Origin of the sequence: Curtobacterium sp. VKM Ac-1395, from assembly GCF_015350975.1 — a bacterium.
In the GTDB taxonomy this organism is placed as follows: domain Bacteria; phylum Actinomycetota; class Actinomycetes; order Actinomycetales; family Microbacteriaceae; genus Curtobacterium.
The window spans coordinates 1-56646 of sequence record NZ_JADKRX010000010.1 but is presented as its reverse complement, the minus strand read 5'-3'; the positions used below and the strand labels follow the sequence as shown (position 1 = coordinate 56646).

Here is a 56646-nt window from a genome sequence, read left to right as displayed (position 1 = left end):
CCGCTGAAGCCGAGCTCGCCGATCGAGTCACGCTTCCAGGACAGCTGGTCGATGCCGAGCGGGTCGAGCAGGCGCGGCCGGAGGTACTCCACGAGGGTGCCGCCGCTGACCCGTCGGACGATCTCCGCGAGCGTGTACGTGCACGGCTGGTTGTAGGCGAAGACCGAGCCGGGCTCCTCGTCCGGGGGCAGCAGCAGGAAGCCGCGGACCGTGTTCTCCGGGTCGATCGCCAGCGCCCGGTCGAGGGTCTCGGCACGGTGGCCACTCGCCATCGCCAGCAGGTTCCTGAGCGTCATCCGACGGGTGCGCTGGTCGAGCACCTCGTGGTCCAGTTCAGGGAAGTGGCTGATCACAGCGCTGTCGAGGTCGAGCAGCCCCTCGTGCGCAGCGATCCCGACGGCTGCAGCCGTGAAGCTCTTGCTGAGCGAGTAGAGCAGGTGCGGGCGGTCGGCGGAGTACGGGTCCCACCAGCCCTCGGCAGCGACCTCGCCGTGCCGGAGGAGCACCAGCCCGTGCGGTTCGACGTCGGGAGTCGACTCCAGCGCACGGACGAGGGCATCGACCCCAGAGGCGTCGATGCCGAGGGCGGACGGGGAGCTGCGCGGGAACGTCGTCGTCACGCGTCCGAGGCTAACCGCCGGACGCGGGGAGCGGTCGCCTGACATCATCGGGGGAGCGTTCGACAGCAGATCGCACCGCCGTCACCCACGACAAGGATCCGCATGCCGTTCTTCTCCCCGACCCCGTCGACCAGCGACGCACCGCCCACCGGTGCCAGGAAGGCGTGGTCGGACTCGTTCGGCGGCCTCGCGACCCGGTGCCTGCAGGTCATCATCGTGCTGGTCATCGTGATCGGCATCGTCTTCGCGGCGTCGACCATCAGCGTCGTGACGATCCCGGTGCTCATCGCGCTCATCATCGCCTCCGCCATGCACCCGGTCGTGTCCTGGCTCCGCCGACACCGGGTGCCCTCCCTCGTGGCGACGCTGATCGTGCTGCTCGGGGTGCTGGCCGTGCTCGGGCTGGTCGGGTGGCTCATCGTCGTCGCGGTCGAGAACCAGTGGAGCGACCTGCAGAAGTCCGCGGTCGACGGCTTCCAGCAGCTGCAGGGCTGGGTGACGTCGCTGCCGTTCTCGATCTCGGACAAGCAGATCGACGACGCGACGAAGACCGCCACCGACTTCGTCACGAGCGCCAAGTTCGGCTCGGGTGCGCTCGCCGGGGCCTCGGCCACCGCGAACTTCCTCACCGGGCTCGTGCTGATGATCGTGGTGCTGTTCTTCTTCCTCAAGGACGGGCCGAAGATCTGGGAGTTCCTGCTCCGCCCCTTCACGGGCACCCGCTACGCCCGCGCCCGTCGTGTCGGTGACCGCGTCGTCTCGACCCTCGGCGGCTACGTCCGCGGCACGGCGACCGTCGCCGCGGTGGACGCCATCGGCATCGGTGTGAGCATCGCCATCGTCGGGGTGCCGCTCGCGCTGCCCCTGGCCGTCGTCGTGTTCATCACGGCGTTCATCCCGATCGTCGGTGCCACGGCCGCCGGCATCCTGGCCGCCCTCGTCGCCCTGGTGACCCTCGGCCCGGTGCAGGCGCTCGTCGTGGTCGGCATCGTGGTGCTCGTGAACCAGCTCGAGGGCAACCTGCTGCAGCCCGTGCTCATGGGCCGCACGCTCCAGCTGCACGGCCTCGTCATCCTGGTCGGTCTGACCGCCGGCACGGTGCTCGCAGGCATCACGGGTGCGGTCATGTCGGTCCCGCTCCTCGCCGCCGCGTGGGGCGCCGTGCAGGTCTGGGACGGCCCGGACACCCCCGCCAAGCCGTGGCGGCAGAAGCGCTCGGAAGAGGTCGGCGCCAAGTAGCCCGCGCGGACTGCGGTGCCCCGAACGGGGGTATCGCCACCCACCCCGTCCTGCCTTGTAGATTGCTCAGCAATCGACCGGTGTCCCCACAACGGTGGACCCCGATCGGCCGACACGGACTCACCACCCGTGTCCCGCAGCGCGGCGAGGATGCCGCGTGGACCCGGAAGGACCAGGGATGTCACGCCCACGGACCGATCGAGCGCCCCTGGCGCCGCGTGCCGTCAGCGTGACGCGTCGTTCTGTGCGGCGTGACGTCACCCGTGACCCCTTCCGCGTCGGGTCCCCTGCCACCACGGGGGACGGATCAGCGGCGGACGGCCGCATGTCGGGTTCGGTGCGGTGGGGCGTTCGGGTCCCCACCGCACCGACTCCGCGCCGTCCACCCGGACGAACGACAGGAGCGAGCGTGCACGACCACGACACCCACCCCCTCGACCGGGCGGTCGGACCGGAGCACGTCGAGCGGTTCCGACTGCTCAGGACCCCCGACGAGACGCTGAGCGTGGTCTGCCGGTGCGCCATCGGCGTCGACCACGACAACACGATCACGCCGGCCGGCCCGGCGCCGGACCTGACGGGTCGCCGAGTCCGCTGACCGTCCCGCCCGCCGCGGTGGATACTGGGGCGGTGCGTGAACTCCAAGCCGCCATCGCAGCGGACCTCAACGTCCAGCCCGTCATCGACCCGGCCGCCGAGGTCGCACGTCGTGTCGACTTCCTCCGCGACTACCTGCTGACCACGGGGGCGAAGGGCCTGGTCCTCGCGATCAGCGGTGGGCAGGACTCCACCCTCGCCGGGCGGCTCTCCCAGCTCGCGGTGGAGTCGCTCCGCGCCGAGGGGCACGACGTCTCCTTCACCACCGTGCGCATGCCCTACCGGGTGCAGGCCGACGAGGACGACGCCCAGCTCGCGCTGCAGTTCATCGCCGCAGAGCCCGGCCTGACGGTCAACATCGAGCACGGGGTCGACGGCGTGGTGCAGGACACCGCTGACGCCGGCGTCGCGCTGAGCGACTTCGTCAAGGGCAACGTCAAGGCCCGGATGCGCATGGTCGCCCAGTACGCGGTCGCCGGGCAGCGCGGGCTCCTGGTCGTCGGCACGGACCACGCGGCCGAGGCCGTGACCGGCTTCTTCACGAAGTACGGCGACGGCGGGGTGGACCTCACCCCGCTGACCGGGCTCACGAAGAGCCAGGGTCGCCAGCTCCTCGAGCACCTCGGCGCACCGGCGCGGCTCTACGAGAAGGCGCCCACCGCCGACCTCCTCGACGAGACCCCCGGCCAGACGGACGAGGCCAACCTCGGCCTGAGCTACGCCGAGATCGACGCCTACCTGCAGGGGCACGACGTGCCGGTCGAGGTCGCCGAGGCGATCGAGACCCGCTACCGCGCCACGGAGCACAAGCGCCAGGTCCCGGCGACCCCCTTCGACGCCTGGTGGCGCCCGTAGCGAGTCCGCTCGCAGGACACCGGTGTTCGTCGGTCGTGCCGCGGACGTCCGCGGTGCGGAGGACGAACACCGGCGTCTCACAGGGGTGACCGGACTGGAGGCTCCCCACCGGGCCGGGGGGGAGCCTCCAGTCCGTCCCGTGGTGCGTCAGCCGGCCAGCGCGGCGTAGCGCTCGGCGACCGAGGCGCCGAGCGAGGCGCGGACGCTCCGCGTCAGCTCGTCCGCGAGGACCTCGTGCTCGCCGTGCTCGACGCCGTCCCAGATCGCGGTGACGACGGCCTCGGGGGTGTTCTTCGGCGCGTCGACGCCGGTCGCCATGGCCGTGTCGGTGTACCCGAGGTAGGCACCGAGCACCTGCACGCCGTCGCTCGCCAGCTCGAGCCGGATCGAGTCCGTCGCCGACCACAGCCCCGCCTTCGAGACGCCGTACGCACCGCTGCCGCCGAGCCAGCTGAGCACCGAGGCGACGTTGACGACGGCTCCCTGCGCCACGCGGAGTGCCGGGGCGAAGGCGCGGGTGACGAGCAGCGGGCCGACCAGGTTCGTCTCGATCTGTGCGCGGACGTCCCCGAGGTCGCCGTCGACGAGCCCGCCCGGGCGCAGCAGTCCGGCGTTGTTGACGACGATCGTGACGTCCGGTGCCTCGGCGGCCGCGCGGGCGACGGAGGCCTCGTCGCTGACGTCGAGCACGAGCGGCACGATGCGGGCGTCGTCCCAGTCCTGCGGGCGTCGGGCGGCGGCGTAGACCTTCGTGGCGCCGCGTTCGAGGGCCTGGCGCACGAACTCGGTGCCGAGTCCGCCGTTCGCGCCGGTGACGAGCACGGTCTGTCCGCTGAGTCCGGTCATGGTGGGTTCCTTCCGTCGGGCACCTGGTGGCACCGTGTTCTCCCGATAGCAATATGACCGGTCGTCTCATTCCCCCGGTGAGAGGATCGGTGCATGCCGAAAGCCAGCCTCCGCGATGCGATCGTCGACGCCGCCCTCGTCGAGTTCCACCAGCACGGGTACGCCGCCACCGGTGTGGCCGCGATCACCGGGTCCGCGGGGGCACCGAAGGGGTCGTTCTACAACCACTTCCGGTCCAAGGCGGACCTGGCGATGGAGGTCGCTGACCGCTTCGCCGCCGCGTCGCCCATCGAGCTCCTCGAGGACCCGTCCGTGCCGCGCGCGGTGGACCGGATCACCGGGTACTTCGACGTCATGCTCGACCGGTTGGCGGGCATCGAGTTCCGGTACGGCTGTCTGCTCGGCAACCTGGCCGTCGACACGGCGACCGACGAACCGACGGTGGCCGCGCACGTCGACGCGGTGTTCGACGCGTGGATCGCACGGCTGGCCACGGCCGTCCGGGCTGCGCAGGACGCCGGCGACGTGGACGCCGCGCTCGACGCCGACCTGGTCGCGGCCCAGCTCGTGGACCTGTGGGAGGGCGCGGCGCTCCGGGCGAAGGCCCGCCGGGACGGCGAGCTCACCCGCCGCGTGGTGACGGACGGGGTGCGCCGGCTGCTCGGGATCTGAACCGCACCGGGTCAGGGCGAGTCGAATCGCGCGCAGGGGGTCGAATCGCGCGTAGGGGGTCGTTCCTTCCGACCTCCCACGCGCGATCCCGCTTGCCATCGCGGGCGGTGTGGGTGGGAACCGACGGACAGGAGGCCCCCCACCGGACCGGTGGGGAGCCTCCAGTCCGTCTCGTCTGGACTCAGGCGGGGACGCCGGTGCGGCGGTGTGCTGCGGCCGGGTGCGATGCCGGGAGCCGTGCGGCGCCTCCGGTCACGCGCTCGCGGAGGGTCTCGCCGGGCGTGTAGCGCTCGGGCAGGCGGCCGCGCTCCTGCAGCAGCGGCGTGACGTACCGGCCGAAGTCGCGGACGGTGTCGAACGAGTGGTACTGGCGCAGGTTGATGCCGTCGATCCCGTCGTCGTCGAGCCAGCCCTCGATCTGCTCCGTGACCGCCTCGGGGACGCCGGCTGCCCAGAACGCGCCGTGCCAGGCCTCGTTGACCCGGTCGAGCAGCTCGCCGACGGTGGCGTCGAGCGCGACCCGGCCGACCAGGCGTTCGCCACCCTCGACCCCTTCGGCTTCGAGGGCGTCGCGCACCGTGCGGCTGCGCGGGTGGGAGAGCGCGTCGAAGGGGACGCTGCCGTGGACGAGCGGGCCCTCCTCGCTCGCGAAGGCGCGGTACTGCGCCACCTTGTCGTCGACCTCGCGCTGGGTCGGCGCCGTGATCACGGCGGCCTGCGTGACGAACCGGACGTCGCCGCGGTCCCGTCCGGCCGCCTGGGCTGCGTCGCGGACGGCGTCGGCGGTCCGCTGCACGCCGTGCCCACCGGTGAAGACGACCTCGGCGTGCTGGCCGGCGCGGGCGATGCCGGCGGGGGAGCCAGTCGCCAGGAACAGCGCCGGGGTGCGCTGCGGCGACGGCTCGGACAGGTGCGGGCCGGCGACGCGGAAGTGCTGGCCGACGTGGTCGATCGGGTGGACCTTGTCCGGGTCGGTGTAGATGCCGCGCTCGGCGTCGCGGAGGACGGCGTCGTCCTCCCACGAGCCCTCCCACAGCTGGTAGAGCACGTCGAGGTACTCGTCGGCGATCTCGTACCGGGTGTCGTGCGGGATCTCCGTCGCCAGGCCGAAGTTGCGCGCCGCGTTCGGCAGGTAGCTCGTGACGACGTTCCAGCCGACCCGACCGTTCGTCAGGTGGTCGAGCGTGGACATGCGTCGGGCGAACGCGAAGGGCGGCTCGTAGCTGGTCGAGGACGTGATTCCGAAGCCGAGGTGTTCGGTCACGGCGGCCATGGCGGGCACGACGAGCATCGGGTCGTTGTTCGGGATCTGCAGGCCCTCGCGCAGGGCCGGTGCGGCCGATCCGCCGTACACGTCGTAGGCGCCGAGCACATCGGCGATGAAGACGGCATCGAACTGTCCGGCCTCGGCCGACCGGGCGAGTTCGGTCCAGTAGCGGATGTCCGTGTAGCGGTGCCGGTTGTTCCCGGGCAGGCGCCACAGGCCGTGGGTGATGTGCCCGACGCAGTTCATCTCGAAGACGTTGAGCAGGAGTCGCTTCGGCATGCCTCCGACGGTACGGGGAAGGCCCACGAGGCACGCGTTCGTGACCTCGTGTTTCCCCGGGGGAGTGGCTAGCGCTCGTCCCGACGGTGTCGGCGGTCCTCGGGCTCCTCGGCGCCGACACGGCCGTCGTCCCCGTGGCCGGCATCGCGGCGGGTGTCCTCGCCGGAGCGCTGCCGCTGGTCATCGGACATCCGACGCTGCTCGGGCTCGACCTCGCGGTGCTCCGTGCCCGCGGCCTCGTCGACGGCAGCGCGGTCGCGGTCACGGTCGGCCGCCAGCCGCTCCTGCCAGACGATGCTGCGCGCGGCGCCCTCGAGCACGTCGTCGACCGGACGACCCGTCTGGGCGGCCAGGGCGCCGCTGAGCCCGGCAGTCAGGGTGCCACCGGCGGATGCGAGTCGTTCGACGACCTCCTCCTGCCGCGGGGTGAGGGGTTCGTCGATCAGGTCCTCGATGGTCTCGCGGATGTTCTCGACGCTCGCGTCCAGAGCAGCCTCGTCACCGGACTGCAGCGCTGCTGCTTCGCCGACGACGACGAGTCCCAGCCGCGCGGCGTCCTCTTCGGGGCGGTGGCGTGCGTTCTCGTCAGTCATGTCGCGGACCGTACGCCGGGGACTGCCGCGCCTCCTGGACATTCGGGGGACCTGCTGCTCGGGCTCGGCATCCGCGCGGCCCAGCAGTGCGCCGAGACTCGGCCGTGCGGGCACCTCGCGCCGTCACCAGCGCGCAGGACGTCCGCCCCGACGAGACTCGGCCTGCCCATCCCGCGGCGGGTCAGACCGACCCGCGCCGCGCCAGCCACTCGGCGGCGGCCAGCCCCTCGCTGCGCTGGAAGTCCCGCAGCGTCGGCATGGCGGGCGGCGCCGGACGCGCCGCCTTCTCCAGGAACATCCCCGCCAGACCGGCGAGCACCGCGTCCACGGCACCCGACGACACCCCGGCGAAGACCCGGTGGTTCGCGAGGTGGTGCTCCACGTCGACGTCTTCGCCGCGCACCAGGGTGTCGAGCAGGTAGGTCAGCGGGTCGAGCCAGTGTGCGCCGATGCCGGCCCAGGGCCAGTCGATGACCCAGACGACCCCGTCGGCGTCCACGAGCAGGTTGTCGGCACGGCAGTCGAGGTGCAGCAGGTGCTCGCCGTCAGCCGCCGCAGCGCCGTCGCGCGCCAGCTCGGCGAACGCTGCAGCACGCTCCGCGACGGCGGTCGGCACGACGTCGGGGATCCCGGCCTCGCGCATCCGGTCCCACGCGCCGAACTCCTCGACGAGGTCCTCCGCAGCACGGGGCAGCGCGGCGAGCGGACCCGTGGCCACGGGCAGCGTGTCGAGCGCGTCGAGCACCGCGGTCACCTCGGAGCCGTCGCCGCGTGCGCCGGGATGCCGCCCGGCCACGTCGTCGAGCACCAGGGCGATCCAGTCGTCGTGCCGCAGGGTCGCCAGGAGCCGCGGTGCCTGCACGGTCGCGGGCAGCAGCGCCATCACGCGCGACTCCTGCTCGTGGAACGCGAAGCCGTCCGGGTTGCGCGCGCGGGAGAGCGTCTTGACGAAGGCACGACGGCCCCCGGTCGTCATGACGCGGTCCGCGCCGCCGGGGGACCATCCGCCGGCCTGCGACGTCGCGTGCTCGACCGGCCCGCCCAGCAGCTCCTCGACCTGCATCCGCAGTGCGGTCGGTACGTCGGTCCACGTCGTGCGCCCCATGCCGTCCGACGGTAGCGGACGCATCGACCCGACTCCCACACCGGACGGGAGGCTCGTGGCGGGCCGGCCACGAGCCTCCCGTCCGGTCCGGTGCCAGCGCGCGCACGGTGCGAGGTCGTCCGCTCCGTGCGAGCTTGCGCTCCCCGTGCGCCCTCGCACCCTCGCACCGAGTGCGCAACCGCGCACCACACCATCGCGCGGGGTCACCCCGGAACGGCCGACGGGGGCGTGCCGTGGTCGTGTGACCACTGCACGCCCCCGTCGGGCACTGCTCCTGCTGCGATCAGCGGCGCGAGCCCTTGCCCGCGAAGCGGGTGTAGAGGAACAGCACGATGATGGCGCCGATGACGGAGCCGATGATGCCGGCCGGCTGGAAGAAGCCGTCCATCGGGTCGTGCTGGAAGATCAGGAACCCGAGGAACCCGCCGACGAAGGAACCGACGATGCCGAGGACGATCGTCATGAGGATCGACAGGTTCTGCTTGCCGGGGATGATCAGGCGCGCGAGCGCACCGGCGATCAGTCCGACGATGATCAAGCTGATGATGAGACCGAGCACGGTGTCCTCCTGGTGGAACGAACGAATCGGCACCGACGGGATCGTCGGTGCCGAGGTCAACCCCAGAGTCAACACGGTGGAGCACATCGGTGCCCATTTCCGCGTCTTCTGGCTGTTTGGTCGTCCCGGAACAACCGGACCGAGGGGTCTCAGACCAGGTTCGAGGCCTCGAGCTCGGCCTGCAGCTCCGCGTCGGAGGGCTCCACGAAGTGCGTGCCGTTCGGCAGCACCACGACGGGGATGCTCTTGCGGCCGCTGATCTCCTCGGCACGGGCGGCTGCGGACAGGTCGGCCTCGACGTCCACGTACGTGTAGTCCACGCCGAGCCGGTCGAGCAGCGCCTTGGAACGGCGGCAGTCGCGGCACCAGTCCGCGCCGAACATGGTCACCTGGTCGTACGTCACGTCGGTCATGCCGGGGAGAACCACCGCGGCGGTCGTGGACATTCCCGGCCCGGTTCGCCCGTCCTCGGAGCACGATGGGCGCATGGCCCTGCCCTCTGCCGTCCCCGTGGACCACCCGCACCACCGCCGAGGCTGGTGGTGGAAGACCCTGCTCGTCGGCTTCCTGCTCTGGGCAGTGACGATCGTCGTGACGGTGTTCACCAGCAACACGAACCTCGTCCCGACGATCATCCTGCTGGGCAGCTTCCTGGTGCCCTTCACCGTGGTGCTCTTCGTGATCGAACGGGTCACGGGGACGGTCAGCACGATGCAGCTCGTCACGGCGTTCTTCGTCGGCGGGATCCTCGGCGTGCTCGGGGCGTCGCTGCTCGAGTCGGACCTCCGACAGGGCGCGCTCATCTACGTCGTGGTCGGCTTCGTGGAGGAGTTCGTCAAGGGCGTCCTGCTCGTCGTGGTGGGGTGGCGCGTCCGCCCGAAGACCGCCAGGCAGGGGGCGCTCCTCGGCGCGACCGTGGGTGCGGGCTTCGCGGCGTTCGAGTCGGCCGGGTACGCCTTCAACGCGGCGATCACCGCCCGTGGCATCGACCTGGTGTCCCTGCTGCAGACCGAGGTGATCCGCGCGATCCTGTCCCCGGTCGGCCACGTGCTCTGGACGGCGATCCTCGGTGCCGTGCTGTTCGGCGCGTCCCACGGGCGGCCCCGCTTCCGCTGGACCTGGACCGTCCTGGTGACCTACGTCGTGGTGTCGCTGCTGCACGGGCTGTACGACTCGAACGCGACGATCTCGACGCTGCTCGCCTTCGTGTTCACCCGCACGCCGCTGTCCGCCGCGCGGAACGGTGCCGTGCCCCTGGCGATCTCCGGGCTCGCGTCGACGCTCTACGTGGTGGGGCTCGCGCTCGTGTCGGCGATCGGGGTCGCGGTGCTCATCGGCGTGCAGGTGCACTTCCGGAACCGGACGCGCCGCCAGGGCCTCGACCTGACCGGAGTCGGAGCGGCGGGATCCGGGTGGTACGACGCACCCCACCCCCGCCCACTCGACTGACGACGAGGACGCCGACGGCAGCGGCAGCGGCGGCGACAGGCCCCGCCCTACGATTGACCCATGCCGCCAGGACCCGACGTCGCGACGCGCTCCTGGGCCTCGGCGGCCGTGCGACGCTTCGCCGCCGCCACGAACCTGCTCGTCGCCGCCCGCCGCTTCCGCCTGGTCGGAGGTGACGCCCGCGACCGCCAGGCCCTCCACGCGCTGCTGACGGCCCTCGGCGCCCGCGCCGCCGCCGACCACGAACCCGTCGACCAGCTCTGGTGCCTGGGCGACCCCGAGGAGAGCACCGCCGCCGTCGAGCGCGAGGCCGACCGCCCCCGCGGCGCGACGCTCGTCGTGGTCGACGCCGGACGCCACCTCCCCGCGGTCGACGAGGACGCCTTCGGTCCGGTCGCCCCCGCCCGACCCGGGGTGCTGGCCGTGCCGATGCTCTCGGACGACGTGTTCCTCGTCTCCACGGGCCGCGACCCCGAGGACGACCCCGCCGCCGACGCCCGTCTCCGCTGGGCACGACGGTCGATGCCGGTCTCCCGCGCGGTCGCCGGCGAGCTCCGCGACGGCGGCCTGCTCCGCGGCACCCGCGTCGGCGTCGCCATGGTCCTCGAACCGAAGACCGCCGTGCTGAGCCTGCTCCTCCGTGACGCCGGCGCCGAGGTCGTCGTCTACGCCCACGCCGACGAGACCGACGACGCCGTCGCCGACGCGCTCCGACGCGCTGGCCTGCCCGTGTTCGCCGAGTCCACCGCGACGACGGCCCGGCAGAAGGACCTCGCGCTGGCGATGCTCGACACCCGCCCGCACATCCTGCTCGACGATGGCGCGCACGTGATCCGCCTGGCCCACCAGGAGCGCCCGGACCTGCTGCCGACGATGCTGGGCGCGGCGGAGGAGACCACGAGCGGCCTCCGCCCCCTGCGCGTGATGGCCGCCCGGGGCGCGCTCGGCATCCCCGTGGTCGCCGTGAACGACGCCCGCACCAAGACCTTCTTCGACAACCGGTACGGCACCGGGCAGTCGACGGTGTTCGCGGTCCTCGACCTCGTCGACGGGCTCACGTCCGGCGCACATCGGGTCCAGCCGGGAGGCTCGGCGGTCGTCGCCGGGTACGGGCACGTCGGCGAAGGGGTCGCCCTGGTGCTCCGTGCCCTCGGGTTCACCGTCACGGTCGCCGAGACCGACCCCGTGCGCGCGCTCCAGGCGCTGTTCGCCGGGTACGCCGTCGCCCCGCTCGTCGACGCCGTGCGCGAGGCCGAGGTGGTGATGAGCGCCACCGGCGTCACCGACACGATCAGCCTCGACGTGCTGCGTGCCTGCGCTCCCGACGCCGTGGTCGCGGTCGCTGGTGGGATCGAGCAGGAGGTCGCGCTCGACGCCGCCCTCGCCGCGGGAGCCACGCTGCGCACCGTCGGGCGGAAGGCCGAACGTCTGACCTTCCCCGGGGCCGCATCCGGGCCGGTCGTGCTCGACCGCGGCGGGTGCATCAACATCACCGCTGCCGAGGGCAACCCGGTCGAGATCATGGACCTCTCCTTCGCGGCGCAGCTCGGTGCCGTGCGGATGCTCCTCGAGCACGGCGACGAGCTCGAGCGCGCCGTGGTGCCGATCGACCCCGCGGTGGACGAGGCGACCGCCCGCGCGGCGCTCGCCGCCTTCGGGGCGCACGCCGAGCCTCCCGACCGGGTTGCCGAACACCCGGCAGACCGCGAGCCGGACGTCCGCACCAGCCGCTTCGGGGACCCCGCGTGAGCGAGCTGACGGCCGCGACCACCGTGCACTCGGCCCGCATCGTGGTGCCGATGACCGCGCCGCCCATCGCCGACGGCGCCGTCGCGGTGCGGGACGGGCGGATCCTGCACGTCGGCGAGCGGTCCTGGGTCGTCGACCAGCTCGACGGCTCCGCGTTCACCGAGCGGCGCTGGCGCGGTGCCCTGCTGCCGGGACTCGTGAACGCGCACTCGCACCTGCAGTACACCGGCATGGACAGTGTCGGCTCCGGTCAGTACGACGGGTTCGAGGACTGGGCCGCCGCGTTCAACCGCGACTACGCCGAACCGCACGACTGGCGGGCCGAAGCCGCGGAGGGCGCGCGCCGCTCGATCGCCGCGGGGGTGACGAGCATCGCCGACGTCGTGACGGACATCGAGGCCGCGACCGCGCTCGAGGACGCCGGCCTCGGCGGGATCGCCTACTGGGAGGTGATGGACTGGGAGAACGCGGCCTGGCAGCAGCACGGCCGCGCCCAGGTCCTCGACGAACTCGCCCGGATCCCGACCACGCCGGGGGCCGGACTCTCCCCGCACGCGCCGTACTCGCTCGACGTCGCGCCCCTGCTGGAACTGCCCGACATCGTGCGACAGCGCGGGCTGCGGCTGCACCTGCACCTCGGCGAAGCGGCCTTCGAGGGGGAGCGGCTCGCGGGGGCTGACGGCACCGACCTGCACGGCACCGACTGGCACCTGGCGAACGTGCCGTCGTTCCGGGCCATGCGCGCGCTCGGGTTCGGTGCGAGCGCGACCGCCTTCGTGGACCGACTCGGCGTGCTCGGGCCGGATTGCCACATCGCGCACGGCGTCTACATGACGGCCGAGGACCGGGCGCTGCTCCGCGCCCGCGGGACGGCCGTGGCGCTGTGCCCACGGTCGAACGCGGTCATCGGCCTCGACCCGCCGCCCGTCGCCGACTACCTCCGTGAGGGCAGCCCGATCGCGATCGGCACGGACTCGCTGTCCTCGTCCCCGTCGCTCGACCTGATGGCCGACGTCACCGCACTGCACCGGATCGCCCGCGCGCAGGGGTACGGCGACCGCGACCTGCACGGACGGCTGCTCGCGGCGGCGACGCTCGGCGGGGCGCACGCGATGGGGCTCGCCGTCGGGCAGGACCGGATCGGGCACCTCGCCGTCGGGGCCCGCGCCGACCTGGCCGTGTTCGACGTGGACAGCCGCACGGTGCCCGACGCGCTCGCCGAACTCGTGGAGGACGGGGCCGGGCGCGCGGTCGCCACGGTCATCCGCGGGAAGATGGTCGCATGACGAAGCAGATGGCACGACGGACCGTCGACGGCGAGGTCATCGAGTGGCTCGACGTGCCCCAGCGCGCCGCGGCCCTCGGGATGGAGCCCCACCCGGAGGGCGGCTGGTACGTCCGCACCTGGACCTCCCCAGCGACCGTGACCACGTCCGCGGGTGAGCGTCCCGCCGCGACCCTCATCCACTTCCTGCTGCCACCGGGGGAGTCCTCCGCGTGGCACCGGGTCACGAGCGACGAGATCTGGATGTGGCACGGACCGGACTCCGTCGTGCTCGAGCTCGGCGGGTCCGGCGACCAGCCCGAACCCGGGGCGCAGATCACCCTCGGGCCGGACGCCGGTCGTGACCGCGTGAACGACGCGCAGGCGTTCGTCCGCGGTGGCGTTTGGCAGCGGACCCTGCCCGGCGACGGCGAGGTCCTGGTGAGCTGCCTGGTCTCCCCGGGCTTCTCGTTCGAGGACTTCACGCTCTCGTCCTGACGCCCCATGACGGTGCCGGTCGCGGTGGTGTACCAGTTCCCCGTACGATTCTCCCTGCCCCCACGCCCCCGCACGAAGGCCCGACCGTGACCCGTCATCTCCGCCTGTCCCTCGCCGTCGCGACCGCCGCCGTCGCCGCGATCGCCCTGTCCTCGTGCAGCGCCGGCAGCTCGGGCGGTGCCGACGGCACCGTGACCGACGGCAAGCTCACGATCGCGACCGGGCAGCCCGCGTACTCCCCGTGGGTGGAGGACGACAAGCCGCAGTCCGGCAAGGGCTTCGAGTCGGCCGTGGCCTACGCCGTCGCGAAGGAGATGGGCTACGCGAAGTCCGACGTCATGTGGAAGCGCTCGACCTTCGACAGCGCGGTCGCTCCCGGCCCGAAGGACTGGGACCTCAACGTCCAGCAGTTCTCGATCTCGTCGCAGCGCAAGAAGGCCGTCGACATGTCGTCGCCGTACTACACGACGACCCAGGCCGTCGTGACGACGAAGAAGTCCAAGGCGGTCGACGACACCACGATCGCGGCGCTCAAGCAGGACACGATCGGCGTCGCTGCCGGCTCGACGAGCATCACCAGCGTCAAGGACACCCTCGGCGTCACCCCGCAGGTGTTCAACTCGAACGACGACGCCGTGCTGGCACTGAAGTCCGGCCAGATCGACGCCATCGTCACCGACCTGCCCACCGCCTTCTACATGTCCGCCGCGCAGCTCGACGAAGGCACCGTCTCGGCGCAGTTCCCCGCAGACGGCACGGGCGACCAGTTCGGGTTCGTGCTGCCGAAGGACTCCGGGTTGACGAAGAAGGTCGACTCGGCCGTCGAGAAGCTCGACGACGACGGCACGCTGCAGGACCTGCAGACCAAGTGGCTGTCGTCGGAGACGAACACGCCCGTCCTGAAGTAGCACGTGACCCTCCCAGCAGGAGCCGGCGCGGGCACCCCGGTCGCAGCACCGGCACCCAGCCAGATCGAGCTCGAACGCCGTCTCTGGCGCCGCCAGCGCGGCCGTCGCTCCGTCGTCCTGTCCGTCGTCTCGACGCTCGTCGTCCTGGCCGTCGCGTACTTCGGCGTCGTCAACACCCCCGGCTGGGCCGCCGTCCAGCAGTCGTTCTTCGACCCGGGCGTCGCCGCCTCGACGTTCCCCGACATCCTGCTCGGCCTGTGGCTGAACGTGCGGATCCTGTTCTTCGCCTCGATCGGCGTCGCGGTGTTCGGCACCGTGCTCGCCGTCGTCCGGGGCCTGCGCAGCCCGGTGTTCTTCCCGCTCCGGGTGCTCGCGACCGCCTACACCGACCTCTTCCGTGGCCTGCCGCTCATCATCGTGCTCTACCTGGTCGGCTTCGGCCTGCCCGGGCTCGGCGTCTTCCCCCGGCTGCCGCCGGAGTTCTGGGGCACCATCGCGATCGTGCTGACGTACTCGTCCTACGTCGCCGAGGTGCTCCGCGCCGGCATGGAGGCCGTGCACCCGTCCCAGCGCCTGGCCGCGCGGTCGCTCGGCCTGTCCCACACCCAGACGCTGCGGCTGGTCGTGCTGCCGCAGGCGATCCGCAAGGTCACCCCCGCGCTGATGAACGACTTCGTCTCGATGCAGAAGGACGTCGGCCTGGTGTCGATCCTCGGCGCGGTCGACGCCGTGCGCTCCGCACAGATCGCCCAGGCCGAGACCTACAACTTCACGCCGTACCTGGTCGCCGGCCTGCTCTTCGTCGTGATCAGCCTGCCGCTCATCCGGGTCACGGACGCGATCGCCCGTCGGCAGCAGCGGCGCGAACAGATCGGCGGCACCGTATGACCGACGCACCCGTCCTCGAGCTCCGCGGGCTCCGGAAGTCGTTCGGCGAGCACGAGGTCCTGCGCGGCATCGACCTGACCGTCGACCAGCACCAGGTCATCTGCGTCATCGGCGCGTCCGGCTCGGGCAAGTCGACGCTGCTCAAGACGGTGAACCTGCTCGAGGGCATCGACGACGGCCAGGTCCTGCTGCAGGGCACCGACATCTCCGACCCCCGCGTGGACGTCGACGCCACCAGGGCCCGCATCGGCGTCGTGTTCCAGCAGTTCAACCTGTTCCCGCACATCACCGTGCTCGACAACGTGACGCTGGCGTCGCGGAAGGTGCACGGCGTCGACCGGGCGACCGCGGAGCAGACCGCCCGACGGCTGCTCGACCGGATCGGTCTCGCCGACTTCGCGGGGTCGTACCCGGACCGGCTCTCCGGCGGGCAGCAGCAGCGCGTCGCGATCGTCCGCGCCATCGCGTCCGACCCCGAGCTGCTGCTCCTCGACGAGGTCACGAGCGCCCTCGACCCGATGCTCGTCGGGGAGGTGCTCGACCTGGTCACCGAGCTCAAGCAGCAGGGCTCCACGATCCTGATGACCACGCACGAGATGCACTTCGCGCGGAACGTCGCCGACCGCATCGTGTTCCTGCACCGCGGCGAGGTCGTCGAGCAGGGTGCGCCGGCCGCGGTCCTCGACGCCCCGCAGCACCCGGCGCTCGTGGAGTTCCTCGCCCGCGTCGGCGCGTAGCGACCGCGGCAGCCTGGAGGGCCGGTGCCGGCCCGCCGGACGCGCCCCGGGCCTCCAGGCGGTTCCGTCCGCATCCGCACGACGGAAGTGGGCTCGCGCCGCCTCCGTGCACGGTTCGAGCCGACACCGGTGGTGCGACGTCGTCCCGCGCTACGGCGTGAGCAGCAGCTTCCCGATGACGTCGCCGGACGCGATGCGGCGGTGTGCCTCGGCGGCCTCGGCGAGCGGCAGCACGGCGTCGACCACCGGGCGGACCCGTCCGTCGACCACGAACGGCCAGACGTTGTAGCGGACGGCCTCGACGATCGCGGCCTTCTCGGCGAGGGGCCGGGCGCGCAGGGTCGTGCCGCTGATCGTCGCGCGCTTGCGCATGAGCACGCCGAAGGGCAGCGTGGCCTCGGTACCGCTGCCCGACGCGATGACGGCGATGTGGCCGTTCGGCGCGAGCACGTCGAGGTTCCGCTCCAGGTAGTCCGGACCGACGACGTCGAGCACGACGTCCACACCGACGCCGTCCGTGAACTCCTTCGCACAGGCGACGAAGTCCTCGGTGCGGTGGTCGATCACCAGGTCCGCGCCGAGCTCCCGCGACGCCGCGACCTTGCGCTCCCCACCCGAGGTGGCGATCACCCGGGCGCCGAGGGCCTTCGCCCAGAGGACCGCGTGCGACCCCATCCCGCCCGTGCCGCCGTGCACCAGGAGCGTCTGCCCCGGGCGGAGGCCGGCGATCATGCCGAGGTTCGAGTACACCGTGCAGGCCGCCTCGGGCAGCGCGGCCGCCTCGACCAGGTCGAGCCCGTCCGGCACCGGGAGCAGCTGCGTCGCGGGGACGACCACGAGCGAGGCGTACCCGCCGCCGGCGAGCAGGGCGCACACGCGGTCGCCGACGGCCCACCCGGTGACGTCGGCACCGAGGGCGCGGATCGTGCCGGAGACCTCGAGGCCGAGCACGTCCGAGGCCCCGGGCGGCGGCGGGTAGTTCCCCTGGCGTTGCTGCAGGTCGGCGTTGTTGACCCCGGCGGCGGCGACCTCGACCAGGACCTCGCCGGCAGCCGCCGTCGGGTCGGGGAGTTCGGAGAGGGTGAGGACGCGCTCGTCGCCCGGGGCGTCGAAGGTGATGGCCTGCATGTCCTCGACCGTACGCGACCGGTGCACGGACGCGTCGCGGTTGGCCGCAGCACGTCGACCGTTCCCGTTCGGAGCCGCTGTGTACGCTCGGGCACGCTCCGTGGTCCCGGTCGGGCCCACGGCTCGCCATGCGACCCGGGGGACCACCATGAAGAAGACCGCCGCACTCACCACCGCCGTCGTCACGGCCCTGTTGCTCGCCGGCTGCGCCTCGGGCGGCTCCGGCGGCGACGCGGCCGCGCCCGAGGGACAGTCCAAGGCGGCCGCGTGCAAGTCGCTCGAAGGTGACATGAAGTCCGTCGCGAGCCAGCTGCAGGAGCAGTCGGCGAACCTGCAGAGCGACCCGGAGAAGGCCGTCTCCGAACTGCAGGAGTTCGACAGCAAGCTCAAGTCCGCCACCGACGCCGTGACGAACGAGCAGGTGCACGCGGCGGCGTCCGAGTTCGAGCAGTCGTTCTCGAAGCTCGTCGGGGAGCTCGAGACGTACGCGAAGGCCCCGGGGTCGGCCGACGCGTCGAAGCTGCAGTCGGCCATCACGGACGCGCAGTCCTCGACGAAGTCGCTCAGCAAGGTCTGCGGCTGAGCCGAGCACGGCCGGTCAGCGACTGACCCCACCCACACGTGGGACGCGCCCCGGTCCTCCTGTCAGGAGGGTCGGGGCGCGTCCCGTTGGGAGGACGGACTAGGCGGTCGCCAGCGACCGGTCGAGTCGGTCGACGTCCTCCGGACGGAGGCGGATGGTGGCCGCGGTCACGGAGTCGAGGATCGACTGCGGGCGTGACGCACCGGGGATCGGGATGACGACGTCGCTCTTCGCCAGCTCCCACGCGAGCGCGATGACCTGCGGCGTGACCCCACGGTCCCGCGCCACGGTGGCGAAGTCCTGGTAGGTCGTGCCGAGGTCCGACGCGCCGGCGATGCCGCCGAGCGGGCTCCACGGCAGGAACGCGATGCTCATCTCGTCGCAGAGCTCGAGCTCGGCCTCGCTCGACCGGAACGCCGGCGAGTACTGGTTCTGCACGGAGACGAGGCGCCCGTCGAGGACCTCGTTCGCCTGCCGGATCTGGTCGACGTCGGCGTTCGAGATGCCCGCCATCCGGATGACGCCCTCGTCGAGGAGCTCCGCGAGCGCCCCGATCGAGTCCGCGTACGGCACGGCGGGGTCCGGGCGGTGGAACTGGTACAGGTCGATCGTCTCGACGCCGAGGCGCTTCGCTGACGCCTTGGCCGCCTCCTTGAGGTACGCGGGGTCGCCGTTCTGCGTCCAGTTGCCGGCCTCGGGCCGCAGGTGTCCGCCCTTCGTGGCGATGAGCACGCTGCCGGCGTCGCCGTGGAACTCGCGGACCGCGCGCCCGATCAGCTCCTCGTTGTGGCCGACCTCGTCGTGGCCGCCCAGGTGGTAGGCGTCCGCGGTGTCGATGAGGGTCACGCCCGCTTCGAGCGCGGCGTGGATGGTGGCGATGGAACGCCGTTCGTCGGGTCGTCCCTCGATGGACATCGGCATGCCGCCGAGTCCGATCGCGCTGACGTCGGTGTCACCGATGGTTCGCTGCTTCATGGGCCCAGCATGCGCTGTGCCGCGCGGCGGGGTTCAGGAACGGGTCGCGCGTGGTCCGCACCCACCGGCCTGGAGGCTCGTGGCGGCCCGGCACCGAGCCTCCCGTCCGGTGGGTGGCCGGGTCCAGGGCCCGCAGCCTGCGTCCGCATCGTGCGACGCCGCACGTGTCGTTCGACGTCCGTCGTGTCGGATCATGCGGCCGGATGTGCGGCGTGTGCGTGGTCCGACATCGCAGCAGTCGTTCGACCGGTGCGGTGTCCACCAGTGCGTCTGCATGCTGCGACAACTCCGAGGTCGTCCGACAGCGACGGTGTCGTTCCGAGTCGGGCGACCCGACCGACCCCGCTCAGGCGACGCTGCTGCTCGACCCCGTCGCCGCGCCGTCGTCGGACGCATCGACGAACATGACCGCGCCGACCGTGATGCACACGATCGCGAGCACGAAGCCGACCGCCGCGATCCACCACGACGTCCGCCGCCGCACCCAGGCACCGACAGACAGCACGACCGTGGCGACGCCGATCACGAACGCCCCGCCGACCGCGATCGCCGCGCCGCCGAACCAGCCACCGGGGGTGCACCCGGCAGCCGCGTCGCACGACGCCGTGGCCGAGGCGATCGCGACGACCGCCACGATCGCTGTGACGACCGTCAGCAGTGCCCCGAACACCAGCAGCAGCACGGTGGAGATCCGGTCCGCGAGCTTGCCGGGCGGGAAGAGCGTCGAGCCACCGCGAGCCCAGGCGGCGGCTGCGTCGTCGGGACGGTGGGCGGGGTCGGGTGCTGACCAGGTCATCGTGTCCTCAGCGTGCTTCGACGCCGAAGGCCTCGGCGAGTCGTTGGATCTTCTGGGCGCGCCCGAGCCTCGGCAGGTCGGAGCCGTCGCGGATGACGCGGCCGCGGGCCTCGAAGTCGTCGAGGAAGTCCTGCGCCCACGCCACGTCGGTCGGGGTGGGGGAGATGACCTCGTTGATCACGGGCAGCTGCTCGGTGTCCAGGCAGAGCTTGCCGGTGAGGCCGAGCGACACCGCCACCTGCGACTGCTCGCGGAGGATCGGGTGTGACGAACCCACCGTGGGGCCGTCGATGGGCCCCGGGAGGTCGCCCACGCGGGACGCGACGACGAGCCGCGACCGCGGGTAGGCCATCGCCAGGGTGTCGGCCGAGGTGCCGGTGTCGCGGCGGTAGTCACCGCTGCCGAACGCCAGGCGGAACGCCCCCTGCGCCTTGGCGATCGACACGGACTCCTCGATGCCCACGGCGGACTCGACCAGGGCGATCACGGGGGTGTGCCCGCCGAGCCGGTGCCACGTGTCGGTGACCTGAGCCGGGCTCTCGGTCTTCGCGAGCATCACGCCCTGCAGCCCGGGCAGGCCGCGCAGCTCCTCGACGTCGTCCTCCCAGAAGTCGGTCGTGACGTCGTTGATCCGCACCCAGGCGTCACCGCCGCCCGTGAGCCACTCGGCCACGGTGGACCGGGCCGCGGGCTTCGCGGCGGGGTCGACGGCGTCCTCGATGTCGAGGATCACCTGGTCGGCGCGGGACCGGACCGAACTGTCGAAGCGCTCGGACGCGGTGCCCGAGACGAGCAGCCACGAGCGCGAGATCTCGGCGGGGACCGATCGACGCCGGGACGGAGCGGTGGTGGGCGGGGCGGGTCGGTCGTCGATGGCCATGCCACGTTGGTACCACAGACGACGCCGCCGGAACCTGTCCAGGACCCCGCCGATCTTGCCGAAACCACGGTTCATTGCCGGAGTGGTGCCGCGGTTCCGCTTACAGTGGGCGTTGTGTGGCGTGCGGACAGGGTGACCGACGGCGAGGACGACGTGAACGACGTCCCCGTCACGGGTTCCGACGCGCCCGGGGGCCAGGCGCACGACGACCACCGCGACGATCAGGACGACACGACGAGCACTCCGGACGCCACCACCGGCGCAGACATCGAGCACGACGGCGACGACCTGGGCCGGTCCCTCCAGCCCGAACTCCAGGTGACGAGCCCGCACGCGATCTCCCTCGGCGACCCGCGGCTCACCGCGACGAACGCCGCCGAGCCCGTCTGGGACGCCTGGCGCGAGCAGCTCGCGGGCGTCGGCGGCGCCAGCCCCCTCGTGCACTTCGCGGACCACCCCCGCGCCAGGATCGAGCTCTCGACGACCCACCCCGGTGGCCTCGCGCAGTTCATCACCGGCAAGACCACCCTGCTCTCGAGCCTGATCCGCGACGAGGTCGCCCTGCGCGCGGCCCGCATCGCCGCCGGGCACGTCGAGGCCAAGGGCACCGAGCTCGCCACCGTCCGCGGCATCGACGCCGTGAACCTCGGCATCGGCATGGCCGACTGGAAGCACGCCGACGAGCAGTTCCGCGGCCCGGTGCTCCTGCGTCCGCTGGCCATCCGCCGCCACGGCCGCGACTTCGAGGTCCGCCTGCTCGGCGAACCCGTGCTCAACCCGGCGCTCGCCGACGCCCTCCGCGAGCAGTTCGGCGTGACGCTCGATGCCCAGTCCTTCGTCGCGCTCGCGCAGCAGGACGGCTCCTTCACCCCGAACCCCGTGATCGACCGCCTCCGCGGGCTCACGGCGCACATCCCCGGCTTCTCCGTCCACGCCCGGCTCGTCGTGTCGACGTTCGCCGAGGTCGCGGTCGGCCTGGTCGAGGACACGAAGGACCTGTCCCACCCGGTGCTCGACGCCCTCGCCGGCAACCCGAGCGCCAAGTGGCAGGTCGAGCAGTCGTACCACCCGGTCGAGCAGACCCCGTCGGACGAGCGCAGCCCCGACACGGACACGCTCCTCCTCGACGCCGACGACGAGCAGGAGAACGTGATCGCACAGATCACGGCCGGCAACTCGATCGTCGTGAAGACCCTGCCCGGCACCGGCGGCACGCAGACCATCGTGAACGCGCTCGGCGGCCTCGTCGCCGCGAACAAGCGCGTCCTCGTGGTCAGCCCGCGCCGTGCGACCCTGCGCGGGATCGCCGCCCGCTTCGGCGAGGTCCAGCTGCCGGGCGTCGCGGTCACCCCCGCGACCCTCCGCCGTGACGTCGTCCGCGCGATCGCCCGCAACGAGAAGGCGACCCGGCCGAACCTCCGCGAGGTCGACGACGCCCTGGTCCGGCTCCGCAAGGTCCTCACCGACTACCGCGGTGCCCTGAGTCGCACCGATGCCGACTTCGGCGTCAGCGTGCTCGACTGCCTCGTCGAGCTGTCCCGGCTCTCGCTCCTGCCCGTGCCGCCGTCGACGACCGCCCGACTGTCGAAGCAGTCCGTCAGCGCCATGGTGACCGGCCGGTCCCGCGTCGCCGAGACGATGGTCAGCGCCGCGAACCTCGGCGAGTTCCGCTACGGCCCGGACGACTCGCCCTGGTACGGCGCGAAGTTCTCCTCGAGCGACGGTGCCCAGCGTGCGCACCGCATCGCGAAGGAACTGCACGGCGGGTCCCTGCCGACGCTGCTCCAGCGCGCGCACGAGCTCATCGCGACGACCCGGATGCGCCAGTTCACGACGATCAACGAGCTCGGCATCTACCTCCGCCTGCTCACCGAGATCCGTGACACGCTCGACCGCTTCCTGCCCGTCGTGTTCGACCGCTCCGTGTCCGAGCTCGTCGCCGCCACCGCCCCGCGCGGCGAGGGCGCTCCGATGTCGAGCACCAACCGTCGCCGGCTCAAGAAGCTCGCGCGCGAGTACGTCCGACCGGGCGTGCACGTGTCCGACCTGCACGAGGCCCTGACCCGCGTGCAGCAGCAGCGCGTCCTGTGGCAGCGCTACGTCGCCGCCGGCGTCGCCCCCGAGGTGCCCACGGGCATCGCCGACGTGCAGGTGCTCTACTCGAACGTCACCGAGGACCTCGCGCGCCTCGACGAGCCGCTCGGCCGCAGCAGCCGCGACGAGCAGCTCGCGAACGTGCCCGTCGACCAGCTCCTGCCGTACATCGGCACCCTCGCCGAGGAGTCCGACGTCCTGCACAACCTGCAGGAGCGCACCGAGCTCATGCAGACCCTGCGCGACCTGCAGCTCGAGCCCCTCATCACCGACCTCGCGAACCGCCACGTGCCGGACACCCAGGTGCCCGCCGAGCTCGAGCTCGCCTGGTGGCAGTCCGCGCTGGAGACCATGCTCGAGTCCGACCGGGCACTGCTCGGCGCGAACACCGACATGCTCGACCGGGTCGAGGCCGACTTCCGCCTCGTCGACGACGCGCACGCGGCCGGCGTCTCGCAGGGCCTCGCGTGGCAGCTCGCCGAGAACTGGAAGGTCGGCCTCGTCGACTGGCCGGAAGAGGCGGCAGCGCTGAAGTCCCAGCTCAAGGACGGCGCGATCACCTCGCGGCTCCTGCAGGACTCCGCCCCGCACCTGTCCCGGTCGATCGCCCCGGTGTGGCTCGCATCGCCGTACGAGGTCCCGCACATCGCCGACACGATGCCGTTCGACACGGTCATCCTGGTCGACGCCGGCGCCGTGACCATCGCCGAGACGGTCGACGCCGTGCGCCGTGCCCGCCAGACCGTCGTCTTCGGTGACCCGGTCACGCAGACACCCTCGCCGTTCCGCATCGCCGTGGACCCCGCGCACCGCGCACTCCAGGTGGACGAGGAGACGCTCGACGCCCTGCACGCCGACTCCGCGCTCGCCAAGCTCTCGACGCTCCTGCCGACCCTGTCGCTGACGCGGTCGTACCGCGCCGGCGGCGAGGACCTCGCCGAGCTGGTCAACCGTCGCTTCTACGGCGGCCGGATCGAGTCGCTGCCCTGGGCGGGCTCGTTCCTCGGGCACGGGTCCATCGCCCTCGACTACGTCAGCGAGGGCAAGGCCGTGCCGGACCCGGAGTCCGGCGCCGTGGAGAGCGTCGACGCCGAGGTGGACCGCGTGGTCCGGCTCGTCATCGACCACGCCCGCACCCGTCCGACCGAGTCGCTCATGGTCATCACCGCGTCGGCGAAGCACGCCGTGCGCGTCGAGCAGGCCGTGCTCACCGCGGCGCAGGGCCACAAGGACCTGACCGAGTTCGTCATCGGCGATCGTGCCGAGCCGTTCATCGTCGCCACGCTCGAGCAGTCCGTGGCCCAGAGCCGCGACCGCGTCGTGTTCTCCATCGGCTACGGTCGCACGCCCCACGGCCGGGTCCTCCGCGACTTCGGTCCGCTCGGCAAGCCGGGCGGCGTGCGCCTGCTCGCGGTCGCCATGACCCGTGCCCGCCGCTCGATGGTGATCGTCACGTGCTTCCAGCCGTCCGACATCGAGGCCGAACGCATGGGCCACGGCACCGTCGCCCTCGCTGAGATCCTGGCCGAGGTCCGCGCCCGCACCACCGCCGAGTACGTGCCGGACGACTCCGACCCGCTGCTCGTCGACCTGGCCCGCCGGCTCGAGATGCGCGGCATCCCGGTCGCGCTCGGACACCGCGGCAAGCTCGGCCTGGTCGCCGCGCACGGCGGGGTCTGCGTCACGATCGAGACCGACGCGTCGCTGGTCAAGGGGTCGCTGCGCGAGTCGCTGCGACTCCGGCCCGAGGTGCTCCGTCGACTCGGCTGGCACTACGTGCGCGTGCACGCGTTCCAGCTGTTCTCCGACCCGGACCGCGTGGCGAACACCGTCGCGGCCGTGCTCGGCGTGGACCGTGGGGCGACGCAGGAGATCTCCATACCACCGATCCCCGCCCGCCGATGAGCAGGCAGGATCTCGGTCCCCGCGTGCCCACGACGGGCCCCGCCCGCCGATGAGCAGGCGGGCCTCCCGGCCCACCGGTCCGGTCACGCCGGACACGGACCACCTGGTCGGGACGTGGACGCGAGCCGACGACGCGACGGTCGTCGAGCCTCCCGTCGGTCCTGCAGTCACCACGGAACGGGGAGGAGGCTCGGCTCGGCCGAGCAGACGCGTCACCACCCAGCCGGTGCCGGGCTCCGACCCGGCTCCCGCACCGGAGCCGGAGCGGCACGCCTCGGGCGAGAACGACGCCCGCCTGCTCGGGGACCGGCCTCCACACTGGTGATGGGTACGCTGGGGACCTCAGAACCCGATCGAAAGCACCCGATGACCGACGCCGCACAGCGGACCCGCCCCGACTGGCAGACCTGGCCGAACCTCATCACGCTCATTCGGTTCCTGCTCATCCCCGTCTTCGTGACCCTGGTCGTCCAGGACCACCCCGGGTGGGCGCTCGTCTCGCTGGTGGTGCTCGGTGTCTCGGACTGGGCGGACGGCTTCATCGCGCGGAAGTTCAACCAGACGTCCAAGCTCGGCAAGGCCCTCGACCCCGTCGCGGACCGCCTGGCGATCATCGCGATCGTGCTGTCGCTCGTGCTCGTCGGGCTGCTGCCGTGGATCGTCGTCGTCGTCATCGTGGTCGTCGACGCCGTGCTCGCCCTGCTGTCGAGCGTGTGGTTCAACGGCGACCCCGACCTCGACGTGTCCTGGACGGGCAAGATCCGGTCGGCACTGCTGTTCGTGGGGCTGCCGGTGCTGCTGTTCTCGTCGACGTCGTGGGCGTCGGAGCACTCCTGGATCCGGGTCACGGCGCTCGTCTTCGTGTGGCTCGGCACCGCCGGACACGTCGTCGCCGGTACCCAGTACGTGATGGCCCTCGTGGCGAAGCGCCGGCGCGAGCGGTCGGTCGCCGCGTAGCCCACGCTGTCGGCCGGCCGCGGGTCTGGGCTGCAGAACACCGGCGTCTTGCGTTCGCGCCGCAGTTGTCCGCGGCGCCCCTGTCGCAAGACACCGGTGTCGTGCATTCGCGCCGCGGTTGTCCGCGGCGCGTCTGCAGAACACCGGTGTCTCGCGGCAGCACGTCCCCGCGGAACACCGGTGTCGTGCGACAGCCGACTGCGTCGCCCGGGCTACAGCTTCGTGGAGCCGCCGATGCCGGGGCCCTGGGGTGCGGTGCTCGGCGCGACGTGGGCACCCGAGCCGGTGTTCGACGGCTCCCCGTTCTGCGTGCGGAGCAGGTCGCGGATCTCGAGCAGCACCTCGACGTCGGTCGGCGGGACGTCCTGCGGCGTCTGCTCGATGTCGTTCTTCACCCGTTCGAAGGCGACCTTCTTGAGGTGGTTCACCGGCACGACGAGTGCGAAGTAGACGACCGCGGCGACGATGAGGAAGTTGATCACCGCGCCGATGACCGCCCCGAACAGGATCGAGGCGTGGCCGCCGGACACCGTCGGGATCTTCCAGACGAGCGCCTCGTCCAGGCTCGACGCGTTGAACACCGCACCGATCAGTGGGTTGATCAGGGCGCTGACGATGGTGGTGACGATCGCGGTGAACGCGGCACCGATCACCACGGCGACGGCCAGGTCGATCACGTTGCCGCGGAGCAGGAACTCCTTGAAGCCCTTCATGCGGGACTCCTTCCGGGTCGAGGACGGCCGCCGGTCGGCGACACCCTCAACCTATCGGCGCGGCGGAGACCCGGTCAGGACGCGGACGAGCCGGACGACGACGAGCCGGACGAGGAGGAGCCGGACGAGGACGAGCCCGACGAGGAGGAGCCAGACGACGACGACCCCGACGACGACCCGGACGCGGGCTTGGCCGCAGCCGGCTTGGCGTCCGACGACGACGACCCCGACGAGGACAATGACCCCGACCCCTCGCCCTTCGGCGTCGGCCGCGAGTCGGTCCGGTAGAAGCCGCCACCGTTGAACGTCACACCCACGGGGGAGAACACCTTGCGGAGCACCCCGCCACACGTGGGGCACTCGGTGAGCGTGGCGTCGGAGAAGGACTGCTTGATGTCGAACGCGGTGCCGCACTCGGTGCAGCGGTACGAGTAGGTGGGCACGTCTAACTCCGGAACGTGATGATGCGTGACGGCGTGATGATGCCGTCGACGGGTTCGTCGTGGGGTTCGCGCGGGACCTCGTCGAGGTACTCGGCGTCGAAGATCACAGCATAGACGGGCGGACGGTTCGCCATGGACCCGAGGGTCTTGTCGTAGTAGCCGCGTCCCCAGCCCATCCGGACGCCGTCGTGCCCGACCGCCGCGGCCGGGGCGAGGATCGCGTCGACGTCGTTGATCGCCAGCGGGGAGAGCACCTCGCCGACGACCTCCGGCATGCCGAACAGGCCCTCGGTCTCGGAGGACCCGTCGCCGACCGCCCAGTCGAGCAGGCCGTCCTCGCGGGTGACGGGGAGGAGCACCCGGATGCCGTGCTCGAACGCCCAGTTCAGGAACGGTCGGACGTTCGGTTCGTCCGACGCCGACAGGTACAGCGCGACGGACCGGACCTGCCGCTCCTCAGCGAACCGCTGCAGGGTCGCGGTGAGTGCGGCGGTGTCGGTGTCCCGCTCGGTGGTGGTCCTGGTGCGTCGCCGCTGCCGGAGCTCGGCCCGCAGCGCGCGCTTCTCGTTGCCGAGATCGGGGATCATGCGCAGGAGTCTAACGACCGCGGTGCGAGCGGGTCGGTGCGGGAACCCGCCAGACCTCCGCGCAAAGCCCGTGTCCTCCGTTCCGGCGACATGACCCCGCAACCCCCATCGGATACGGTCATCGACATGGGCTTCCAGATTTCCAAGGCGGTGATCCCAGCTGCAGGGCTGGGCACTCGCTTCCTCCCCGCGACCAAGGCGATGCCGAAGGAGATGCTCCCCGTCGTCGACAAGCCAGCCATCCAGTACGTGGTGGAAGAGGCAGTCGACGCCGGTCTCACCGACGTGCTGATGATCACCGGGCGCAACAAGAACGCGCTCGAGAACCACTTCGACCACGTGTCGGAGCTCGAGGAGACCCTCCGCAAGAAGGGCGACCACGAGAAGCTCCAGAAGGTCAACCAGTCGACCGACCTCGCCGACATGCACTACGTCCGACAGGGCGACCCGCTCGGCCTCGGCCACGCGGTGCTCCGCGCCAAGATGCACGTCGGTCGTGAACCCTTCGCCGTCCTCCTCGGCGACGACATCATCGACGCCCGTGACCCGCTGCTCAAGCGCATGATCGAGGTCCAGGGCCAGAAGAACGCCACCGTCGTGGCCCTCCTCGAGGTCCCGGAGTCGCAGACCCACCTCTACGGCATCGCCACGGTCGAGCCGACCGACACCGACGACGTCGTGAAGATCACGGGCCTCGTCGAGAAGCCGGCACAGGGCGAGGCGCCCTCGAACCTGGCCATCATCGGCCGCTACGTCATCCGTCCCGAGGTCTTCGACGTCCTCGAGAAGCAGGAGCCGGGCAAGGGCGGCGAGATCCAGCTCACCGACGCGCTCATGAAGATGGCGAGCGCCGAGGAGTGGACCGGCGGCGTGTACGGCGTCGTCTTCCGTGGACGCCGGTACGACACGGGTGACAAACTCGACTACATCAAGGCGATCGTGCAGCTCGCCTCGGACCGCGCGGACCTCGGCCCCGACCTCAAGTCGTGGCTCAAGGAGTTCAACGCGGGCGAATGAGTCGACCCATCCCGTGCGGGCCCGGTGCAGCCGGACCCGCACGGGACACCCGTCCCGGTGACCGCCGGGGCACCGGAGGAACCGCCCGATGACGACCATCCCGACCCTGTCCCACGGACGGGTCACCATCCGCCCCCTCCGGCTCCGCGACTCGCGTGACCTCGACGTGGCCCTCGCGACGAACCGCTCCTGGCTCAGCACCTGGGAGGCGACCAACCCGTCCGGGCACGTCTCCACCGACGTCCGCGGCAGCATCCGAGCGCTCCAGGCCAACGCCCGCGCGGGACTCGGACTGCCCTTCGCGATGGAGCTCGACGGCCGCTTCGTCGGGCAGCTCAACGTCTCCGGTGTCAGCTACGGCTCGCTCGCCAGTGCGTCCATCGGGTACTGGGTGGTCGAGGGCGCAGCGGGTCACAACGTCACGCCGATCGCCGTCGCCCTGGCGACCGACCACTGCTTCCGCAACGTCGGCATCCACCGTCTCGAGATCTGCATCCGCCCGGAGAACGCCCCGTCGCTCCGCGTCGTCGAGAAGCTCGGGTTCCGGTACGAGGGCCTCCGCCGTCGCTACATCCACATCAACGGTGACTGGCGCGACCACTTCTGCTTCGCCCTCGTCGCGGAAGAGGTGCGCGAGGGCGTCCTCGAACGCTGGGTCGGCGGGCACGTCCCGCCCGGTGTCGGCAGCGTTCCGCTCGCGGCCCGCGACGAGGCCGCCGCCCCGATCGACACGGGTCGTCGCTACCACTGAGGTCCGCCACGTGGTGCGTGGGTCCGGCCGGGAGGCTCGCCCCGCCTCCCGTGGATCTGCTCGCGACTCGCGCAACACACGTCCCCCAATCACGGGTGCGGTGAACGGCCACCCCTAGCCTTCCCCCATGGGATTCGGGTCATGGGGCGGCGGCATCGTCCTGCTGGTCGCGGCGGTGCTGTGGCTCGTGTACCTGATGCCGTCCTGGGCCGCACGGCGTGAGTACCTCGCCACCGAGCGGAACGCCATCCGCCTGCAGCAGACCCTCCGCATCCTCGCGCAGACGGCCGAGCTGCCGGACGAGGTGCGCATCGAGATGAACGCGAAGTCCCTCGCCGAGGCGCAGAAGGTCGCCAAGTCGGAAGAAGCCAAGCGCGCCGCGATCGTCCGCGCGCACGAAGCTGCGCGGCAGCGCGAGATCACCCGTCGACTGGCCGAACAGGCCCCTGCGCTCGAGAAGGCGTCCTCCGTGCCAGCACTCACCGCCATGCGCATGCGTCGCTCCCGACTCGGCGCGACCCTGCTCGGCACCCTCGGCCTCGTCGTGGCGCTCGTCGTCCTCGTCGCCGCCCCCTCGGCCTGGCTCATCGCCGTCGCCGGCATCGTCGCCGCCGGTGGCTCGGCGGTCGTCCTCGCCCAGCTGCACCAGGTGGCCCAGGCGCGGAAGACCCGTGCCGCGGCGTCCGCGCCGGACGCCAGCCGAGCCTCCCGGCCGGCCAGCGCGTGGACGGACCCGGCGCCGCCGCTGCGGACGGAGACCGTTGCCGAGCCGTCCGAGACCGACCGCAGCTGGACGCCGGCACGCGTGCCGAAGCCCCTCTACGTGGAGAAGCCCGCCGCTCCCGCCGCCGCGCCGGAGTCGTCGGCCGAGCTCGCTGCTCGGCTGAAGGAGCGCGTCGCGGCCGCCAAGGCCGAGGCGGACGCCGAGGTCGCCGCGATCCGGGCCGGACAGATGGACCCGTCGCTCGCGACCGTGTCGCGGATGCGTCCCGACGTCGACGAGGCGGCCACGGCCCTGTCGGCGCACGACCAGGGCACGCTCGCGGAGCGGCTCGGGCTGCGGGCCACGCCGGACCCCACCGCACCGGTCGCCCAGACGCCGCCGAGCAAGTGGGCCGGCATGGGGGTCATCGGGGACGACGCCTACGAACAGGCCGACCTCGACGCGATCATGCGGCGCCGTCGCGCGGTCTGACCGACGGCACGCCCGAGGGCCGCGGACCGATTTCGGTTCCGCTCCACGACGGTGCTAGTGTGGTCGAGCACTTGGGGCTATGGCGCAGTTGGTAGCGCGTCTCGTTCGCAATGAGAAGGTCAGGGGTTCGAATCCCCTTAGCTCCACCACGTGACAGAACGGCCCGGAACCCCACGGTTCCGGGCCGTTCTGCTGTCCGGCGGTGATGCTGTGAGGTGACGTCACATCGTTGCGGCGCGCCCCCGCCCGTGCCACGCTGACGCTGAGCACCGGGCAGTGTCGCCCGGGCGGACAGAGGAGTCCCGCCATGACCTCGCACCTGAGCCCCTACCTGGGCTTCCGCGACGACGCCCGCCAGGCGATGGAGTTCTACCAGTCGGTGTTCGGCGGTGAACTGAGCCTCGGCACCTTCGGCGAGATGCACGCCTCCGACGACCCGGCCGAGGTCGACAAGATCATGCACGGCCAGCTGGTGACGCCGAACGGGTTCCTGCTCATGGGGTCCGACACCCCGAACGGCATGGAGCGCTCGTCGACGAGCAACATCTCGCTGTCGGTGTCCGGTGACGACGCCGAGGACCTCCGCCGGTTCTTCGCGGCGCTGTCCGAGGGCGGCACGGTCATCGAGCCGCTGACCGTCGCGCCGTGGGGTGACGAGTTCGGCATGCTGACCGACCGGTTCGGCGTGACCTGGATGGTGAACGTCACCGGTGCCAGCGCCGCGGTCTGAGCGCCCGCGCGTCCCGTCGTCTGTCGGAGGGCGTCCCGTACGCTGACGGGGTCATGACTTCCTCGTTCACACGTCGTTCGCTCCTGTCCCTCGCGGGTGTCGCCGGCATCGGCTTCGTCGCCGCGGCCTGCTCGTCGGACGCCCCGAAGGGCTCCGGCGCCTCCACGGCTGGAGCGGGTGGGTCGCGTGCGGCGGGTCAGGCGTCCGGCGCGGCCTCGGGTTCGGCTGCTGCCTCCGGTTCGGCTGCGGGCTCCGGCTCGGGCGCGGCCACCGCGAAGGCCCTCACGCCCGCGCAGGTCCCGCTGACCGGCGGCGTCACGGTCACGGTGACCGGTGCCGGGCTCGCCGCGGTCCGTGGTGTGACCGTCGGCGGTGTCCCCGCGCGTGACGTCAAGGCCACCGCCACGACGGTGACCTTCACCGCCCCGCACCAGGCGATGTACACGGCGGGCGACGCGGACGTCGCGCTCTTCGCCGACGCGATCGCCCCGGTGGCCTCGGCGAACCAGAGCTCGGACGGCAACGGCAGCGCGGCGAACGACGGGCAGAGCGGCGCGACCCAGAGCGACGCCGCGACGACCACGCCGGCAGCACCGCCCACGCCCGACGCGTCCGCCGCCCTCGCGACGACGACGCTCGCGTACGCCACGCTCACCGCGGTCGACCGCCAGCTCGAGTACGCGATGCGGCACTGGAAGGACTACAACCTCGCCGAGTACGGCACCATGAACCCGATCGGCGGCGACTGCGCGAACTACGTCAACCAGACGCTCGTCGCCCGGGGCTGGAAGCAGCGCGACGACTGGTACAACCGCTCCGGCGGCGCCGCGCACTCGGCCACGTGGACGTACTGCCCGACGATGGACCCGTGGCTCGACGCCAACGCTGCCACGTTCGGCCTCACCCGGCGCTCCCTGGACGAGCGGGACAAGGTGAGGGTCGGGGACATCGTCTTCTTCGACTGGAACCACAACGACTCCCCGGACCACACCACCATCGTGTCCGAGGTCTTCACCGAGCCCGACGGCACCGTCCGCATCAAGTCGGCCAGCCACAACCAGGACGGCCCCTACCGCGACCTCGACGAGATGATCACGCTGCAGCACCCGGGCGGCACCGCCTGGTTCCACACGTTCGACGCCTAGCGCGACCCCGCTCGCGAGCGTCCTGGCCCCTGTTGCCGGCGCCGATCGACACCGCACCACCAATGTCGGCTCGCGCCGCTGACGTCCATGGTTCGAGGCGATCCCGGTTGTGCGATGCCACCTCGCGCTCCGACCGCTGCTCGCCGCCGCCGCCGCCCGCCGCCCGCTCGATCCGCGCTTTCGCGTGCCGCGAGCCGCGAGCCTCAGGGGAACCCGAGGAACCAGAGCAGCACGACGGCCACCGGCTGCAGCCCCACCCCGACGAGCAGCCACGTCACCGCCCGTCGCCGCGTCCGGACGAACACGTCCGACCCGAGGAGCGGCGCCATCGGCATGAGCAACCGCGGCAGGCTCTGCTGCGGCAGGAACACCGCGACCAGGTAGAGCGCGTACGCCCCGGCGAACCCGACGACCTCCGGACCGAGGGCCCGGACGTCCCGCCGCCGGAAGAACCACACCGCTCCTGCCAGGACCGCCACGACGAGCACGATGCCGATCGGCCCGAGCCACCTTCCCGCCATCAGGAACCACGGCGTCATCGGCGTGAAGTGCGGTCGGCCGACGAACCCCACCCACCACGACAGCTCCGTCGCCAGGTAGGCGTCCGACCGACCCGTCACCGCCCCGGCGACCACCGGCCACGCGAGCCCGGCCGCGGCGACGACGAGGCCCGCGCCGACGATCGCCACCCGCTCGCGCCACGGGAAGCCCCCGGCGTCCCGACCGGCACGCACCCAGGCGACCCACCGCACGACCAGGTGCACCGCGAGGGCGACCGCGAGCGCCAGGACCCCGGGCTTCGTGAACGCCGCGACCGTCCCGAGCACCGCGACGAGCCAGTACCGCCGCCGCACCAGCGCCAGCAGGCCACCGAAGAGCAGCAGCAGCACGGTGCTCTCCGCGTAGGCGACCTGCAGCAGGAACCCCGTCGGCCCGAACGCGAACAGCGCCGTCGCCCAGCGCGCACGGTGCGAACAGCCGACGGCGAGCACCAGGCGGTACAGCAGCACGCAGGCACCGGCTCCCGCGAGGGTCGCGACGACGACACCGGCGACCCAGAACGACCCGCCGGTCACGGCCATCACCGCGCGGACGAGGGCCGGGAACACCGGCAGGAACGCCCACGGGTTGGGCAGCACGTTGCCGTCCCCGTCCGTCGGCAGCGTCCGTGGGTACCCGTGCTCGGCGATGGTCCGGTAGAAGGACGCGTCCCACGAGCCGGAGAAGGTGGCGAAGGACGGGTCGCGCCGGTACGACGCGAAGTCCCACCCGTTCTCCGTCGCGACCACGAACATCGTCACCAGCAGCGCCGTGCTGACGATCCGGGAGCCGAGCCAGATCACGAGCGGCGCGGTCCACCCGCTGTGTCGTCCCGTCAGCAGTGTCCGCAGGAGCGGCCGGGAGGACCGGGTCGTCTCCGCCACGCTCGTCACCCGCACGATCCTCGCAGACCGGGGCCGCTGTCCGGTCCGCGACCACCACGAGCGGGCACGGAGGCGTCGATGGAGCAGCAATGGTCGGGTCCAGTTCGTGGACCCGACCATTCCTGCTCCCTGGGGCGGCCCTCCCGGCTAGTGCCCGGTGACCGCGCGCCGGATCTGCTCGATCGGGACCTTCGGGGTGCGGTCGGCGTTCAGCAGGCCGTTGGTCTCCTGCATCGTGTCCGTCAGCTGCGTGTAGCAGGACCCGGCGAGGAACGAGCTCGCGCGGATCGCGTCGTAGAGCGCGGTGATGCGGGTGATCCAGTCGTCGCCGTCGGTGGCCGAGGTGTAGCCCCAGGCGTCCTCGCGCTTCGACCCGGGCTGGTAGTTGACGCCCCCGAACTCGGTCAGCATCACCGGCTGGCCGAGGTCCTCCGCCCCGCCGACGAGCACGCGCCGGTCGGCCGGGCCCATGCCGTGGAACAGCTCGGTGCGCGCGGCGTCGTCGGCGTAGGTGGCCGCGAGTCGGGTGCCGTCGCCCTCGTAGTCGTGGACGGTGATGATGTCGGAGTCGGGGTGCTCCCACCCGTCGTTGGAGATGACCGGACGGGTGGGGTCGATCGCTCGTGTCACGTCGGCGAGTGACCGGGCGTAGGCCTGCTGCGCCGGGTCCGTGGCGATGTGCTGCACGCCCCAGCTCTCGTTCGCGGGGACCCAGGTGACGATCGAGGGGTGCGAGGCGTCGCGCTCGACGGCGTCCATCCACTCCCGCATCAGCCGCTGGACCGCGCGCGGGGAGAACTCGTAGGCGCCGGGCGCCTCGCCCCAGACCAGCAGCCCGAGGCGGTCGGCCCAGTACAGGAACCGCGGGTCCTCGATCTTCTGGTGGTTCCGGGCCGCGTTGAAGCCGAGCTCCTTGATGAGCTCGACCTCACGGCGCAGGGCCTCGCGCGACGGGGCCGCGAGGTGCGAGTCCGGCCAGTAGCCCTGGTTGAGGACACTGCGGACGTCGTGGCTGCGCCCGTTGAGCAGGAACGCGCCGCCGTCGATCCCGACCGTGCGGACGCCGAAGTACGACGCCACGGTGTCGATCGGCTCACCGTCGCGGGAGAGCAGGGCGACGGTGGCGTCGACCAGGCGGGGGTGCTCTGGCGACCAGTGCAGTTCGTCCTCGGCCTGCCCGTTCGCCTGGCGGGTGAGGGGCACGAGGACGTCGAACTCGGTGGCGGTGTCGCCGACGGTGGACTCGATCGTCGCGAGGTGCTCGTCGTGCTCGTCCCAGCGGGCCTCGACGCGCAGCCGCTCCCCACCGGTCCGGACCCCGGCGAAGCGGACCGTCAGTCGGAGCGTCGCGTGGTCGACGTTCGTCCAACGGAGGTACGCGATGGACGCGCTCGGGACGGCCTCGAGCCAGACGGTCTGCCAGATGCCGGTGGTGCGGCGGTACCAGATGGTGTGCGGGTCCTCGTGCCAGTCCTGCTTGCCGCGGGGCTGCGTCAGGTCGTGCGGGTCGTCCTCCGCGCGGACGACCAGGGTGTGCTCGGCGTCGGGGTCCGTGCCGAGGGCGTCGGTGACGTCGAAGGCGAAGGGCGTGTGACCGCCCTCGTGCTCGCCGATGAACTGGCCGTCGATCCAGACCCGCGCGCGGTGGTCGACCGCGCCGAAGTGCAGCACGAGCCGGGGCGCGGCGTCGCCGAGGCCGGCGGCGTCGAGGTCTGCTCGGGTGAGCGTGCGGGAGTACCAGACGACGGGGTGGAAGCCGGGCTCGTCGATGCCCGACGCCACGGACTCGGGCGGGAACGGCACGGTGATGTCCCGCGCGTCGGGGAAGCCCGATCGCCAGGCGCTGTCGTCGCCCTGGTTCCGGAACGACCACGTCCCGTCGAGGTCGGCCCAGTGCTCGCGGAGCATCTGGGGCCGGGGGTACGAGCCGTCCTGCTGCGTGGCGAGGGGGAGGCCTGCTGATGCGCTGGTGGGTGCGGCGACGGTGCCGTCGAGCGTGCTCATGCACCCATGCTGACGCATTAGTACATCGTTGTAAACCGTGATGCGAGCCGTCAGGAGGACGATCCGCACATCGTCACGCGCCGATCGGCTGCACCGGCACCGGCACCGGCACCGGCACCAGGCTCGGCCCGGGCTCGCGTCAGCTGATCGCAGCGGCGCGCGTCAGGACCATGACGTCCATGCGCCCCTGCTGGACGACCTCGTCGTGCTGGTTGCGGAGCGTGACCATGCGCTCGACGATGCCGGTCGTGCCCGAACTGGTCAGGCGGGTCGACAGGATCTCGACCTGACACGTGACGGTGTCCCCGATGAAGACCGGAGCCGTGAATCGCCACTGGTCGATCCCGAGCAGCGCAACCGCGGAGCCCTCGAACACACCGGTCCGGGCGATGAGCCCCACGCAGAGCGAGGCGCCGAGCATCCCGTGCACGATCCGCTGGCCGTACCGGGTGCGCGCGGCGAACTCGACGTCCGTGTGCACCTGGTTGTTGTCGTTCGTCCACGAGGCGAACGACACCACGTCGGCCTCGGTGATCGTCCGACCAGGGGTCGTGAAGGTCTGTCCGGCGGCGAGGTCCTCGAGGTAGTGCGGCACGCACTCATCCTCGCAGAGCGGCGCCGAGCCCGGTGAGCAGCCGGCGGCCCTCGGCGACCTGCCGCTCGACGACCAGGCGCTCGGTCGTCGCGAGCACCCCGAGCACGAACGCGCCGGAGTCGGACCCCGCACCCGTACCCGCACGCCTACCCGTACCCGCATCGCGCGCCGCGGCCGAGCGGTAGGCGTCGGCAGCGTGCGCGGCGTCGAGGGCGTCCCCGAGCGTGTCCTGCACCCGCCGCAGCCGTCCGAGTCGCCGCTTCCCGACGTCTGCCGTGTCACCGGCGGCCTGCAGCGCGTACCGCAGGCGGCGCGCTCCCTTCCGCTGTCCGTGCAGCACTGCGAGGTCCTCGTCGCCGGCACCCGCACCCGTGACGGAGTCCTCGATCAGCGCCAGGACCCGCCGACGCTCGCGCCGGATGCGCTTCGCCACGAAGACGGTGGCGGCGTCGGTGGCGTGCTGCCCCGGGGGAGCGGTCTCGACCAGGTCGTCCAGAGCATCGAGCGCCGCGAACCACACAGCGGAGCTCATCACCCGCCGGAGCTCGGCCGCCGTCGTCCTGCGGTGGTCCTCGAACTGCGCACCGAGCCGGTCGAGCGTGTCGGCGTCGACGTAGCCCTGCGGTGCCCGCGACGCCGAGCGGAGCAGCCGGTCGCGGAGCACCTCGGCGTCCCGTGCTGTGCCGGCCACCCCGCTGACCTCGGCCAACCGACCGCGGAGCTGCTCGGTGGCGTCCCGGTCGAGCGCCCCACGGAACACCGCCAACACGCTGCGCAGACGGCGCAGCACCTTCCGCAGGTCGTGCACGGCCTCCCGCTCGTCGGCCCGCACCCGTGGGTCGATCGTGACGAGCTCGGCGCGGAGGTCCGCCACCACCCCGCGCACGAACGCCGCCGCCGTGCCCGGACGGGGTCGTCGGGCCGTGTCCACCGCCGGACGACGGACAGGCGCCAGTCGCGGGACGGGGTCGTTCGGTCCGCGGCCGGGGTCCTCGGCCGCGTCGAGGAGTGCCCGCTCGACCGCTCGGGAGACGGAGCCCGGGTCCCCGTCGTCCGTCAGCGCCCACCACCGCGCGCTGCGGAGCAGTGCCGTGTCCGGGTCGCCCTCGTCCACGCGCACGTCGGCGACCTCGGCTCGGACCCGGCCGTCCTTGCCACGCAGGACCACGAGCGTGGTCGCGGTGTCCCGGACCCGGACGACCTGCAGGGGCTGCCCGCGCAGGAACACCTCGACGGCGTCCCGCGGCGGCCTCGGTTCGCCCCCGCTGTCCGACGGCAGCGGCACCGGCCCGTCCCCGCGGTCGATCGACCAGGCGCCATCCCCACCCGCCGCCGTGCCCCCGCCCGCCGGCCCCTCCGCCCGCAGGAGCTCGACGCCCGCGAACGCCAGGGTCCGTCCCGCCGTGTCCCACAGGGTCTCGCGGACCGTGAGGGGTGGCGTCCGCTCGACGGCGTGGGCGTAGGGCTCGAGCGCGGGGAGTCGCCGGTCGTCGGGGATGCGCCAGGACCGCCGGGGCTCGGCGAGTGCTCCGGCGGTGGTGTCGCTGGGTGCGTTCTGCGTGTCCATGGCGACAGTGTCGTCCGCCGCGACTCGGTCGGCACCGGGGGAGTCGCAGCCTGTGGAGAGCGAGACGGTGGGCACGCGTTGTGGAGGACCTGTGACGGCCGGTGCCGCCGTCGCGTAGCGTCCTGAGGCATGACCGACGTCGCACAGTGGATGGCTCAGCAGCGCTGGTACGCGGCGAAGGGTGGTGTCCCCGACCTCCGCACGATCGCCGAGATCGACGAGACCACCGACGAAGCGCGGGTGACCACGCGGTTCGTCATCGACGACGCCGCCACCGGAGCGGTGCTCTACCAGGTGCCCGTCACCGAGCACAGCGCACCCGTCCCCGAACTCGAGTCCGCGCGCATCGACCCCGAGGGCACGCAGTACGACGGCCCCCACGACCCGGCCTACGCGCGCTGGCTCCTCGGGCGCATCGACGCCGGCGAGGAGTCCCTGCGACCCATCGGCCGCGTCACGAGCGCCCGCGTGCTGCGCGGCGAACAGTCCAACACCTCCGTCATCTGCGAGACCGAGGACAACGGCACCGTCATCGTCAAGGTGTTCCGCGTGCTCCACCACGGCGACAACCCGGACGTCACGACCCAGCAGGCGCTCTCGGCAGCCGGGTCCGCGCGGGTCCCGAAGGTCTTCGGCGCACTGCACGGCGAGTGGCCCGACACCGGGCGCGACGACGGCATCGCGAGCGGACACCTCGCCTTCGCCCAGGAGTTCCTGCCCGGTCTCGACGACGCCTGGCGCGTCGCGCTCGACGACGCCCGCCGTGGCGACTCGTTCGCGGCCGGGGCCGACCGGCTCGGTGCCGCGCTCGCCGAGATCCACGTGACACTCGCGGGCGTGATGCCGACGGTGCCCGCCACCCCGGACCGCGTCGCCGCCGCGATCGAGACCATGCGCAGCCGCCTCGACACCGCCGCCGCCGAGGTCCCCGCGATCGCCGAGCACGCCGACGCCGTCCGCGCCGTCTACGAGCGCGCCGCGGCGGTCGAGTGGCCGGCACTCCAGCGCATCCACGGCGACCTGCACCTCGGCCAGGTGCTCTCGGCACCGGAGCCCCGCGGATGGGTCTTCCTCGACTTCGAGGGCGAGCCCCTGCGCCCGCTCGACGAACGCTCGCTGCCCGACGTGCCCCTGCGCGACGTCGCCGGCATGCTCCGCTCGTTCGACTACGTCGCCGGCGCTCTCGCGCACGACGACGACCCGGTGGACGCAGCCGACTGGGCCCGCGAGGCCCGCGCCGCCTTCCTCGACGGCTACCAGCGCGGGATCGGCGCCGACCTGAGCGCACACCACGCCGTGCTCGACGCGTTCGAGGTCGACAAGGCCGTCTACGAGGTGGTCTACGAAGCGCGCAACCGGCCGACCTGGGTCGGCATCCCGGTGGCAGCGGTGGAGCGCCTGGTCGCGTCCTGAGGGCGCTGGTCGCGACACCGTGACGGACGGGAGGCGCGGTGCCCGCTGGCCCCGCGCCGCCCCTCCGTCATCTGGTGACGTCCCGACCCGTCAGTTGACGGGACCGGTGTACTTCTCGCCGGGGCCGGCTCCCGGCGCGTCCGGGATGGCGGACGCCTCGCGGAACGCGAGCTGCACCGAGCGCAGACCGTCGCGCAGCGGACGGGCGTGGTGGTCGCCGATCTCGGTCGCGGCCGCGGTGACCAGGCCGGCCAGGGCGGTGATGAGCTTGCGCGCCTCGTCCAGGTCGGTCTGCTGCTGCGGGTCGTCCGCGAGCCCGACCTTCACGGCTGCGGCGCTGAGCAGGTGCACGGCCACGGTGTTGATGAGCTCGACCGCGGGGACCTCTGCGATGTCGCGGGCGGCGTCGATGTCGTCGATGGAGGCCTCGGTGGCGAGGTCGTTGGGCGGGGTGTCGGTCACGGTGCTCCTCTGCTAGACTCTCCGCGGCAGATGCTGTCCGCGTGCCCGGTGCGTTCTCGAACGAACCGGACCTGCAGATCGCATCACGAAGAGGAGTCACTCCCACCCGCGGCCACGAACCACCAGGCTACCGGGTCACCACCGCTCCACCGGAGTCCATGCAGCCACTGCACGGGCACCGGCAGTCCGGATCACTGATCCGGAGTCGGGCGGCTGCCGAACGGGTCGTGTACCCGTGCGTCAGATCTCCTCTCTCGTGCCGTCGTCCAGGCGAATGTCCTGGACGGCCACCACCAGATTGAAGGAGCTCCGCATCACCGATCCCCGTACCAACGACCGAATCCGCGTCCCCGAAGTCCGCCTCGTCGGACCCCAGGGCGAGCAGGTCGGCGTTGTCCCCATCGCCGTTGCACTGCGCCTCGCGCAGGAAGCCGAGCTGGATCTGGTCGAGGTCGCGCCGAACTCGAAGCCGCCCGTGGCCAAGATCATGGACTACGGCAAGTTCAAGTACGAAGCCGCTCAGAAGGCCAAGGAAGCCCGCCGCAACCAGGTCAACACCGACCTGAAAGAGGTCCGCTTCCGCCTGAAGATCGACGTGCACGACTACGAGACGAAGCGCAAGCGCGCCGAGGGCTTCCTCCTCGGTGGCGACAAGGTGAAGGCGATGATCCTCTTCCGTGGCCGCGAGCAGTCGCGTCCGGAGCAGGGTGTCCGACTGCTGCACAAGTTCGCCGAGGAGATCGCCGAGTTCGGCGTCGTCGAGTCGCGGCCCACGCAGGACGGCCGCAACATGACGATGATCATCGCGCCGCTCAAGAACAAGTCCGACGTCAAGGGCGAGCAGAACGCCAAGCGTGCAGCCGAGAAGGCCGAGCGCCGCGCGACGGAGCACGCCACGAAGACCAAGTCGGACGACGAAGCCCCGGCTGCGTCGCAGGAGACGGCCCAGGCCGAGTCCACGACTGAATAGGTCCCCCCAGACCGACCCCGCAACGACGCGGTCCCCCATCCATCCCACGGAAAGGCACCACCATGCCCAAGCAGAAGACCCACTCCGGGTCGAAGAAGCGCTTCAAGGTCACCGGTACCGGCAAGATCATGAAGCAGCAGGCCGGTATGCGTCACAACCTCGAGGTCAAGTCCTCCAAGCGCAAGGCGCGCCTGAACGAGGACCAGGTCCTCTCGAAGGCCGACGCCAAGAACGTCAAGAAGCTCCTCGGCCACTGAGCCGCCCCGGATCGTAAAGGAACAGACCAATGGCAAGAGTCAAGAGAGCGGTCAACGCCGCCAAGAAGCGCCGCGTCATCCTCGAACGCGCCGAGGGCTACCGCGGCCAGCGTTCGCGCCTGTACCGCAAGGCCAAGGAGCAGGTCACCCACTCCCTCGTCTACGCGTACCGTGACCGTCACGCGAAGAAGGGCGAGTTCCGTCGCCTCTGGATCCAGCGCATCAACGCTGCGTCCCGTGCGAACGGCCTGACCTACAACCGCCTCATCCAGGGCCTCGCCCTGGCCGGCATCGAGGTCGACCGTCGCATCCTCGCGGACCTCGCCGTGAACAACCCGGAGACCTTCGCCGCGCTCGTCGAGTCGGCCAAGAAGGCCCTCCCGGCCGACACCTCGGCCCCCAAGGCCGCAGCGTAGTCAGCAGCACTGCGACAGCAGCTCCCGTGCCCGTCAGGGCCGACGACGCCCCCGTTCCGTCCGCGGAACGGGGGCGTCGTGCATCCGGCGGACCGGGCGCCTGCGAGACTGTGTCCGTGACTGATCTCCTGGAGAACCCCCGTGCCGGACGCGTCAAGGCCGTCGCCGCGCTGACGAAGAAGGACGTGCGCGCCGAGACGGGGCTGTTCCTGCTGGAGGGTCCCCAGGCCGTCCGCGAGGCCCTCGAGTACCGGCCGGAGCTCCTCCGCGAGCTCTACGTGACGCCGACCGCCGCCGAGCGCTACGGGCTCGCCGACACCCAGGTCGACACCTGGTTCGTGACCGAACAGGTCCTCGACGCGATGGCCGACACGGTCACCCCGCAGGGCGTCGTCGCGGTCTGCGAGCAGTTCCCGACGTCGGTGCGGCAGGTCTTCCCCGACCGCGCCAGCCAGGAGGCCCCCGACGCGTCCGCCTCGGACGGTGCGCTCCCGGGACTGGTCGCGATCCTCGAGGAGGTCCGTGACCCGGGGAACGCCGGCACGATCATCCGCGCCGCCGACTCGGCCGGCGCCGACGCGGTGGTCCTGACCGGGCGCAGTGTCGACCCGTACAACCCCAAGGTCGTCCGCTCGACCACGGGCTCGCTGTTCCACGTCCCGGTGTCGGTCGGCGTCGGGCTGGCGGACACGATCGAGCGCGCGAAGTCGCTCGGGTACACGGTGCTCGCGGCGGACGTGTCCGGTGACGACCTGCCCGACGTCCGCGCCGAGGGGCTGCTCGACGGCCCGACCGTCTGGGTCTTCGGGAACGAGGCCCGCGGGCTCACCTCCGAGGACCTCGCCATGGTCGACCGTGCCGTGAAGGTGCCGATCTACGGCCGTGCGGAGTCGATGAACCTGGCGACCGCCGCGTCGGTGTGCCTGTACGAGTCCGCGTTCGCGCAGCGTTCGGTCTGACTCCTCCCTCCACAGGCGGCGCTTGTCCGGACTCCTCCACAGTCCGTCCGGTACAGAACGGCGGTATCCCAGGGGCCGGTAGGCTCTGGTGCTGTGTCAGAACCTCTCGAGATCAGCGAATCGGCCGTCGCCGACGCGGTCGACGCGGCCCTCGCCGCAGTCCGTGCCGCCACGACGGTCGCCGAGCTCAAGCAGGCCAGGGCGGAGCACACCGGCGAGCAGTCGACGCTCGCGCGGATGAACGCGTCGATGCGCAGTGTCCCGCCGGAGCAGAAGGCCCAGGCGGGCAAGCTCGTCGGGCAGGCGCGCGGTCGGGTCAACGGTGCGGTCGCCGAGCAGGAGTCCGTGCTCGCCGAGGCCGAGGAGCGCGCGCGGCTCGACGCCGAGCGTGTCGACGTCACCGCGCTGCCGTCCACCCGCACCCCAGGCTCCCGACACCCGCTCTCGCTGCTGAACGAGACCGTGGCCGACATCTTCGTCGGCATGGGGTGGGAAGTGGCGGAAGGCCCCGAGCTCGAGCACGAGTGGTTCAACTTCGACGCCCTGAACTTCGACCAGGACCACCCCGCCCGCGCGATGGCGGACACCGTCTTCGTCGAGCCGGTCGAGCGGCACCTGGTCATGCGCACGCACACGTCGCCGGTGCAGATCCGGTCGCTGCTGTCGCGCGAGCTGCCCCTCTACGTCATCGCGCCCGGCCGGGTCTACCGCGCCGACGAGCTCGACGCCACGCACCTGCCGGTCTTCACCCAGGTCGAGGGCATCGCGATCGACAAGGGCCTGACGATGGCGCACCTGCGCGGCACCCTGGAACACTTCGCCCGGCAGATGTTCGGCGACGAAGCCCAGATCCGTCTGCGCCCGAACTACTTCCCGTTCACCGAGCCCTCCGCCGAGATGGACGTCTGGCAGCCGAACGCCAAGGGCGGCGCGCGCTGGGTCGAGTGGGGCGGGTGCGGCATGGTGAACCAGAACGTCCTGCGGTCGGCCGGCATCGACCCCGACGAGTACCAGGGCTTCGCGTTCGGCATGGGCATCGAGCGGACGCTCCAGTTCCGCAACGGCCTGAACGACATGCGTGACTTCCTCGAGGGCGACATCCGCTTCTCGCAGCAGTTCGGAACGGTGGTCTGATGCGCGTCCCACTCCGCTGGCTCGGTGAGTCGGTCGACCTGCCCGACGACGTCAGCCTCGAGCACGTCCACGCGGCGCTCGTGTCGGTCGGCTTCGAGGAAGAAGCGGTCCACGCCAACGACCTGACCGGACCCGTCGTGGTCGGTCGGGTGCTCGAGCGCGTCCCGGAGCCGCAGAAGAACGGCAAGACGATCAACTGGTGCCAGGTGGACGTCGGCGAGTCCGAGCCCCGCGGCATCGTCTGCGGCGCGCACAACTTCGACGTCGGCGACCTCGTCGTGGTGACGCTGCCCGGCGCCGTGCTGCCCGGACCGTTCCCGATCGCCGCGCGCAAGACCTACGGGCACGTGTCGGACGGCATGATCGCCTCGGCACGCGAACTCGGGCTCGGGGACGAGCACGACGGCATCCTCCGCTTCGCCGACCTCGGCATGGAGCCCACCGTCGGCCAGGACGCCATCGCGCTCCTCGGCCTCGACGACGCCGCGGTCGAGATCAACGTCACCCCGGACCGCGGCTACGCGCTGAGCATGCGCGGCGTCGCCCGCGAATACGCCCACGCCACGGGCGCCTCGTTCCACGACCCGGTCGACCGTGTCGCTCCCCGGTCCGGCGACGGGTTCTCCGTGACCATCGACGACCAGGAACCGATCCGCGGCCGGGTCGGTTCGTCCACCTTCGTGACGCGGGTCGTCCGCGGCATCGACGCCTCGCTGCCGACACCGGCGTGGATGGTGTCCCGCCTGTCACTCGTTGGTGTCCGCTCGATCTCACTGCCGGTCGACATCACGAACTACGTCATGTTCGAGCTCGGGCAGCCCCTGCACGGGTACGACCTCGCCACCGTGCGGGGCGGACTCGGCGTCCGTCGTGCGGCCCCGGGGGAGACCCTGACGACGCTCGACGACGTCACCCGGAAGCTCCACCCCGAGGACCTCGTCATCACCGACGACGACGGCCCCGTCGGGCTCGCCGGCGTGATGGGCGGTGCCCGCACCGAGATCTCCCCGAGCACCTCGGACGTCCTGATCGAGGCCGCCGGCTTCGACCAGGTCTCCATCGCCCGCACTGCCCGCCGCCACAAGCTCCCGAGCGAGGCCTCCCGTCGCTTCGAGCGCGGCGTGGACCCGCTCGTGGCCGAGGCCGCGGCCAACCGCGCGGTGGAGCTCCTCGTCGAGCTCGCCGGCGGCACGGCCGACACCCTCGGGTCGACGCTGGTGGACACCACCCCGCGCCCCGTCGTGGCGATGCGCGTGTCCCGTCCGACCGAGCTGATCGGCGTCGAGTACTCCGACGCCGAGGTCATCGACACCCTGCGCGCCCTCGGTGCGACGGTGGACGTCGACGGCGAGCAGCTCGCAGTCACGCCGCCCACCTGGCGCCCCGACCTGACCGACGACACCACCCTGGTCGAGGAAGTGGCCCGCATCGTCGGGTACGACCGGATCCCGAGCGTCCTGCCCGTCGCACCGCCCGGCCGGGGCCTCACCGTGCACCAGCGGGCGCTCCGGCGCGTGGCAGCAGCCCTCGCGGCCGACGGCCTGACCGAGGTCGTCACGGCGCCGTTCGTGTCGGCGGCGACCGCTGCGGCGTACCCGGGCATCGACGCCGAGGGCGGCCCGAGCGTCGTGCTCGCGAACGCGCTCGACAGCGCGCAGGACCTCCTCCGGCGCAGCGGGCTGCCCGCGCTCGTCGACGTCGCCCGCCGCAACGTCTCCCGCGGTCTGGTCGACCTGGCCGTGTACGAGACCTCGCGGGTGTTCCTGCCCGTGGCCGACGCCGAACTCGGGACCACCGAGGTCCCCGTCGGCGCCGAGCACCCCGGCGCCGAGACGCTCCTCGCGCTCGACGCGGCACTGCCGGCGCAGCCGTTCCACGTGTCGGCGCTCCTGACGGGCAACCGCCTCGTGAAGCAGCCCGGCGTGCTCCCGCAGCCCTTCGGGATCGCGGACGCGCTCGACGTCGCCCGGACCGTGGCCTGGGCCGCCGGCGTCGAGCTCACCGTCGCGCAGACCACCCACCCGTCGCTGCACCCCGGACGCGCCGCGTCGCTCCTGGTCGGCGACACCGTGGTCGGCGTCGCGGGGGAACTGCTGCCCGAGCTGACGGACGCCGCGGACCTGCCGCGGGTCGTCGCCGTCGTGGAGATCGACCTCGACGCGGTGGTCGCCGCGATCCCGGACGCCGTGCACGTGGCGCCGATCGTGTCCTACCCGGCGGCGACGCAGGACCTCTCCCTGGTGGTCGGTGTCGACGTCCCGGCGGGTGCGGTGCTCGAGGTCGTCCGCGCTGGCGCGGGAGAGCTGTTGGAGTATGCTCGCCTCGTGGATGACTACCGGGGCTCCGGCGTGGACGAGGGACAGAAGTCCCTGACGTTCGCGCTGCGCTTCCGCGCCACGGACCGCACCCTGACCGCTGCCGAGGCCTCCGTGGCCCGTGACGGCGCCGTCCGACGTGCCGGCGAGCGATTCGGGGCGACCCTGCGCGACTGATCCCACTGGGACCAGCACCGCCCGGGGCCGCCGCCTCAGATCCTCGACGAACAGTCCGACCGAAGGTGGAATCCCATGTCCGTATCCGTCGCCGTGGCGGGAGCCAGTGGCTACGCGGGTGGTGAGCTGCTGCGCATCCTCTCCGCTCATCCCGAGTTCGACGTCAGGACGGTCACCGCGTTCTCGAACGCCGGGCAGCCGCTCGTCGCGACGCAGCCGCACCTCCGGTCGCTGTCGCACCTGACCCTGGTCGAGACGACGGCGGAGACGCTGCGTGGACACGACGTCGTCTTCCTGGCGTTGCCGCACGGACAGTCCGGAGCCATCACGGCGGAGCTCGACGACGACACCCTCGTGGTGGACTGCGGCGCCGACCACCGGCTGACGGACCCGGCAGCGTGGGACACCTTCTACGGTGGCGAGTACCACGGGGCGTGGACCTACGGGCTGCCCGAGCTCCTGCACGCGGCGCCGACCCCGGGTTCGGCGGACGAGTGGCGCGACGTCGACGACATCGTCGCGCAGAGCCGGCAACGGACCGAACTCGCGTCGACCAAGCGCATCGCGGTCCCCGGGTGCAACGTGACGGCGATCACGCTCGGCATCCAGCCGGGCATCCAGGCCGGGCTCGTGCACGGCGACGACATCGTCGCGGTGCTCAGCGTCGGGCCGTCCGGTGCCGGCAAGAAGCTCGAGCCGACCTACCTGGCGGCCGAGATCATGGGCTCCGCGAGCGCCTACGCCGTCGGCGGGAAGCACCGGCACGTCCCGGAGATCCAGCAGAACCTGCGGGTCGCGGGTGCTCCGGACGTCACGATCTCCTTCACCCCGGTGCTCGTGCCGATGTCGCGCGGCATCCTCGCGACCACCACCGCCAAGCTCGCGCCGGGCGTCAGCGCGCGGGACGTCCGCCTCGCCTGGGAACAGGCCTACGCGGACGAGCCCTTCGTGCACCTCTTGCCAGAGGGCCAGTTCCCCCGGGTCGCGGACACCATCGGCGCGAACACGGCGCTCATCGGCGTGACCGTCGACGAAGCGGCCGGACGCGTCGTCGCGGTGACGGCGCTCGACAACCTCGCCAAGGGCACCGGCGGTGCAGCCGTCCAGTCGGCGAACATCGCACTCGGACTGCCGGAGACCCTCGGCCTCAGCGTGGACGGAGTCGCACCGTGACCGAAGCGAACCAGCAGGACCAGGCCGCACCGAGCCTCCAGGCCCCGACCGACGGCCAGGGCGTCACCGCAGCAGCGGGCTTCCGGGCCGCCGGCGCCACCGCCGGGCTGAAGGCGAGCGGCACGCCCGACGTGGCCCTCGTCGTGAACGACGGCCCCGAGTCCGCGGTCGCCGCCGTCTTCACCAGCAACCGCGCCCAGGCGCACCCCGTCATCTGGTCGCGCCAGGTCGTCGGCGACGGGGTGGCACGGGCGGTCTTCCTGAACTCGGGCGGCGCGAACTGCTTCACCGGCGCGTTCGGGTTCCAGACGACCCACATGACGGCCGAGGCCGTGGGCGACGCGCTCGGCATCGGTGCCGGGGACGTCGTCGTCTGTTCGACCGGTCTCATCGGCCGCGGTGACCAGACGTTCCGCGACCACGTCCTGCACGGCGTCGCACTCACCACCGACGCGCTGTCCGAGACCGGCGGCCCGGACGCGGCCGCCGCGATCATGACGACGGACACCCGGGCCAAGCAGTCGGTGGTGACCGAGGACGGCTGGACCGTCGGCGGCATGGCCAAGGGCGCGGGCATGCTCGCGCCGGGGCTCGCGACGATGCTCGTCGTGATCACGACCGACGCGCTCCTCACCTCCGACGAGCTCGACCAGGCCCTCCGGGCAGCCACCCGGGTCACCTTCGACCGCGTCGACTCCGACGGCTGCATGTCGACGAACGACACCGTGGTGCTGATGTCCTCCGGCGCGTCCGGCGTGACGCCGGAGGTCGGCGACTTCCAGGAGGCCCTCACCGTCGTCTGCGCCGACCTGGCCCGCCAGCTGCAGCAGGACGCCGAGGGCGCCAGCCACGACATCGCGATCCACGTCGTGAACGCCGCGTCCGAGGACGACGCCGTCACGGTCGGCCGCAGCGTCGCCCGGAACAACCTGTTCAAGGCGGCCGTGTTCGGCAACGACCCCAACTGGGGCCGGGTGCTCGCGGCGATCGGCACGACCGACGCCGAGTTCGACCCCTACGCGGTGGACGTCTCGATGAACGGCGTGCGGGTGTGCCACGCGGGTGCGCCCGACCGTCCGATCGACGAGGTCGACCTCACCCCGCGCGACACCGACGTGCTCATCGACCTCGGGGTGGGGCCGTACTCGGCGACCATCCTGACGAACGACCTGACGCACGACTACGTCCACGAGAACAGCGCGTACTCCAGCTGATGGCCGACGACACCCAGACCAAGCAGCACGAGCACGAGCTCGCCGCCGTCAAGGCCGCGACGCTCATCGAGTCCCTGCCCTGGCTGAAGCGCTTCTCCGGCAAGATCGTCGTCGTCAAGTTCGGCGGCAACGCCATGGTCAACGACGACCTCAAGCGGGCCTTCGCCGAGGACATGGTCTACCTCCGCTACGCGGGCCTGCATCCCGTCGTGGTGCACGGCGGCGGTCCGCAGATCTCCGCCGCGCTGAAGGAACAGGGCATCGAGTCCGAGTTCCGCGGCGGCTACCGCGTCACTACGACCGAGGCGATCACCGTCGTCCGCGACGTCCTGGCCGGCGAGGTCAACCGCGAGATCGTCGACCTGATGAACGAGCACGGCGACGGCATCGGTGTCGGCGTGTTCGGTGACGGCGGCTCGCTGTTCACCGGCGAGCAGAAGGGCGTGGTCGTCGACGGCGAGCACTTCGACCTCGGCCACGTCGGCGACATCACGCACGTCGACCCGTCCGGTGTCCTCGCGGCCATCCGGGCGAACCAGATCCCGGTCGTGTCGAGCATCGCGATCGACGACGCCGACCACGACCAGGCGCTGAACGTGAACGCCGACGCCGCGGCAGCCGCACTCGCGATCGCCCTGGGCGCGTCGAAGCTGCTGATGCTGACCGACGTCCCCGGGCTGTACCGCAACTGGCCCGACCGCGACTCGCTCATCGACCTCATCGCGGTCGAGGAACTCCGCGAGCTCCTGCCGTCGCTCGAGTCGGGGATGATCCCGAAGATGACTGCGTGCCTCGACGCCGTGGTCGGCGGGGTCGGCGGGGCGACGATCATCGACGGCCGCATCCCGCACTCGATCCTGCTCGAGGTCTTCACCCTGCGCGGCGCGGGCACCGAGGTCATCCCGGACCCGAGCAGGCGCACCGAGAACCAGAACACGCACGCCGAGATCGGCCGACGCGGTCCGGCAGTGACCCACGACACCACGCAGACGAAGGGAACCGCACGGTGAGCACCGAGACGCAGACCGAGACCTGGAACGACCGGTTCGGGGCGTCGCTCATGCGATCCCTGACGCCGCCGAAGATCATGCTCGAGCGCGGTCAGGGCTGCCGTGTCTGGGACGTGGACGGCAACGAGTACCTCGACTTCCTCGCCGGCATCGCCGTGAACTCCCTCGGCCACGCCCACCCGGCCCTGGTCGAGGCCATCAGCGACCAGGCAGCGAAGCTCGTGCACGTCTCGAACTACTTCGCGACCCCGCCCCAGCTCGAGCTCGCCGAACGCCTCAAGCGCATCTCCGGGGCCGGTGACGCCGGCCGCGTGTACTTCGGCAACTCCGGAGCAGAAGCCAACGAGGCCGCCTTCAAGCTCGCGCGCCTGAACCGTGGTGCCGACGGCCGGAAGACCCGCATCCTCGCGCTGAAGCAGGCCTTCCACGGCCGCACGATGGGGTCGCTCGCGCTCACCGGCAAGCCCGCGCTGCAGGAGGACTTCCTGCCGATGATCCCGGGCGTCGAGCACATCGACACCTCGATCGACGCACTCGAGCACGCGATCGACGACACCGTCGCGGCGCTGTTCATCGAGCCGATCAAGGGCGAGGCCGGCGTGGTCGACCTGCCCGAGGGCTTCCTCGCCGCGGCCCGGCGCCTGACCGAGCAGCACGGTGCGCTCCTCGTCCTCGACGAGATCCAGACCGGTGTCGGTCGGACCGGTTCGTGGTTCGCCTTCCAGCAGTACGGCATCGTCCCGGACGCCATCACGGTCGCCAAGGGCATCGCCGGTGGCTTCCCGATCGGTGCGCTCGTGACCTTCGGGTGGGCGTCCGACCTGTTCTCCGCGGGCCAGCACGGCTCGACCTTCGGCGGCAACCCGCTCGGCACCCGCGTCGCGAACGCCGTGCTCACCGAGATCGAGTCCGCCGGGCTCGTCGAGGGGGCCGTCACCAAGGGCGAGCGGATCCGCAGTGGCATCAGTGCGCTCCACTCGCCGCTCGTGGAAGAGGTCCGGGGGACCGGGCTCCTGATCGGCGTCGGGCTGCACCTGCCCGTCGCAGCCGCGATCGCCGCGGCCGCGCTCGAACGCGGCCTCATCGTCAACGCCCCGAACGAGTCGAGCCTGCGCATCGCGCCGCCGCTCATCGTCACCGACGCCGAGATCGACGAGTTCCTCGCGATCCTCGCCCAGAGCATGGCGTCCGTCGAGGGCGCCCACCAGGAGACCCCCGCATGACCCGCCACTTCCTCCGCGACGACGACCTGACCCAGGCCGAGCAGTCCGCGATCCTCGACCTCGCCGTCGAGATGAAGCGTGACCGCTGGGGTGCGAAGCCCCTCGCCGGCCCGCAGAGCGTCGCCGTGATCTTCGACAAGTCGTCGACCCGCACGCGGGTGTCCTTCCACGTCGGCATCAGCGACCTCGGCGGCAGCCCGCTCATCATCTCGACCGCCAACAGCCAGCTCGGCGGCAAGGAGACCCCGTCCGACACCGCCCGGGTGCTGGAGCGCATGGTGTCGGCGATCGTGTGGCGCACCTACGGCCAGGCCGGGCTCGAGGAGATGGCCGCGAGCACGTCCGTGCCCGTCGTGAACGCGCTCTCCGACGACTTCCACCCCTGCCAGCTCCTCGCGGACCTGCTCACCATCCGCGAGCACCGCGGCGCCCTCGCCGGACAGACCATCGCGTTCGTCGGCGACGGTGCGAGCAACATGGCGCACTCGTACCTGCTGGCCTGCGCGACGGCTGGCATGCACGTGCGCGTCGGCTCCCCGAGCGCGTTCTCTCCCACCCCGCAGGTGGTCACGGACGCCGAGCAGCGCGCCGCCGAGACCGGCGGTTCGGTGCTCGTCGTGACCGACCCGGTCGCCGCGGTCGCCGGCGCCGACGTGGTCGTCACCGACACGTGGGTCTCGATGGGCAAGGAGGACGAGAAGCAGCAGCGCCTCGACACCTTCGCGGACTACCGCGTCGACGACGCGATGATGGCCCACGCCGCCGACGACGCCGTGTTCATGCACTGCCTGCCGGCCGACCGCGGCTACGAGGTGACCGCCGACGTGATCGACGGTCCCCGGAGCATCATCTGGGACGAGGCGGAGAACCGTCTCCACGCCCAGAAGGCCCTGCTCGCCTGGCTCCTCGCCGCGAACACCGCGAGCGCGGCCACCGCGAGCGCGGCCACCGCCGCGGACAACTGACCCCCCCAACACCCCTAGGAGACATCACATGGCAGACCGCGTCGTACTGGCGTACTCCGGAGGACTCGACACCTCCGTCGGCATCGGCTGGCTCAAGGACGCCACCGGCAAAGAGGTCGTCGCGCTGGCGGTGGACGTCGGCCAGGGTGGCGAGGACATGGAGGCCATCCGGCAGCGCGCGCTCGACTGCGGCGCGGTGGAGTCGGTGGTCATCGACGCGAAGGACGAGTTCGCCGACGACTACCTCGTGCCCGCCCTCAAGGCGAACGCGCTCTACCAGAAGCGCTACCCCCTGGTCTCCGCGCTGAGCCGCCCGCTCATCGCGAAGCACCTGGCCCTCACCGCCAAGCAGCTCGGCGCCGACAGCGTCGCGCACGGCTGCACCGGCAAGGGCAACGACCAGGTCCGCTTCGAGGCCGCCGTCGCCGCGATCGCCCCCGACCTGACGAGCGTCGCCCCGGTCCGCGACCTCGCGCTCACCCGCGACAAGGCGATCATCTACGCGCAGGAGCACGACCTGCCGATCCTCCAGAGCAAGAAGTCGCCGTACTCGATCGACCAGAACGTCTGGGGTCGCGCGGTGGAGACCGGGTTCCTCGAGGACCCGTGGAACGCCCCGATCGAGGACCTCTACGCCTACACGCAGGACCCGGCGATCGCTCGCGACGCCGACGAGGTCACGATCACGTTCGAGCAGGGCATCCCGGTGGCGCTCGACGGCCAGCGGTTCAGCGTCCTGCGCATCGTGCAGGAGCTCAACGCCCTCGCCGGCAAGCACGGCGTCGGCCGCATCGACGTCGTCGAGGACCGTCTCGTCGGCATCAAGTCGCGTGAGGTCTACGAGGCCCCGGCCGCGATGGCGCTCATCGCCGCGCACGAGGAGCTCGAGAGCCTGACCCTCGAGCGCGACGTGAACCGCTACAAGCGCGGTGTCGAGTCCGAGTGGGCCGACCTGGTCTACGACGGGCTCTGGTTCGGTGGGCTCAAGCGCTCGCTCGACGCCTTCATCAACGACACCCAGCAGTACGTCTCGGGCGACATCCGCATGCAGCTGCACGGCGGTCGCGCCACGGTCACCGGTCGCCGCAGCGAGCAGTCGCTGTACGACTTCGACCTCGCGACCTACGACACCGGCGACACGTTCGACCAGTCGCTGTCGAAGGGCTTCATCGAGATCTGGTCGCTCCCGTCCAAGATCTCCGCCCGCCGCGACCTGGCGAACTGACCCGCTCCGGACGGCGCGACCAGTCGGTCGCGCCGTCCGGACCGCTCGGGAGGCCCGGCGCACCTCCGCCCCGCGCCGCACGCCCCGGACGCACCCACGCCCAGACCGACCCACGACACGACGCAGGACGACATGACGGACGCACGCGGAGCCTCCCGGCCGGAGACGCACGCCACCAAGACCGACGGCACCAACGCCGGCGCCCTCTGGGGTGCCCGGTTCGCGGACGGGCCGAGCGCTGAGCTGGCCGCCCTGTCGAAGTCGACGCACTTCGACTGGCAGCTCGCGCCGTACGACCTCGCCGGCTCCCGGGCGCACGCCAGGGCCCTGCACACGGCGGGGTACCTGACCGCGGACGAGCTCGAGGCCATGACCGCCGGGCTCGACCGCCTCGACGCCGCCCATGCCGACGGGTCCCTCCAGCCGGACGACTCGGACGAGGACGTCCACGGTGCCCTCGAACGCCTGCTGATCGCCGACCTCGGCCCGGTCCTCGGCGGCAAGCTCCGCGCGGGTCGCAGCCGCAACGACCAGATCGCCACGCTCGGCCGCATGCACATGCTCGACCACGGGCGGCGCATCGGCCGGATGGTCATCGACCTCGTCGACGCGATCAGCCAGCAGGCGAGCGAGCACCAGGGCGCGATCATGCCGGGGCGCACGCACCTGCAGCACGCGCAACCGGTCCTCCTCGCCCACCACCTGCTCGCCCACGCGTGGCCGCTGGTGCGGGACCTCGAACGCCTCCGCGACTGGTCGGGCCGCGCCAGTGTGAGCCCGTACGGTGCCGGGGCCCTCGCAGGCAGTTCCCTGGGTCTCGACCCGACGGCGATCGCCCTCGAGCTCGGCTTCGACCGCCCCGCGGAGAACTCGATCGACGCCACCGCCGCACGGGACACCGTCGCCGAGTTCGCCTACGTCCTCGCGCAGATCGGCATCGACGTCTCGCGCCTGGCGGAAGAGGTGATCCTGTGGAACACGAAGGAGTTCGGCTTCGTCCGGCTCCACGACGCGTTCTCCACCGGGTCGAGCATCATGCCGCAGAAGAAGAACCCCGACATCGCGGAGCTCGCTCGGGGCAAGTCCGGCCGGCTCCTCGGCAACCTCACCGGGCTGCTCGCGACCTTCAAGGGCCTCCCGCTGGCGTACAACCGCGACCTGCAAGAGGACAAGGAGCCCGTCTTCGACTCCGTCGCGACGCTCGAGGTCCTGCTGCCCGCGTTCACCGGCATGGTCGCGACACTGTCCTTCGACACCGACCGGATGGCGGAGCTCGCGCCGCAGGGCTTCTCCCTCGCCACCGACGTGGCGGAGTGGCTCGTCCGACAGGGCGTGCCGTTCCGCGACGCCCACGAGGTCTCCGGCGCGCTCGTCCGGTACTGCGAGGAGCGCGGCATCGAGCTCGACGACCCGACCGACGAGGAGTACGCCGCCGTCTCGGAGCACCTCACGCCCGAGGTCCGCGCCGTCCTCACCATCGAGGGCAGCGTCGCGTCGCGCTCGGGGGTCGGCGGGACCGCGCCCGATCGTGTCGTCGAACAGCTCGCGACGCTCACGGAGCGGGTCCGCGACCTGGCGGCGGGAGCGCCCTTCACCCGATGACGCGTGCTGCGCTCGCGGTCCTCGCGGCACCGGCTCCGATGTCTGCGCCCGCTCTGCTCGGTGCCACGCTGACCGGCAAGGGCGTCACGCTCCGCATCACCGAGGTCGAGGCCTACTTCGGCCCCACCGACCCCGGTTCACACGGGCACCGCGGGATGACGGACCGCAACCGCAACCTGTTCGGGCCGGCCGGGACGCTCTACGCCTACCGCTCGTACGGCATCCACACCTGCGTCAACGTGGTCAGCGGTGACACGGGGACGTCCTCGGGGGCACTGCTCCGCGGCGCCGAGGTGCTCGACGGCGTCGACGTCGCCCGAGGGCGACGGGGCATGACCGTCTCGGACGTCCAGCTCGCTCGGGGCCCCGGCAACCTCGGGGCGGCGCTCGGCGCGGTCCTCGGCACGGACGACGGCACGTCCGTCCTCGACGGGTCCGGTCCGTACGTGCTCGCCCTGGCTCCCGGCCTGGAGGCGCGGATCACCGCCGACGGTCCCGCTGCGGTCCTCGACCAGCTCGCCTCCGATCCGGGGATCCACCGGGGGCCGCGGACGGGTGTCGCCGGCCTCGCCGGAGGCGGGGGCTTCCCGTGGCGGTTCTGGCTGCCCGGTGAACCGACCGTCTCGACGTACCGACGGCACAAGGGCGCGGTCGACTGACCAGGCCGAACCGAGCCTCCCGGCTGGGCTCCTCGTCGACCCGACGGCGTCGGTGACCGCCGCTACGATGGACCGGTGTCCAGTGATCCCGCTCCCGACGTCCTGACGCGCCAGCAGAACGACCCCACCTTCGCCTCGGTGTGGGACGAGCTGCAGTGGCGTGGTCTGGTGCAGGTCTCGACCGACGAGACCGCCCTGCAAGCAGCTCTCGACGGCGAGCCGATCACCTACTACTGCGGGTTCGACCCCACGGCACCGTCCCTCCACTGCGGCAACCTGTTGCAGCTCCTGACCATGCGGCGGTTGCAGCTCGCGGGGCACCGACCACTCGCGCTCGTCGGGGGATCGACCGGGTTGATCGGGGATCCTCGACCGACTGCTGAGCGCACGCTGAACACCCGCGAGACGGTGTCGAACTGGGTGAGTCGCCTGCAGGAGCAGGTCTCACGGTTCCTCAGTCCGGACGGCGACAACGGCGTGCGGCTCGTGAACAACCTCGACTGGACGTCGCCGCTGTCGGCGATCGACTTCCTCCGGGACATCGGCAAGTACTTCCGCGTGAACGCGATGCTCAAGAAGGACGCCGTCGCGGCACGGCTGAACTCGGACGCGGGGATCAGCTACACGGAGTTCAGCTACCAGATCCTGCAGGGGCTCGACTACCGGGAGCTCTTCCTGCAGTACGGGTGCACGCTGCAGACCGGTGGTTCCGACCAGTGGGGCAACCTGACGTCGGGGACGGAGCTGATCCGACGTGCCGAAGGTGCGACCGTGCACGCGCTCGGCACCCCGCTGATCACGAACTCCGACGGCACCAAGTTCGGCAAGAGCGAGGGCAACGCGATCTGGCTCGATGCCGAGATGACGTCGCCGTACGCGCTGTACCAGTTCTGGCTCAACACCGCGGACGCTGACGTCATCGCCCGACTGCGCGAGTTCACGTTCCTGCCCAGGGCGGAGATCGAACGGCTCGAGCGGGCGGTGGCCGACGAGCCCTTCCGGCGAGAGGCCCAGCGGACCCTGGCGTTCGAGGTCACCTCGCTCGTGCACGGGGTCGATGCAACCCAGGCGGCGATCGCTGCGTCGGCGGCGCTGTTCGGCAACGGGGACCTCGAGGCCCTCGATGCCCAGACCCTGCGGTCTGCGATCGCCGAGCTCCCGGGGTCGGTGTCGCTCGACCCGGGTGACGACCTGGCGAAGGCCCTCGTCGAGACCGAGCTGGTGAAGTCCCTCGGGGAAGCCCGACGTGCGATCGACCAGGGCGGGGTCTACGTGAACAACGCCCGAGCCGAGGACCCGACCGCGGTGCTGGCCGATCTCGCTCTGCCCGGGGGAGTGCTCGTCGTCCGCCGAGGCAAGAAGACCCTCGCCGGCGTGACGCTCACCGCCTGACCACCAGCCGTCCGAAGCCCGGTTCTCCCTTGCGGAGACCGGGCTTCGTCGCGTTCCGGCGCCCGTGTTGCACGATGCGACACGCCCGGGATCTGGCCTGGCTTGGCGCTCTGGCCGATCCGCCCGTAATGTTTCCTCTCGTCACCCCAAAGGTGCGGCGGAGCGGCTGGAGCGAAAGCCCAGAGCACGTCGGCCCTCAAGCGGGACCATCCTCCACAGGAGTTCGGAACTGGCCTTGCGCCAACCGGCTCCGACGCCTAGGATGACTACTCCACCGGTTCTCTCCTACGGGATGAGCCACAGAACCTGCTGGTACGACAAGTACCTCAGGGTTCGACGACACCGGTGGTCAAACCAAGAACGAATGCCTCTCTGGCGGAATCCTTCATGGGTCGAGCGGGGAGTGCGTCTGGTCCTTGAGAACTCAACAGCGTGCACATTGTCAATGCCAATTTATTGACCTCGT

General features: G+C 71.7%; 53 protein-coding genes, 1 tRNA gene and 1 pseudogene (1 of these 55 only partly in view). 36 read left to right on the top strand and 19 right to left on the bottom strand.

What is annotated here, in order from left to right:
• Positions 1-620: the 5' end (the start) of a serine hydrolase gene (locus tag ITJ68_RS17950; RefSeq protein ID WP_323743371.1), read on the bottom strand. The gene continues 760 nt to the left of window position 1, outside the view; 620 of the gene's 1380 nt are visible here — the first part of the coding sequence; its start codon is at positions 618-620; the stop codon falls past the left edge of the window.
• 102 nt (positions 621-722) lie between these two features.
• Here ITJ68_RS17950 and ITJ68_RS17945 point away from each other — a divergent pair, with 102 nt between their 5' ends.
• The 3 genes from ITJ68_RS17945 to nadE all read left to right on the top strand — a co-directional run bounded on the left by ITJ68_RS17945 (position 723) and on the right by nadE (position 3311).
• Positions 723-1859 (top strand): AI-2E family transporter, encoded by a 1137-nt coding sequence (locus ITJ68_RS17945; protein WP_194663390.1) that lies wholly within the window; start codon positions 723-725, stop codon positions 1857-1859.
• A gap of 409 nt (positions 1860-2268) precedes the next feature.
• Complete coding sequence (locus ITJ68_RS17940; RefSeq protein ID WP_194630509.1) at positions 2269-2457, top strand: hypothetical protein; 189 nt, start codon at positions 2269-2271, stop codon at positions 2455-2457.
• Between the two features lie 32 nt (positions 2458-2489).
• Positions 2490-3311: an ammonia-dependent NAD(+) synthetase gene (gene nadE / locus ITJ68_RS17935; protein ID WP_194663388.1), complete on the top strand. Its 822-nt coding sequence runs from the start codon at positions 2490-2492 to the stop codon at positions 3309-3311.
• A 147-nt stretch (positions 3312-3458) separates the two neighbouring features.
• Here the strand turns inward: nadE and ITJ68_RS17930 are convergent, their stop codons facing one another.
• Positions 3459-4157, bottom strand: coding sequence for an SDR family oxidoreductase (locus ITJ68_RS17930; protein WP_194663377.1), 699 nt, complete (start codon positions 4155-4157; stop codon positions 3459-3461).
• Between the two features lie 93 nt (positions 4158-4250).
• On the opposite strand from ITJ68_RS17930, the gene ITJ68_RS17925 reads away from it, so the two are divergent.
• Positions 4251-4829 (top strand): TetR/AcrR family transcriptional regulator, encoded by a 579-nt coding sequence (locus ITJ68_RS17925; protein WP_194663375.1) that lies wholly within the window; start codon positions 4251-4253, stop codon positions 4827-4829.
• 181 nt (positions 4830-5010) lie between these two features.
• Here the strand turns inward: ITJ68_RS17925 and ITJ68_RS17920 are convergent, their stop codons facing one another.
• The 5 genes from ITJ68_RS17920 to ITJ68_RS17900 form a co-directional block, all read right to left on the bottom strand.
• A complete protein-coding gene (locus tag ITJ68_RS17920; RefSeq protein WP_194663372.1) occupies positions 5011-6375 on the bottom strand; it encodes an NtaA/DmoA family FMN-dependent monooxygenase in 1365 nt (454 codons plus the stop codon).
• Positions 6376-6443: 68 nt separating this feature from the next.
• On the bottom strand, positions 6444-6968 hold the full coding sequence (locus tag ITJ68_RS17915; RefSeq protein ID WP_194663360.1) for a hypothetical protein: 525 nt from the start codon (positions 6966-6968) through the stop codon (positions 6444-6446).
• Positions 6969-7149: 181 nt separating this feature from the next.
• On the bottom strand, positions 7150-8073 hold the full coding sequence (locus ITJ68_RS17910) for a phosphotransferase (protein ID WP_194663357.1): 924 nt from the start codon (positions 8071-8073) through the stop codon (positions 7150-7152).
• 283 nt (positions 8074-8356) lie between these two features.
• Positions 8357-8632 (bottom strand): GlsB/YeaQ/YmgE family stress response membrane protein, encoded by a 276-nt coding sequence (locus tag ITJ68_RS17905; protein ID WP_194663423.1) that lies wholly within the window; start codon positions 8630-8632, stop codon positions 8357-8359.
• A 149-nt stretch (positions 8633-8781) separates the two neighbouring features.
• Positions 8782-9045 (bottom strand): glutaredoxin family protein, encoded by a 264-nt coding sequence (locus tag ITJ68_RS17900; protein WP_194663355.1) that lies wholly within the window; start codon positions 9043-9045, stop codon positions 8782-8784.
• 73 nt (positions 9046-9118) lie between these two features.
• Between ITJ68_RS17900 and ITJ68_RS17895 the strand changes: the two genes are divergently transcribed.
• The 7 genes from ITJ68_RS17895 (at position 9119) to ITJ68_RS17865 (ending at position 16125) form a co-directional block, all read left to right on the top strand.
• On the top strand, positions 9119-10081 hold the full coding sequence (locus ITJ68_RS17895; protein ID WP_194663353.1) for a PrsW family glutamic-type intramembrane protease: 963 nt from the start codon (positions 9119-9121) through the stop codon (positions 10079-10081).
• A 60-nt stretch (positions 10082-10141) separates the two neighbouring features.
• A complete protein-coding gene (locus ITJ68_RS17890; protein ID WP_194663351.1) occupies positions 10142-11830 on the top strand; it encodes an adenosylhomocysteinase in 1689 nt (562 codons plus the stop codon).
• A gap of 50 nt (positions 11831-11880) precedes the next feature.
• Positions 11881-13116 (top strand): amidohydrolase family protein, encoded by a 1236-nt coding sequence (locus ITJ68_RS17885; RefSeq protein ID WP_194663420.1) that lies wholly within the window; start codon positions 11881-11883, stop codon positions 13114-13116.
• Positions 13113-13592 (top strand): cupin domain-containing protein, encoded by a 480-nt coding sequence (locus ITJ68_RS17880; RefSeq protein WP_228506047.1) that lies wholly within the window; start codon positions 13113-13115, stop codon positions 13590-13592. Before ITJ68_RS17885 ends, ITJ68_RS17880 begins: the two co-directional genes overlap by 4 nt.
• 86 nt (positions 13593-13678) lie before the next feature.
• Positions 13679-14500: an ABC transporter substrate-binding protein gene (locus ITJ68_RS17875; protein ID WP_194663349.1), complete on the top strand. Its 822-nt coding sequence runs from the start codon at positions 13679-13681 to the stop codon at positions 14498-14500.
• Between the two features lie 3 nt (positions 14501-14503).
• A complete protein-coding gene (locus ITJ68_RS17870) occupies positions 14504-15388 on the top strand; it encodes an amino acid ABC transporter permease (RefSeq protein WP_194663347.1) in 885 nt (294 codons plus the stop codon).
• A complete protein-coding gene (locus tag ITJ68_RS17865) occupies positions 15385-16125 on the top strand; it encodes an amino acid ABC transporter ATP-binding protein (protein ID WP_194663345.1) in 741 nt (246 codons plus the stop codon). Before ITJ68_RS17870 ends, ITJ68_RS17865 begins: the two co-directional genes overlap by 4 nt.
• Before the next feature lie 150 nt (positions 16126-16275).
• Here ITJ68_RS17865 and ITJ68_RS17860 read toward each other — a convergent pair whose 3' ends face one another.
• The gene (locus ITJ68_RS17860) at positions 16276-17253 is read right to left on the bottom strand and encodes an NAD(P)H-quinone oxidoreductase (RefSeq protein WP_194663343.1); all 978 of its coding nucleotides are present in this window, start codon (positions 17251-17253) and stop codon (positions 16276-16278) included.
• Positions 17254-17401: 148 nt separating this feature from the next.
• Here ITJ68_RS17860 and ITJ68_RS17855 point away from each other — a divergent pair, with 148 nt between their 5' ends.
• Positions 17402-17836: a hypothetical protein gene (locus tag ITJ68_RS17855; protein WP_194663341.1), complete on the top strand. Its 435-nt coding sequence runs from the start codon at positions 17402-17404 to the stop codon at positions 17834-17836.
• A 99-nt stretch (positions 17837-17935) separates the two neighbouring features.
• Here ITJ68_RS17855 and ITJ68_RS17850 read toward each other — a convergent pair whose 3' ends face one another.
• The 3 genes and pseudogenes from ITJ68_RS17850 to ITJ68_RS17840 all read right to left on the bottom strand — a co-directional run bounded on the left by ITJ68_RS17850 (position 17936) and on the right by ITJ68_RS17840 (position 20487).
• Positions 17936-18811, bottom strand: coding sequence for an aldo/keto reductase (locus ITJ68_RS17850; protein WP_194663339.1), 876 nt, complete (start codon positions 18809-18811; stop codon positions 17936-17938).
• Between the two features lie 346 nt (positions 18812-19157).
• Positions 19158-19625: pseudogene (locus ITJ68_RS17845) on the bottom strand (DUF6264 family protein); the annotation flags it as partial.
• A complete protein-coding gene (locus ITJ68_RS17840; RefSeq protein ID WP_194663335.1) occupies positions 19615-20487 on the bottom strand; it encodes an HpcH/HpaI aldolase/citrate lyase family protein in 873 nt (290 codons plus the stop codon). The pseudogene ITJ68_RS17845 and the gene ITJ68_RS17840, both read right to left, overlap by 11 nt.
• A 132-nt stretch (positions 20488-20619) precedes the next feature.
• On the opposite strand from ITJ68_RS17840, the gene ITJ68_RS17835 reads away from it, so the two are divergent.
• Together ITJ68_RS17835 and ITJ68_RS17830 are read left to right on the top strand one after the other, a co-directional pair.
• Positions 20620-24486: an AAA family ATPase gene (locus ITJ68_RS17835; RefSeq protein ID WP_323743369.1), complete on the top strand. Its 3867-nt coding sequence runs from the start codon at positions 20620-20622 to the stop codon at positions 24484-24486.
• A gap of 366 nt (positions 24487-24852) precedes the next feature.
• Positions 24853-25443, top strand: coding sequence for a CDP-alcohol phosphatidyltransferase family protein (locus tag ITJ68_RS17830; RefSeq protein ID WP_194663333.1), 591 nt, complete (start codon positions 24853-24855; stop codon positions 25441-25443).
• 212 nt (positions 25444-25655) lie between these two features.
• On the opposite strand, the gene mscL is transcribed toward ITJ68_RS17830, so the two are convergent.
• The 3 genes from mscL to ITJ68_RS17815 form a co-directional block, all read right to left on the bottom strand.
• Complete coding sequence (gene mscL / locus ITJ68_RS17825; RefSeq protein WP_194663331.1) at positions 25656-26156, bottom strand: large conductance mechanosensitive channel protein MscL; 501 nt, start codon at positions 26154-26156, stop codon at positions 25656-25658.
• 74 nt (positions 26157-26230) lie between these two features.
• On the bottom strand, positions 26231-26599 hold the full coding sequence (locus ITJ68_RS17820; protein ID WP_194663329.1) for an FmdB family zinc ribbon protein: 369 nt from the start codon (positions 26597-26599) through the stop codon (positions 26231-26233).
• Positions 26600-26601: 2 nt separating this feature from the next.
• Complete coding sequence (locus ITJ68_RS17815; protein ID WP_194663327.1) at positions 26602-27186, bottom strand: 5-formyltetrahydrofolate cyclo-ligase; 585 nt, start codon at positions 27184-27186, stop codon at positions 26602-26604.
• Positions 27187-27312: 126 nt separating this feature from the next.
• On the opposite strand from ITJ68_RS17815, the gene galU reads away from it, so the two are divergent.
• The 6 genes from galU to ITJ68_RS17785 all read left to right on the top strand — a co-directional run bounded on the left by galU (position 27313) and on the right by ITJ68_RS17785 (position 32024).
• Positions 27313-28203 (top strand): UTP--glucose-1-phosphate uridylyltransferase GalU, encoded by an 891-nt coding sequence (galU, locus tag ITJ68_RS17810; RefSeq protein ID WP_194663325.1) that lies wholly within the window; start codon positions 27313-27315, stop codon positions 28201-28203.
• Positions 28204-28291: 88 nt separating this feature from the next.
• Positions 28292-28954: a GNAT family N-acetyltransferase gene (locus ITJ68_RS17805; protein ID WP_194663323.1), complete on the top strand. Its 663-nt coding sequence runs from the start codon at positions 28292-28294 to the stop codon at positions 28952-28954.
• 127 nt (positions 28955-29081) lie between these two features.
• The gene (locus ITJ68_RS17800; protein WP_194663322.1) at positions 29082-30149 is read left to right on the top strand and encodes a hypothetical protein; all 1068 of its coding nucleotides are present in this window, start codon (positions 29082-29084) and stop codon (positions 30147-30149) included.
• 73 nt (positions 30150-30222) lie between these two features.
• A tRNA-Ala gene (locus ITJ68_RS17795) sits at positions 30223-30298 on the top strand.
• 158 nt (positions 30299-30456) lie between these two features.
• Positions 30457-30879, top strand: a complete 423-nt coding sequence (locus ITJ68_RS17790; RefSeq protein WP_194663320.1) for a VOC family protein — start codon at positions 30457-30459, stop codon at positions 30877-30879.
• A 53-nt stretch (positions 30880-30932) separates the two neighbouring features.
• Complete coding sequence (locus ITJ68_RS17785; RefSeq protein WP_194663318.1) at positions 30933-32024, top strand: amidase domain-containing protein; 1092 nt, start codon at positions 30933-30935, stop codon at positions 32022-32024.
• Positions 32025-32227: 203 nt separating this feature from the next.
• Here ITJ68_RS17785 and ITJ68_RS17780 read toward each other — a convergent pair whose 3' ends face one another.
• The 4 genes from ITJ68_RS17780 to ITJ68_RS19255 all read right to left on the bottom strand — a co-directional run bounded on the left by ITJ68_RS17780 (position 32228) and on the right by ITJ68_RS19255 (position 37614).
• Positions 32228-33457, bottom strand: a complete 1230-nt coding sequence (locus tag ITJ68_RS17780; RefSeq protein ID WP_194663316.1) for a hypothetical protein — start codon at positions 33455-33457, stop codon at positions 32228-32230.
• Between the two features lie 138 nt (positions 33458-33595).
• Positions 33596-35452, bottom strand: coding sequence for a glycoside hydrolase family 2 protein (locus tag ITJ68_RS17775; RefSeq protein ID WP_194663314.1), 1857 nt, complete (start codon positions 35450-35452; stop codon positions 33596-33598).
• A 139-nt stretch (positions 35453-35591) separates the two neighbouring features.
• Positions 35592-36047, bottom strand: a complete 456-nt coding sequence (locus ITJ68_RS17770) for a MaoC/PaaZ C-terminal domain-containing protein (RefSeq protein ID WP_323743368.1) — start codon at positions 36045-36047, stop codon at positions 35592-35594.
• A 4-nt stretch (positions 36048-36051) separates the two neighbouring features.
• Entirely contained in the window at positions 36052-37614 is a 1563-nt protein-coding gene (locus ITJ68_RS19255) for a CHAD domain-containing protein (protein ID WP_228506045.1), read from the bottom strand.
• Between the two features lie 129 nt (positions 37615-37743).
• Between ITJ68_RS19255 and ITJ68_RS17765 the strand changes: the two genes are divergently transcribed.
• A complete protein-coding gene (locus ITJ68_RS17765) occupies positions 37744-39027 on the top strand; it encodes a maltokinase N-terminal cap-like domain-containing protein (RefSeq protein WP_194663310.1) in 1284 nt (427 codons plus the stop codon).
• Between the two features lie 90 nt (positions 39028-39117).
• On the opposite strand, the gene ITJ68_RS17760 is transcribed toward ITJ68_RS17765, so the two are convergent.
• Positions 39118-39489 carry a DUF1844 domain-containing protein gene (locus ITJ68_RS17760; protein WP_194663307.1) on the bottom strand — a complete coding sequence of 124 codons (372 nt, stop codon included), beginning with the start codon at positions 39487-39489 and terminating at the stop codon, positions 39118-39120.
• Between the two features lie 274 nt (positions 39490-39763).
• Between ITJ68_RS17760 and infC the strand changes: the two genes are divergently transcribed.
• From infC to tyrS, 15 genes are all read left to right on the top strand, one after another.
• The gene (gene infC, locus ITJ68_RS17755; protein WP_194663304.1) at positions 39764-40459 is read left to right on the top strand and encodes a translation initiation factor IF-3; all 696 of its coding nucleotides are present in this window, start codon (positions 39764-39766) and stop codon (positions 40457-40459) included.
• A 62-nt stretch (positions 40460-40521) separates the two neighbouring features.
• Complete coding sequence (gene rpmI, locus ITJ68_RS17750; RefSeq protein ID WP_071273122.1) at positions 40522-40716, top strand: 50S ribosomal protein L35; 195 nt, start codon at positions 40522-40524, stop codon at positions 40714-40716.
• Between the two features lie 29 nt (positions 40717-40745).
• Positions 40746-41132 (top strand): 50S ribosomal protein L20, encoded by a 387-nt coding sequence (rplT, locus tag ITJ68_RS17745; protein WP_194663302.1) that lies wholly within the window; start codon positions 40746-40748, stop codon positions 41130-41132.
• 116 nt (positions 41133-41248) lie between these two features.
• Entirely contained in the window at positions 41249-42091 is an 843-nt protein-coding gene (locus ITJ68_RS17740; RefSeq protein ID WP_194663300.1) for a TrmH family RNA methyltransferase, read from the top strand.
• Between the two features lie 93 nt (positions 42092-42184).
• On the top strand, positions 42185-43225 hold the full coding sequence (gene pheS, locus ITJ68_RS17735) for a phenylalanine--tRNA ligase subunit alpha (protein ID WP_194630587.1): 1041 nt from the start codon (positions 42185-42187) through the stop codon (positions 43223-43225).
• Positions 43225-45717, top strand: a complete 2493-nt coding sequence (gene pheT / locus ITJ68_RS17730; protein WP_194663298.1) for a phenylalanine--tRNA ligase subunit beta — start codon at positions 43225-43227, stop codon at positions 45715-45717. The genes pheS and pheT overlap by 1 nt, the downstream gene beginning before the upstream one ends.
• A 75-nt stretch (positions 45718-45792) precedes the next feature.
• Positions 45793-46890, top strand: coding sequence for an N-acetyl-gamma-glutamyl-phosphate reductase (locus ITJ68_RS17725; RefSeq protein ID WP_194663296.1), 1098 nt, complete (start codon positions 45793-45795; stop codon positions 46888-46890).
• Between the two features lie 107 nt (positions 46891-46997).
• On the top strand, positions 46998-48104 hold the full coding sequence (gene argJ, locus ITJ68_RS17720) for a bifunctional glutamate N-acetyltransferase/amino-acid acetyltransferase ArgJ (RefSeq protein ID WP_228506055.1): 1107 nt from the start codon (positions 46998-47000) through the stop codon (positions 48102-48104).
• Positions 48104-49114 (top strand): acetylglutamate kinase, encoded by a 1011-nt coding sequence (argB, locus tag ITJ68_RS17715; RefSeq protein WP_194663292.1) that lies wholly within the window; start codon positions 48104-48106, stop codon positions 49112-49114. Before argJ ends, argB begins: the two co-directional genes overlap by 1 nt.
• Positions 49111-50337: an acetylornithine transaminase gene (locus ITJ68_RS17710; RefSeq protein ID WP_194663290.1), complete on the top strand. Its 1227-nt coding sequence runs from the start codon at positions 49111-49113 to the stop codon at positions 50335-50337. The genes argB and ITJ68_RS17710 overlap by 4 nt, the downstream gene beginning before the upstream one ends.
• Entirely contained in the window at positions 50334-51302 is a 969-nt protein-coding gene (gene argF / locus ITJ68_RS17705) for an ornithine carbamoyltransferase (protein ID WP_194663288.1), read from the top strand. Before ITJ68_RS17710 ends, argF begins: the two co-directional genes overlap by 4 nt.
• Positions 51303-51330: 28 nt before the next feature.
• Positions 51331-52527 carry an argininosuccinate synthase gene (locus ITJ68_RS17700; protein WP_071273098.1) on the top strand — a complete coding sequence of 399 codons (1197 nt, stop codon included), beginning with the start codon at positions 51331-51333 and terminating at the stop codon, positions 52525-52527.
• Between the two features lie 132 nt (positions 52528-52659).
• A complete protein-coding gene (gene argH / locus ITJ68_RS17695) occupies positions 52660-54129 on the top strand; it encodes an argininosuccinate lyase (RefSeq protein ID WP_194663286.1) in 1470 nt (489 codons plus the stop codon).
• On the top strand, positions 54126-54788 hold the full coding sequence (locus ITJ68_RS17690) for a DNA-3-methyladenine glycosylase (RefSeq protein ID WP_194663284.1): 663 nt from the start codon (positions 54126-54128) through the stop codon (positions 54786-54788). The genes argH and ITJ68_RS17690 overlap by 4 nt, the downstream gene beginning before the upstream one ends.
• Positions 54789-54863: 75 nt before the next feature.
• The gene (tyrS, locus tag ITJ68_RS17685) at positions 54864-56180 is read left to right on the top strand and encodes a tyrosine--tRNA ligase (protein ID WP_268095476.1); all 1317 of its coding nucleotides are present in this window, start codon (positions 54864-54866) and stop codon (positions 56178-56180) included.
• Positions 56181-56646: the final 466 nt, after the last annotated feature.

What these genes read in the sequence shown, in the direction of transcription:
- galU (WP_194663325.1), top strand. Translation starts at nt 27,313, where the DNA reads ATGGGCTTCCAGATTTCCAAGGCGGTGATCCCAGCTGCAGGGCTGGGC.
- ITJ68_RS17775 (WP_194663314.1), bottom strand. Translation starts at nt 35,452, where the DNA reads ATGAGCACGCTCGACGGCACCGTCGCCGCACCCACCAGCGCATCAGCA.
- argF (WP_194663288.1), top strand. Translation starts at nt 50,334, where the DNA reads ATGACCCGCCACTTCCTCCGCGACGACGACCTGACCCAGGCCGAGCAG.
- ITJ68_RS17815 (WP_194663327.1), bottom strand. Translation starts at nt 27,186, where the DNA reads ATGATCCCCGATCTCGGCAACGAGAAGCGCGCGCTGCGGGCCGAGCTC.
- ITJ68_RS17900 (WP_194663355.1), bottom strand. Translation starts at nt 9,045, where the DNA reads ATGACCGACGTGACGTACGACCAGGTGACCATGTTCGGCGCGGACTGG.
- argB (WP_194663292.1), top strand. Translation starts at nt 48,104, where the DNA reads ATGGCCGACGACACCCAGACCAAGCAGCACGAGCACGAGCTCGCCGCC.
- ITJ68_RS17925 (WP_194663375.1), top strand. Translation starts at nt 4,251, where the DNA reads ATGCCGAAAGCCAGCCTCCGCGATGCGATCGTCGACGCCGCCCTCGTC.
- rpmI (WP_071273122.1), top strand. Translation starts at nt 40,522, where the DNA reads ATGCCCAAGCAGAAGACCCACTCCGGGTCGAAGAAGCGCTTCAAGGTC.
- ITJ68_RS17700 (WP_071273098.1), top strand. Translation starts at nt 51,331, where the DNA reads ATGGCAGACCGCGTCGTACTGGCGTACTCCGGAGGACTCGACACCTCC.
- ITJ68_RS17895 (WP_194663353.1), top strand. Translation starts at nt 9,119, where the DNA reads ATGGCCCTGCCCTCTGCCGTCCCCGTGGACCACCCGCACCACCGCCGA.
- infC (WP_194663304.1), top strand. Translation starts at nt 39,764, where the DNA reads ATGTCCTGGACGGCCACCACCAGATTGAAGGAGCTCCGCATCACCGAT.
- ITJ68_RS17930 (WP_194663377.1), bottom strand. Translation starts at nt 4,157, where the DNA reads ATGACCGGACTCAGCGGACAGACCGTGCTCGTCACCGGCGCGAACGGC.
- ITJ68_RS17945 (WP_194663390.1), top strand. Translation starts at nt 723, where the DNA reads ATGCCGTTCTTCTCCCCGACCCCGTCGACCAGCGACGCACCGCCCACC.
- ITJ68_RS17855 (WP_194663341.1), top strand. Translation starts at nt 17,402, where the DNA reads ATGAAGAAGACCGCCGCACTCACCACCGCCGTCGTCACGGCCCTGTTG.
- ITJ68_RS17880 (WP_228506047.1), top strand. Translation starts at nt 13,113, where the DNA reads ATGACGAAGCAGATGGCACGACGGACCGTCGACGGCGAGGTCATCGAG.
- ITJ68_RS17805 (WP_194663323.1), top strand. Translation starts at nt 28,292, where the DNA reads ATGACGACCATCCCGACCCTGTCCCACGGACGGGTCACCATCCGCCCC.
- rplT (WP_194663302.1), top strand. Translation starts at nt 40,746, where the DNA reads ATGGCAAGAGTCAAGAGAGCGGTCAACGCCGCCAAGAAGCGCCGCGTC.
- ITJ68_RS17920 (WP_194663372.1), bottom strand. Translation starts at nt 6,375, where the DNA reads ATGCCGAAGCGACTCCTGCTCAACGTCTTCGAGATGAACTGCGTCGGG.
- ITJ68_RS17785 (WP_194663318.1), top strand. Translation starts at nt 30,933, where the DNA reads ATGACTTCCTCGTTCACACGTCGTTCGCTCCTGTCCCTCGCGGGTGTC.
- pheT (WP_194663298.1), top strand. Translation starts at nt 43,225, where the DNA reads ATGCGCGTCCCACTCCGCTGGCTCGGTGAGTCGGTCGACCTGCCCGAC.
- ITJ68_RS17840 (WP_194663335.1), bottom strand. Translation starts at nt 20,487, where the DNA reads ATGGCCATCGACGACCGACCCGCCCCGCCCACCACCGCTCCGTCCCGG.
- ITJ68_RS19255 (WP_228506045.1), bottom strand. Translation starts at nt 37,614, where the DNA reads ATGGACACGCAGAACGCACCCAGCGACACCACCGCCGGAGCACTCGCC.
- ITJ68_RS17890 (WP_194663351.1), top strand. Translation starts at nt 10,142, where the DNA reads ATGCCGCCAGGACCCGACGTCGCGACGCGCTCCTGGGCCTCGGCGGCC.
- mscL (WP_194663331.1), bottom strand. Translation starts at nt 26,156, where the DNA reads ATGAAGGGCTTCAAGGAGTTCCTGCTCCGCGGCAACGTGATCGACCTG.
- ITJ68_RS17850 (WP_194663339.1), bottom strand. Translation starts at nt 18,811, where the DNA reads ATGAAGCAGCGAACCATCGGTGACACCGACGTCAGCGCGATCGGACTC.
- ITJ68_RS17915 (WP_194663360.1), bottom strand. Translation starts at nt 6,968, where the DNA reads ATGACTGACGAGAACGCACGCCACCGCCCCGAAGAGGACGCCGCGCGG.
- ITJ68_RS17910 (WP_194663357.1), bottom strand. Translation starts at nt 8,073, where the DNA reads ATGGGGCGCACGACGTGGACCGACGTACCGACCGCACTGCGGATGCAG.
- ITJ68_RS17725 (WP_194663296.1), top strand. Translation starts at nt 45,793, where the DNA reads ATGTCCGTATCCGTCGCCGTGGCGGGAGCCAGTGGCTACGCGGGTGGT.
- ITJ68_RS17885 (WP_194663420.1), top strand. Translation starts at nt 11,881, where the DNA reads ATGACCGCGCCGCCCATCGCCGACGGCGCCGTCGCGGTGCGGGACGGG.
- ITJ68_RS17830 (WP_194663333.1), top strand. Translation starts at nt 24,853, where the DNA reads ATGACCGACGCCGCACAGCGGACCCGCCCCGACTGGCAGACCTGGCCG.
- ITJ68_RS17800 (WP_194663322.1), top strand. Translation starts at nt 29,082, where the DNA reads ATGGGATTCGGGTCATGGGGCGGCGGCATCGTCCTGCTGGTCGCGGCG.
- ITJ68_RS17765 (WP_194663310.1), top strand. Translation starts at nt 37,744, where the DNA reads ATGACCGACGTCGCACAGTGGATGGCTCAGCAGCGCTGGTACGCGGCG.
- ITJ68_RS17790 (WP_194663320.1), top strand. Translation starts at nt 30,457, where the DNA reads ATGACCTCGCACCTGAGCCCCTACCTGGGCTTCCGCGACGACGCCCGC.
- argH (WP_194663286.1), top strand. Translation starts at nt 52,660, where the DNA reads ATGACGGACGCACGCGGAGCCTCCCGGCCGGAGACGCACGCCACCAAG.
- ITJ68_RS17865 (WP_194663345.1), top strand. Translation starts at nt 15,385, where the DNA reads ATGACCGACGCACCCGTCCTCGAGCTCCGCGGGCTCCGGAAGTCGTTC.
- ITJ68_RS17690 (WP_194663284.1), top strand. Translation starts at nt 54,126, where the DNA reads ATGACGCGTGCTGCGCTCGCGGTCCTCGCGGCACCGGCTCCGATGTCT.
- ITJ68_RS17860 (WP_194663343.1), bottom strand. Translation starts at nt 17,253, where the DNA reads ATGCAGGCCATCACCTTCGACGCCCCGGGCGACGAGCGCGTCCTCACC.